Consider the following 57671-nt stretch of genomic DNA (forward strand, 5'->3'; position numbering starts at 1 on the left):
TCGAACCGGCCCGGCGCCGGTTCGATCCGCGCCCAGGCGAATTCCGCGATGCGGACCCAGGTCAGCCCCAGCGCCACCATGCGCGCCGCATCCTCGGCCCAGAGGCTCTCGTCCCACTGTTCGGGGTAGTAGCAGACGCCAAGCGCCGGCCCGCTCATGCCCCGCCCCCGGCGGCAAGGTCAGCGAAGGCCACCTCGAGCGCGTCGATCAGGATGTCGGCCTCGGCCCGGCCGAAGACCATCGGCGGCTTGAACTTCAGCACGTTGTCGAACGGCCCGTCGGTCGAGGCGAGCACTCCCTGCCGGCGGATGTGGTTGACGATCCACCCCGCTTCCGCCGTCGCCGGTTCCAGCGTCGCCCGGTCGCGCACCAGCTCGACCCCGGAAAAGAGCCCCCGCCCCCGCACGTCGCCGATAAGCGGATGGCGCGCCGCCATGTCGCCGAAGCGGGCGAGCATGTAATCGCCGGTCTCCAGCGCCCTGGCCTGCAGCCCCTCGCCCTCGATCACGTCGAGAACCGCCATGCCCACCGCCATCGACACCGGGTTGCCGCCGAAGGAGTTGAAGTATTCCATACCGTTGGCGAAGCGCGCCGCAAGATCGGGCGTGGTGACGACGGCGGCCAGCGGGTGGCCGTTGCCGATCGGCTTGCCCATCACGACGATGTCGGGCACGACGCCCTGCAACTCGAACCCCCAGAAGGCGGCGCCAACGCGCCCGAAGCCGCATTGCACCTCGTCGGCGATGCAGACCCCGCCCGCCGCGCGGACATGGGCATAGGCGGCCTTCAGGTAGCCGTCGGGATAGACGACTTGCCCGCCCACGCCCGAGATGCTTTCGGCGATGAAGGCCGCGGCCGGGGTGCCGGTCTTGGCCCGCACCGCCTCCAGGCAGCGCGCCACGTCCCCGGCATAGGCGCGGCCCGAGGCTTCGGACATGCCGCGGTGGGTGCCGCGGTAGGGGTCGGGAAAATCGGCGATCTCGACGAAGTCCGGCTGCGGATAGCCGCCCTTGCGCTTGAACTTGTAGGGGCTGACATCGACCATCCCGCCCGAGTTCCCGTGATAGGCCCAGTCGAGCACGACGGTTGATTTCTTGCCGATCGCGGTCCGCGCGATGCGCAGTGCCAGCTCGTTCGCCTCGGTCCCCGAGTTGACGAAATAGGCCACGCGCAGATCGCGCGGCAAGGTCGCCGTCAGCCGTTCGGAGAAGTCGAGAATCAGCTCGCTCAGATACCGCGTGTTGGTGTTGAGGCGTGCCGCCTGTCGGGCGATGGCCGCCACCACGTGGGGGTGGCAATGCCCGACATGGGTGATGTTGTTCACCGCATCCAGGTAGCGCCGACCGGTGTGGTCGATCAGCCACGGCCCCTGCCCCCGCACCATCTTCAGCTTCTCGGCGTAGGAGATCGAGAGCGAGGGGCCGATCGCCCGCGCGCGGCGCGCAAGAAGCTTCTCCGGGGGATGCGGATCGACGGCAAAGCTTTCGGGCGCGAGCCGCAGGATCAGGTTGGCGTCGGGGATGACGTCGGACCAGACGTCCCACAGGCTTTCGTGCCCGACGCCGAAGAAGTTGCCGGCCTGCGACAGCATGTCGGTCATGATCTGGAAATGCAGGTGCGGCGCCCAGCCGCCGTTTTCGTGCCAGTCGCCGAAATGCGCGACAAGCTGGCCCGCCGCGACCTGCTGGCCGGGACGGAGCAGTTCGGGCAGGGTTCCCGCGAGGTGGCCGTAGAGGGTAAAGAAGCGCACGCCGCCGGGCGCCTCGTGCTCCAGGATCAGCGTGTGGCCGTAGTCGAGCGGATCGGCGTTGTAGGTGACCGACAGCACCCTGCCCGAGAGCGGCGCGAAAACCTCGGTTCCCTTTGGGGCGAAGATGTCGATGCCGGTGTGGCGCGTGCGCCGTTCGGGGCTGGCGGCATCGGCGAACTGGTCAGTCGCATAGACCGACCGCCGCTCGCCATAGGGTCCGAAGCCGAGGAAGGCGACATTGGCGGGCAGGCTTGCCGGGCGCTGCGCCGCGAACCAGGCGTCGAAGGCGCGGTCGGAAAAGGCGGGCATCTCCGGGTGCGTGCCGTCGGTCAGAAGTGCCAGGCGGGCCGCACGGCCGGGGTCGGGCCGGACGACCGGGGCGACTGCGGCACCGGCCAGAAAGCCGCGCACCGCCGCCACCCCGCGCGTGGCGTCGAAACCCGCCGCCTTGCGGCAGAGCGCCACCATGAACTCCGCGTCGATCCGGCCCAGCCGCTCCAGCAGCGCGAAGGCGGGGCGCTGGCTGATCGTCAGGTAGTCGTTCCCCGGATGCTCCCGCGCGCGGCGGGAGGAGATACAGACGCTCATCGCCAGGCGCATCCGCATCAGGTCGTAAAGCACCTCCGCCTCGTCCTCGGTGATCGCGAACTCGGCCACGTGGCCCGCGATCATCGCCCGCATCGCGGCGTAAAGGTCGGGCGCGTCGAGCAGCGCATAGGCCATCGCGATCGCCAGTTCGTTGATGGTGCGGCCATGGGCCATGTCGCCGAAGTCGATCAGCCCCGCCACGCGGTCGGGGTTCGCGGCATCGACGATCACGTTGTTGTCGTTCGCGTCCTGATGCAGGACCGAGGCGCGCAGGCCGGCCAGGCGCGGCGCGATGCGGGTCCGGTAGCGCGCGAATAGCCCCGCCACCAGCGCCCGGCGTGCGGGATCGGCGATGTCGGCCACCCAGCCCTCCACGCCACCCGCATTGTCGAGCGACCAGAGGAAATCGGCGCGGAACGCCGCCGGGTGGCCGAAGCCCTGCATGGCGCGGGTAAAACGCCCCACGAACGCGCCGAGGCTTTCAAGCTGCGCCAGGCTGCGCGGCGCGGCGGACAGGAGTGGCCCCTCGACCCAGGTCACCAGCCGGACCGCGCCGGGACCGTGGCCCGTCTCCTCCTCCGCCGCGTCGGCGCCCGCAAGCGTCGGGATCAGCCGCGGGATCCCCTCCATCCCCTGCCCTTCGAGGTGCCGGAGCACCGCCGCCTGCAGCGCAAGCTGCCCCCGATCCTCGCCCGCGTTCGACAGCTTCAGCACGAAGCGGCGCCCCTCGGCATCGAGCCGCGCGTTCTGGTCGCGCTCGGAGATGAGCGGGCGGAGCGAGCCGGACAGGCCCCAGTGGCGGCGAACGAACGTGGCGAGCGTTTCGACGTCAAGGGCGGGCGGCGGGGTTTCGAAGGCGGACATGGGGATCTTTCGTCTTGGCAGGGTCAGGGATGAAGGCGGTCGTCGGACCGGACGATGAGGTCGGGCACCAGCAGTGTCTGGAGCGTCTCTGCCGGCTCACCGGCGATGGCACGCAGGATGTGGTCGCCGAGAAGCGCGGCGGGGCGGGCGATCGGCAGGTAGAAGGTGGTGATGGGCGGGGTGAAGTAGGCGGAGATGTTGAGGTCGTCGCTCGCGTGGATGACCGCGTCGCGGCCATGGACCAGCCCCGCCGCCGCAAACCCCGAAAGCGCGCCAAGCGCCACGGCCTCGTTCGCGCAGACGTAGGCCGTGGGCGGGTCGGCCAGCGCGGACAACGTCAGAACCTGCGCCCGGCCGAATCCCGGCGTCAGGCGGCCATGGGCGACCAGTGCGGGGTCGAAGGGCAGACCCGCCCCGGCCAACGTGGCGCGGTAGCTTTCCAGCCGCGTCACCGCGTAGGAGAGATGCGCGGGCGGGTTGAGCAGCGCCGCGCGGCGGTGCCCGGCCGCGATCAACCGCGCCATCGACCGGCCGATGACCGCCGTGTTGTCGGTATCGACGAACGGGTGCGGCGGACTCAGGTGCGTGGTGCCGTAGGTGACGAAGGGCAGGCCCCCATCCTGAAGGAGCCGCACCCGGGCGTCGTCCGGCTGCGTCCCGGCCAGCACGACCCCGTCGGCCAGCCGGTTCGTGGCGATGCGCGCCGTCGCCTCGAGCGCCTCGTCGTCATCGCGCACCGGGAACAGGGCGATCCGGTAACGGGTATGCTCCACCGCGCGCGACAGGCCCGACAGGAGCAGCGCGTATTCCACCCCTTCCCATTCGTCGCTGTCCGGCCCCGGCGCGGGCAGGATCGCCGCGATCTGATAGGTCTTGCCGGTGCGCAGCTGCACCCCGTGCAGGTTCGTGGCATAGCCGACGCGCCGCGCCGCATCCTCGACAAGGCGGCGTGTCTCGGGGCGGACATGCGGCGACTGGCGCAGCGCCTTGGACACGGTCGCCGTCGAAAGCCCGGTCAGGGCGCAGATCGTCCTGATGGTCGGCCGGCCTGCGGAACGCCCGGTCATCTGCCTGCCCTTCGGGTGCCGCCAGCACAAGGCGGGGTGAAGTTAAACGTTTACGGCGATCAGCATATAAACGATTACATCTTCCGCAACCGATTCCCGAAGCGCGCGCCCGGCCACGGAAATGAATCGTTGACAGCCCGGCGAAGCCCATGAAAAAACGATTTTATCGCGCCACCGGACAACAGAATTCCGGGCCGCCTGGGGGAGATGGCACCGCATGACGGTCCGGTTTTCAGCTACCGACAACGGCCCGCGCCGTCCGACGGTCAAGACGCTGGCCGAACTGACGGGCTATTCCATCGCGACCGTCTCCAAGGCGCTGCGCGACAGCCCCGCCGTCACCAGCGAGACCAAGGCGCGCATCCGCGCCGCGGCCGAGGAAATCGCCTATGCCGCCAACCCGCGGGCAGCCTCGCTGCGCACCGGCAAGACGATGCAGGCGGCGGTCCTGGTGCCGGTCTCGGTCGCCGCCGGCAGCGAGTGGAACGGCGTCGAATATGCCGAGATCCTGTCGGGCATCGCGCAATCGCTCGAAGGATCGCCCTACCAGCTTTCGGTCCACATCGTCCGCGATGCCGAGGACGGGCGCACCACCGCCGAACGCATCGTCACCCAGGGGCTGGCCGACGGCATGATCTTTTCGGGCATCCTCGTGCGCGATCCGCGCATCGACTTCCTGACCGGGCGCGACTTTCCCTTCGTGTCGCTCGGTCGCACCGCGCAGTCCCGCGGCTATGCCTATGTCGACATCGATTCCGGCTGGGTCGCGGCCGAGGCGACGCGGCGCCTGATCGCGGGCGGCCACCGGCGCATCGCGCTCATCAACCCCGAGGGGCGCTATGCCTATGCGCAGGAGCGGATCGAGGGTTTCCGCGCCGCCTTCGCCGAGGCGGGGCTTCCCGGCTGCGACGACCTCATTGCCGAGGGCGACCTGACCGCGCGCTTCGGCCGCGACAGCGCCCTTCGCCTGGCCGCGGGGGACGCCCCGGCCACCGGCTTCGTCTGCGTGAACGAGCCGACGACACTGGGCGTACTGGCCGGTCTGCGCGACCTGGGCCTGTCGGCGGAAACCGATGTCTCGGTCATCGCCTATGACGACCTCAACGTCTCGGGCTACTTCTCGCCACCCCTGACGACCCATTTCCAGCCGGTGGAGGAGTTGGGCCGCGCGCTTGGCGCGTTCCTGATCCGCCGCATGGCCGGAGAACCGCCGGAGGCCCTTGTCAAGGTCTTCCGGCCCCGACTGATCGCCCGGAGGCCCGACCGTCTGGCCGCCGCGTGACCTGAAAGCACCCAGCAAAGGAGACTGACATGAAATCCACCCTCATCGCCGCTGCAATGGCCGCGCTCAGCTTCACCGCAGCGCAGGCGGCGGACCTCGGCGGCGCCCACCTCAAGGTCGGGTCCGACACCACCTATCCGCCGATGGAAACCATCGACCCGGCCACCGGGCAGGTCGTCGGCTTCGACGTCGACGTGATCAACGCCATCTGCGAGCGCGTCAACTGCACCGCCGAATTCGTCACCACCGCCTGGGACGGCATCTTCGGCGCGCTCCAGCAGGGCGACTTCGACCTCGTCGCCTCGGGCGTCTCGATCACCGACGAGCGCAAGCAGACGATGGACTTCACCGACCCCTACATCATCGTCAGCCAGTCGATCATGCTGCGCGTCGAGGACGAGGGCCTGACCATCGAGGACTTCAAGACCAAGGGGCTGAAGCTGGCCTCGCAGACCGCGACCACCAACGCCACACTGGCCGAGGAACTGGTGGGCCGCGACAACATCGCGCTTTACGACAGCTTCGCGACCGCCGTTTCGGCGCTCCAGAACGGCGATGTCGCCGGTCTGGTGATCGACGGCACCTCGGCCGCCGCCTACGAGAAGGAATTCGCGGGCGAGCTGATCGTCGGCATCACCGGGCTTCAGGCCGACCCGCTGGGCTTCGTGTTCCAGAAGGGCGACGAGCGGGTGGCAGCCTTCAACGAGGGACTGGCCGCGATCCAGGCCGATGGCACGCTGGACGCGCTGGTGGCCAAGTACTGGGGCACCGAGTGACCTGACCCGTCGGGTGCGGGGGCCGGCCGGGTTCGGCCCCCGTCACCGCTTCCTTCTCCGGTTCCGCCGGAACCGGAGCCAACTCGCTGCCGCGCAACCAAGGCCCGTGCATGAAAAGCATTGCCCGCATCCGCCCGTCGAACCTCGTCATCCTGTCGGCGCTGCCCTTCGTCATCTACCTGTTCACCATGGTTCCGAACTACCGCCGGTCGATCGTGTCCATCGTCGGGATCGAACGCGGTGCGCCGCAGCTGTTCGTCGATTTCGTCACGGTGATGGCGATCCTGATCCTGGGGCTGGTGTTTCCCTTTCTGGCGCGCGGCAACGGGGTGCTTGAGGGGCGACGACGGATCGTTGCCCTGACGGCCGTTCTGGCCAACGTCCTTCTCGCCGCGGCCGTCGCGGCCTATGGCGACGTGTCGCAGCTGATGGGCTCGATCATCGCCAACGCGGTCGATGCCGAAACCTCGGACCTGGTGGCAAAGGGCGTATCGCCCCGCGACCTGACCCCCGAAGGCCATGCGATCGTGGCCGCGGCAACAGCCTACCACGTCTGGCAGTATCTTGCCGCCACGGCGGTCCTGGCGCTGCCGGTGATCGCGCATCTGACGGCGGGCGGCATGCAGACGCCGGCGCGCTGGGCGGCGCGGGGCATGGTGCTCCTGAACGGCGCGGCCTTCGCCTACCTGATCCTGGGCGCCCACCTGGGCTTTGCGGCGGGCCTGTTCACCACGCTGCGCGCCGGGATATTCGGCTACATCCTGGCCTGCTGCCTCGGGCTCCTCTGGGCGGGCCTTCTGCATGTCACGCCGACCGCCCGAACGATCCGCAACTGGTCGATCGCCTGTGTCCTCAGCTTCGCCGTCTCGGCCGTCTTCTGGGCCCAGCCGCATACCTCCTACGTGCTGGTGGGATCGCTCGACAAGCGTGTCGCGATCATCAAGGGCACCCCTAAGACGCTGGTGGACACCGTCCGGTTCGGCCAGTTCGACGAAACCCTGACCCAGGAAATCGGGGTCCGTTCGGCGGCGAGCCCGGAACAGGCGGTGGACCTGCTGGCCAAGGGCGATCAGGTTTCCGGCGCACTGCTTCCCGCCGAATTGGCGCCGGCCGACAAGCCGGTGCTGTGGGAAACCAGCTTCCTGCCCGCGCGCTTCCAGCTTCCGGCCGTGTTCCTTCTGGTCGGCGGCCTGCTCCTGTCTCTCCTGACCTTCTCGGCCTGGCAGCATGGGCGGCACCCGCTGTCGGTCTCGGCCGAGTTCTTCATCGACACCGTGCGCGGGATCCCGATGCTGGTCATCATCCTGTTCGTCGGCCTGCCCTTTGCCGGCTCGCTCAAGGATGTCTCGGGCGGGGCGATCGACATGCCGAACGTGCTCAGGGGCGTGATCGCGATCGCCATCGGCTATTCCGCCTATCTGGCCGAGATCTTCCGCGCCGGCATCGACGCCGTGCCGAAGGGCCAGATCGAGGCGGCGCGCTCGCTCGGGCTCAACAACTACAAGGTCGCGCGGCTCGTCGTGCTGCCGCAGGCGTTCCGCATCGTCCTGCCCGCGCTCGGCAACGAGTTCATCGCGATCCTCAAGGATACCTCGCTGCTCTCGATCCTGTCGGTGCGCGACGTGACGCAGCGGATGCGCGAATTCCAGTCGGCGAGCTTCCTGCCCTTCGCGCCCTTCAACTCCGCCGCGATCCTCTACGTCTTCCTGACGCTGGCCGCGGCAAGCCTCATCGCCTCGATCGAGCGGCGCTTCGATGTCAAGAGCCGCTGACCCCGGCGGCCCGGCGGAGGCGCCGGGCCGTTCGCCCGTCGTCCTGATCACCGGCGCGAACCGGGGCCTTGGCCGTGCCCTGGTTCAGGCCTTCGCCGCCGCGGGCGCGCAGGTGCTGGCCGCCTGCCGCACCCCGCAGGCAACCACCTTCGCCGATGACGGGGGCCGCGTCCGCGCCCTGCCGCTCGACATGGGCGACCCGGCCAGCATCGAGGGGCTGGCGGCGGCGCTGGCCGGACAGCCGCTCGACATCCTCGTGAACAATGCCGGCATCCGCGGGGCGATGGGCGGGATCGACACGCTGACGCCGGCCGATTTCGCCGAGGTGATGGCGGTCAACGCGCTGGGCCCGCTGATCCTGACGCGCGCGCTGCGCCCCAACCTCATGGCCGGCCGACACCGCACCGTGGCGATGATCTCGTCCAGTTCCGGGTCGATGACGGAGGGGCTGGACGACGACGGCGACTACGCCTACCGCGCCTCGAAGGCGGCGCTCAACATCCTGACGCTGAAACTCGGCTACGACTTCCCCGACCTGACCTGCCTGCTGTTCCATCCCGGCTGGGTCGCGACAGAAATGGGCGGGCCCGAGGCCACCATCGACGCCGACACCGCCGCGGCCGGTCTGGCCGGGCTGATCCTGTCCGCCACGCCAGAGGACAGCGGCAGCTTCCGCAGGTGGAACGGCGAGCCGATGGGCTGGTAGGTCGCCCCTCAGGCCAGCTTTTCCCGGAAGAAATCCAACGTCCGGCCCCAGGCCAGTTCCGCCGCCGCCGCGTCATAGCGCGGCGTGGTGTCGTTGTGGAACCCGTGGTTCACGCCCTCGTAGATGAAGGCCTGGTAATCGGTCCCCGCCGCCTTCAGCGCCGCCTCATAGTCCGGCCAGCCGGCGTTTACCCGATCGTCGAGCCCGGCGTAGTGGATGAGGAGCGAGGCCCGGATCTTCGGCACGTCCGCCGGGTCGGGCTGGCGACCGTAGAACGGCACCGCCGCCTTCAGCTCCGGATAGGCCACCGCCGCCGCGTTGCACACGCCCCCGCCATAGCAGAAGCCGACGATGCCGACGTTTCCGGTGGACCCGTCATGCGCCATCAGGAATTCCACCGCCGCGAAGAAATCGTTCATCAGCTTGACCGGATCGACCTGCTTTTGCAGTTCGCGCCCCGCGTCGTCGTTGCCGGGATAGCCGCCGACCGAGGTCAGCCCGTCGGGTGCCAGCGCCATGAACCCTGCCTTCGCCAGCCGCCGCGCCACGTCCTCGATATAGGGATTGAGGCCGCGGTTCTCGTGCACCACCACCACCGCGGGCAGCGCGCCCTCGGCCGCGGCCGGGCGCACCAGATAGCCGCGCACCTCGCCGTGGCCGTTGGGCGAGGGATAGGTGACATACTCGCCCCGGATATCGGGGTCGTCGGCCCGAACCTGTTCGGCCAGCGCATAATTCGGGCTCATCAACCCGAGAAGGGCCGAGGCTGTCAGGCCACCCGCGGCGTATTTCGCCGCGCGGTCCAGAAACTCGCGCTTGGTGATCATTCCGTGCGCGTAGAAATCGTAAAGCTCCAGAAGTTCGGGCGCGAAGTCGCGCGCGCTCAGGCGTGTCATCCGGTCTCTCCCTGTCTGTGCATGCCGCATGCTAGCACGGGAACGCCGCGCGCGGACCTCACGGCCGCGTGAACAGGCCGCCCCGCCGATGCGCCCACCCTGCTGAGTCCCGGAAGCCACACGTTAACCTTTCAACATCTGGGGGCCGGGCCTTCCCACTACCCAACGAATCGCAGCGGCCCTATAGTGCCTGTGGAAAACCCCAGTCTGACCCCGAGGGAGAGGCGATGCGTTGCCCGTTTTGCGGAAATGTCGATACGCAGGTGAAGGATAGCCGCCCGGCCGAAGACCATGTCGCGATCCGCAGGCGCCGCTTCTGCCCGGCCTGCGGCGGGCGCTTCACCACCTACGAGCGGGTGCAGCTGCGCGACCTCGTGGTCATCAAGTCCTCCGGCAAGCGCGAGGACTTCGACCGCGGCAAGCTCGAACGTTCGATCCGCATCGCCATGCAGAAACGCCCGATCGAGCCGGAGCGGATCGACCAGATGATCTCGGGCATCGTCCGGCGGCTGGAAAGCCTTGGCGACACCGACATCCCGTCGAAGACCATCGGCGAGATCGTGATGGAAACGCTGGCCCGCATCGACACCGTCGCCTACGTGCGCTTCGCCAGCGTCTACAAGAATTTCCAGGCAGCCGACGACTTCGACAAGTTCGTGTCGGAGTTGCGCCCGACGGCCCCGGCGGACGAGTGAACCCGGAGGAAGACCGCCGCTTCATGGCGCTGGCCATCGCGCTTGGCGCGCGCGGGCTTGGTCGGGTCTGGCCGAACCCGGCAGTGGGCTGCGTGATCGTGAAGGACGGGCGCATCGTCGGCCGCGGCTGGACCCAGGACGGCGGGCGTCCGCATGCCGAAACGGTGGCGCTGTCACAGGCCGGGTCGGCGGCGCGCGGTGCCACCGCCTATGTCAGCCTTGAGCCTTGCGCCCACCACGGGCAGACCCCGCCCTGCGCCGGGGCGCTGGTGGCGGCGGGACTGGCGCGTGTCGTCACCGCGGCGGGCGATCCCGACCCCCGCGTGGCGGGTCGCGGCCACGCGATCCTGCGCGATGCAGGAATTTCCGTGACGACCGGGCTTCTCGCGGATCAGGCGGAAGCGGTCCAGACAGGCTTTCTGACCCGCATCCGCGAAGGCCGGCCGATGGTGACGCTGAAGCTGGCCACCAGTGTCGACGGGCGCATTGCCACCGCCACGGGCGAAAGCCGCTGGATCACCGGGCCCGAGGCGCGGCGCATGGTCCACGCGCTGCGCGCCAGCCATGACGCGGTGATGGTGGGCGGCGGCACCGCGCGGGCGGACGACCCGGCGCTGACCGTACGCGACATCGGCGTGACCCGGCAGCCGGCCCGCGTGATCGCGGCGCGCACCCTCGACCTTCCTGAGGGCGGCACGCTGGCGCGGTCGGTGGCACAGGCGCCGCTCTGGCTGCTGCACGGCGCCTCCGCGCCCGACGCGGCGCGGGCCGCGTGGAATGCGCTGGGCGCGCGGCTGATCGAGGTCGCGGAAGATGGCGGCGCGCTGTCGGCGCCCGCGCTTCTGGCGGCGCTCGGCGCCGAGGGGCTGACGCGGGTCTTCTGCGAAGGCGGCGGGCAGTTCGCCGCGGCCCTTCTGCGCGCGGACCTCGTGGACGAGATCCGCCACTTCTCCGCCGGCCTTGGCCTTGGCGCCGACGGGCGGCCCGCGCTCGGCCCGCTGGCGCTTGCAGCGCTCGCCGATGCGCCACGCTTCCGCCTGCAAGACCTCCGCCCGGTCGGTCCCGACACGCTCGCCCACTGGGTCCGCGCCTGAAACCCAGGCGCTAACGCCAGAGCCAGCTCTGGCTTGCGAATACACCCTGAAGCTTTGACAGCAAGCGGTTGGCCGGCCCCGGCGCCGGGATCTCGCCGCCCGCCAGCCGGTCCACGATCACCTCGACCGGGCACGGCAGGCCCGTCAGCGGATCGACATAGCGCGGATAGGCGATGAGGGCTGCATGCACCAGCGCCAGAAGCGTCGCCCGGCCGCGCCGTTCGGGCTGCGGGAACAGGTCCTCGGTCAGGCCCCAGCCCGCGTAGAACGGCATCCCGAGCGTGACCACCGGCTTGCCCCGGATCAGCGCCTCGAACCCGAGGCCCGAGGTGATGGTCCAGACCTCGTCCGCCGCCTCGGTCAGCCGCACCGGATCGGCCTGCGCGACGAATGCATCGGCCAGGCGCAGCGCCTCGGCCTCGGGCAGATGGCCCGGGCGCAGCCCCGCCTCGACGTCCGGGTGCGGCTTGTAAAGGATCACCGCCTTCGGGTTCTCCTCCCGCACCCGCTCCAGCAGCGCAAGGTTCGTCCGTTCCCGGCCCGCGCCAAGGCGGACCGAGGCGTCATCCTCCACCTGGCCGGGGACAAGGATGCGGCGCCCCTTCGGAAGCTCCGGCAGGTCGGCGGCGGCAAGGTTGTACTTGGAGACCCCGGTTTCGGTCAGCCGCCGCAGCAGCCGTTCGGCCCGCGCCTCGCCGCCCGGCAGCGGCCCGGCAGCGATCAGCCGCTCCAGATCGCTGGGGCGCGAAGGGTCGTAGTAGATCCCGGCCCGGTCCGCGACCAGCGCGAGCGGCGGCACAAGGTCGGCGCCCAGCCCGCGCGAACGCAGGAACCCGTCCTCCACCCGGCGCACCGGCGTGGCGCCCGCGGCCTGGCGCAGCGTCTCGCCCTCCTGCCCCGCCCAGACGAGGATGTCGCGCCCGTCGCGATGCGCCCGCGCCGCGGCGCGACCGGGATCGTCGATGAAGACAAGCCGCCGCTCGCGTCCGAAGGCGCGCTGCAAGTGCGCCCGCTTCCACAGCCGCATGCCGACGGCCACATGGCCCCGGCGGTCGTCGCGGAAGGCGCGCACCTCGGCCTCTAGCTGGTCCACCGCGCCCTCGAACGTGGTCAGCCGGTCGCGCGCGCGGTCGTACCATGCCGGCGCGAGGATCATCGCGGCGGCGAAAAGCTGCGCCCGCGTCAGCCGCTTCTGGCGCCTGGCAACCGGGTTCTCGTCCTGCGTCAGGCCCCAGCCGGCGTAGAAGGGCTGGCCGAAGACGCGGGGGCGGTGGCCGGCCAGGATCGCCTCGAACCCCATCTGGGAAGAGACGGTGTAGACCGCGATCGCGCCATCGAGCAGCGCCCAGGGCGACACCGGGTCGCGCAGGACGGTGATGCGCCCGTGGGCATGGCCGTCGGTGTAATGGCCAAGACGGTGCCCGGCGACCGCCTCGGGGTGCGACTTGATCACGATCCGGGCGCCCGGATGTTCCTCCTGCGCGATGACGAGCATCTCGCGGAAGGTTGCGGCCGAGGCCCCGCCGTGCCGGATCGAGGCATCGTTGCGGGTCTGGTCGACGACCAGCACATAGCCTGGCGCGGGAACTTCAAGATCGGGGTCGAAGCCGTTGTATTTGGACAGATGCAGGTGCTTCAGCCGCGCGATCCCGTCGCGCGCCCGCGACAGCACGGCGGTGTCGTCAAGCGGGTTGGTCCGGATGATCTCCTCGATCAGCGAGGGCGCGGAGCCGTCGAAATGGATGCCGGTCGGATCGATCAGCAGGCCAAGCGGCGGATCGCCCGCCCGCCCCGGCCGGACCGACCGCAGGAAGGCATCCTCGACCCGCACGATCCGGGCCCCGGTCCGCGCCGCCATCGCCTCTCCCCTGGGCGCGGTCGGGCTCTTGCCCCATACGGCGATCAGGTCGTCCTTGCGCGGGATGCCGAGACGCAGGTCGTAGCCCGCGCAGGTCAGGATACGCCGGACCCGGTCGTTGGTGAGGAAACCGCCATTGTAGACGTAGAGATTGCGCGCCGGGGCGCCGCCGGCAGTGCCCGGGCCGGTGCCGGTCATCCGCCCCCGGCCACGCTGCTGATCGCATTGGCCGAGCTTGCAGTGCCGGTCAGCACCGAAAGCGTCTTCTGCCACTGCACATAGGGTGCCTCGGTCACGTAGATCGTATCGCCGTCGCGGATGACAAAGTCGCGGGCGTTGAAGATCCCGTCCGGCTGGGTAAGGTCGAGCACGTAGGCCATGCGCTGCGACCCCTGAAGCCCGGGCTTGCGCAGCACCGCCGCGGCGACAGGTGCCGGTTCGTCACGCAGGATGAACACGCCCTTGGGGTCGGCGAGATTGGTGTTGAGGCCGCCCACCCGCGCGATCGCCTCGAGCGCGGTGAGGTTCGGCGTGTCGAAGTCGATCCGCGTCTGCGCCCCGGTGGCGCCTAGCGCGGTGAAGGTGCGGGTGTCCTTCTCCACCAGGATCACGTCGCCGCCGCGCAGCGCGATGTCCATGCGCGGGTTGCTGTAAAGGTCCTTCAGCCACACGCTGCCGGTGCGCCCGTGCCTCGTGACCGTGATCTGCGCGGTTTCGGGATCGACCGCCACGCCGCCCGCGCGGGCCAGCATCGCCGACAGCGTGCGCGTCGGCCGCTCGATCGGGAAGACGCCCTGCGCGCCGGTGTTGCCCAGGACCGAGACGGTCGCCCCGTCCCCCGCCGCGCGCGCCACCAGCACCTGCGGATCTGGCGTCTGGTCCTTCAGCTTGTCGGTGATCGCCAGGCGCAACGCATCTGGCGTGTTGCCGGTGGCGCGGATACGCCCTGCGTAGGGCACGAAGATGAAGCCCTCGTCGTCGACCTGAAGTTCGCTCAGCCCGGTGGCGTTCAGGCCCTGGTTGGTCAGAAGGCCGTCATCGACGTTTTCCCAGATCGTCAGCGACAGCGTGTCGCCGGGGCGGATCACGTCGGCGCCCACTGGGCCCGCGGTCACGAAGTCGGCGGAAAACCCGAGCGTGGGCGACTTCGACGCCTCGCGCGCGACGCGGGCATCGACGGCGACGATGTGGGTCGAGCCGGAGTCCTCGACCGATCCGGCCAGAAGTTCCTTCATGTTCGGACCCGAACGCGGCAAAGCGCATCCGGCAAGCGCTGTCGTAAGGAGAATCGCAAAAATCGATTTCGCCCCAAGGCTGCAAGTTCTGATCAAAGAATCCCCCGTCTGCCCGGCGTAATGCACCTGTTTAGCGCGCAGCCTAAAGAAGTCCCGATGCAAAAACCAGAGCCTAGGCGGTGCTGCGCAGCGGCTGTCGCGGCGCAGCCATACCGGCGGCGAGCGCGTCGTAGGGGTCGAGGTCGGACAGCACCATGTCCACCACCTGGCGCAACAGGATTCGGCGCCCGCGGGCCGAATAGAAACCACCCGGAACCTGTGATGTTTCAAGAAGATACTGCCGGTAATCGGCATAGGCCGCCATATCGGGGCGGTCGCAGGTCGCGAAGAATGCCTCGATCGGCAGGTGCGAGACGAACTCGGGCTTCGAGTAGACCGCACGGCCGAAGGCCTTGAGCGGCAGCCCCCGCCAGAGCGCCTGCTGCGCGGCGGTCGAATTGACCGTCACCACCGTGCGGGCGGCCCCCAGAAGGTTGGCAAGCTTGCCCCCGCGCAGGAAATGCACGCGGTCCGCCACGCCGAGGCGCCGGGCGGCATCGCGAATCTTCGTCCGGACCGGCGCGCGCCCATCCTCGAGCGGGTGTGCCTTGAACACCAGGTGATGGTGGCGCGGGGCGCCGGCGGCGAACCCTTCGAGGCAAAGCTCGATGAACTCGGTCTGCGAGGCAAACGGCGAATGGGCGCGAAAGCTCGCGTCATGTTCGAGTTGCAGCAGCACCAGGTGATAGGGAAACCCGCCGTACCTGACCCGGCGCGTGCTGATCCAGCGTTCCAGCCGGTGCAGCGGCATCATGAGGAGCCGGCGCAGGTGCAGCCGGAATTCCTGCCGCACGGTGATGCCGCGATGGGAGACGAAGTTCTGGTAGCGGCGGTTCATCGCCATGACGAAAAAGTGATAGGCCGCGCCGTAAAACACATGCTGCCTGAGATCGCCCCAGTGGGCGGGCGCCTCGGGCGTCTCCACCCGGCTGCGGGCCAGTGCGGCGCGCATCGGGGCCACATCCATGTCCATCAGCCGGGAATGTCCGTTCGAGCCGCCGCGTTCGTAGGTGGCCCAGTAGGGCCGCAGGTACCCTTCCTCGAACACATGGACGCGGATGCCCCGGTCCCGCGCCAGCCGCACCGCCTGGGCATGGATCGGCCGGGTATCGCCGTAAAGGATGATGTCGCTGATGCGCATGGTGGCCAGCATGTCGGCGCAGACCGCGGGCCAATCCTCCACCCGGCCGAGGAAGGGGACGTATCCCTTGCGCCCGCGCCAGAAGACTTCGTCGCCGCGGTTGAAGCCGACGCGCCAGACGGTCGCGCCCGCGGATCGCAGCGCATCGGCCAGCAGGCCGAAGAAAGGCCCGTGCGGCCCTTGCAGCATCAGAATCCGCCGGTCTTCCACGCGCCCCCGTATCACCTGCCTGCCCGCCTATGCCTCAATAGACCGTCTGCCGCGTGTCTGTCACCAAGGCCGTTCGATCCCGATCCGCTTTCTCACCGCATTCGGGTTAATTCATGGCTAATTCGGGCCGGGACTTGCGACGCTGCCGCCCTCGGGCTAGGCATTTCCCGTCAGGAAGGGGGGGCTTGCCATGTTCACCGGTATCGTCACGGACCTCGGCGAGGTGATCGCGCTCAGGCAGGAAGGCGACCTGCGCGCGCGGATCGCGACCGCCTATCCGATCGAGACGGTCGACATCGGCGCCTCGATCGCCTGCGACGGCGTCTGCCTGACGGTGATCGAGACCGGCACCGAGCCGCGCAACTGGTTCGATGTCCAGATCTCTGCCGAAAGCCTGTCGAAGACGAACATCGGCGGCGGCGGCTGGCACCCGGGCAAGCGCGTCAACCTCGAACGCGCGCTCCGGGTCGGGGACGAATTGGGTGGTCACATCGTCTCGGGCCATGTCGACGGGGTGGCGGAGATCCTGAGCGCGGTTCCAGAGGGCGATTCCACCCGCTTCACCTTCCGCGTGCCGGATCATCTGGCGGGGTTCATCGCGCCCAAGGGATCGGTCGCGCTGAACGGCACCTCGCTGACCGTGAACGAGGTCGACGGCGCCACCTTCGGCGTCAACATCATCCCCCACACCAAGGCGGTGACCACCTGGGGCACCGCGCGGCCGGGCGATGCCGTCAACATCGAGATCGACACCCTCGCGCGCTATGTCGCGCGGCTCAGGGACTGGGCGGGGAAGTGAGCGGGGCGCGGGCCGGAGCGGGCCACAACGGCGGCCCCACGATGGAGCCCGGCGCGGGCTGGCGCCGGCACTGCTGGCGCACCGCGCGCGCGGCACTCCTTCCCACCCTGCCGATCGAGGTGGTGCGGGCCCGCGTGCGCCGCGCGGCCGAACTTGGGCTCGACTACAAGACCTATGCCGGCGTGCGCGCCACCACGGGGCGCGACCTCGTGGCCTTCCTCTTTTCCACCAATGCGCTGCGGCTCCTGCGCGAGGGCGAGCGGATCGCGCGGGACGAGGCGGCCCGCATCGCGGCCCTGCGCGGGGCGGAGCGCCTGCTGGCCGTGCAGCCGCCGCTGGCGTCCGAGGTGACGGTCGCGACCCTCGCCGGGCAGGGCGTGGCCTTCGACGCGGCGACGCGCGCGCCCGGACTGGGCGACAGCTGGTCGGAAACCGGGCGCAGCCTGCGCGCCTTCCTGGCGGCGCGGCGCCATCCGGCGGACGCCGTCCTGCTGATCGGGGACACGGCGCTGGAACGCGACTGGGTGGCGGCCGCGCGGCTGGCGGGCTACCTGTCCGCGGACGCCTATTTCGGGCGCCCCGTGGCGGCAGCGGCGCGATAGGGGTCGCGTCCGGGCTGGCCAAATCCCGCCGCTTCGGCTATCGCCTGACCAATCATTCCCCGAAGTGGCCTGGACGATGACCGACGACCTCAGATCAGCGATTGCCCCGACCGAAGACATCATCGCCGAGGCACGCGCGGGCCGCATGTTCATCCTTGTCGACCACGAGGATCGCGAGAACGAGGGCGACCTTGTCATCCCCGCGCAGATGGCCACGCCCGAGGCGATCAACTTCATGGCGATGCATGGGCGCGGGCTGATCTGCCTGACCCTGACCGAGGCGCGGATCGAGGCGCTTGGCCTGTCGCTGATGTCGACCAAGAACTCTTCCCGCCATGAAACCGCCTTCACCGTCTCGATCGAGGCCCGCGAAGGGGTAGAGACGGGGATTTCCGCGCACGACCGCGCGCGCACCGTCGCGGTGGCGATTGACCCCGACAAGGGCCCCGCGGACCTTGCCACGCCCGGCCATGTCTTCCCCCTGCGTGCGCGCGACGGCGGCGTTCTGGTCCGCGCCGGCCATACCGAGGCCGCGACCGACGTGGCGCGGCTTGCCGGGCTGACCCCGGCCGGCGTGATCTGCGAGATCATGAAGGACGACGGCACCATGGCCCGCCTGCCCGATCTGGTCGCCTTCGCGCAGAAACACGGGCTGAAGATCGGCACGATTTCCGACCTCATCGCCTACCGCCGCCGCCACGACAACCTGGTGCGGGAAACCGACCGGCGGAAGGTTCAGTCGGCCTATGGCGGCGAATGGACGATGCGGATCTACACCGACCAGACCGAGGGGACCGAACATGTCGTCCTGACCAAGGGCGACATTACCACCTCCGAACCCGTGCTGGTGCGGACCCATTCGCTGAACGTGCTGGAAGATGTCCTGGCCCTTGGCCCGGCGCCCGAGGGGGAACTGGCCCGCGCGATGCGCATCATCGCCGATGCCGGCCGCGGCGTGGTCTGCCTTTTCCGCGACCCGCGCGCCAAGCTGATCGTGCCCGAGGATGACGGGCCGCGCACGGTCAAGCAGACCGGCCTCGGCGCGCAGATCCTGTCGTCGATGGGCCTCAGGAAGCTGATCCTGCTGACCGATTCGCCGATGACGCGCTATCTGGGTCTCGATGCCTACGACCTGCACATCGTCGATACCCATCCGATCTCGGGGGCCTGAGCCATGGCTGGAAGCGAAAGCCACCACATCCTCGACCTGCCGCGGTTCGACAAGCCGGTCAGGCTGCTGATCGTCGTCGCGCCCTATTACAAGGACATCGCCGACAACCTCGTGGCCGGGGCAGTCGCGGTCGCCACGCAGGCGGGGGCAAGCACGGAAGTGGTCGAGGTGCCGGGCGCGCTGGAGGTTCCCACCGCCATCGGCATGGCCTTCCGCATGGCCGACTACGACGGTTTCGTCGCCCTTGGCTGCGTGATCCGGGGCGAGACCACGCATTACGACACCGTCTGCAACGACAGTTCGCGCGGGCTGACGATGCTCGGCCTCTCCGGCGCCTGCGTCGGCAACGGCATCCTGACGGTCGAGAACCGCGAACAGGCGGTCGTGCGCGCCGATCCCCACGGCCAGAACAAGGGCGGCGGGGCTGCCGCTGCGGCCTTGCATCTGGTCGCACTTTCCCGCAAGTGGGCGCGCCAGACCAAGGGGATCGGCTTCAAGCCCGCGGGCGAGGAGTTCCGCATCGCCGGAGACAGCGAAGGACCCGCCCGCGCATGAGCGAGACGCCGCGAAAACTTTCCATCGCCGAGAAACGCCAGCGGCGCTCGGCCGCCCGGCTTTATGCCGTGCAGGCGCTGTTCCAGATGGAGGCGGCGGGCCAGGCCGTGGACCGCGTCGCGCGCGAGTTCGAGACACATCGTTTCGGCGCCGTCTATGAGGACGACGAGATGGCCGAGGGCGACCCCGCCCTGTTTCGCGCCATCCTGGAAGAGGCGGTGAACCTGCAGGCCCGGATCGACCAGATGACCGACCGCGCGCTGGTGGCCAAGTGGCCGATCGACCGGATCGACCCGGTCCTGCGCGCACTGTTCCGCGCCGGCGGGGCGGAACTCTTGCTGCCCGACACGCCGCCGAAGGTCGTCATCACCGAATATGTCGACGTCGCCCGCGCCTTCTTCCCCGACGGCAAGGAACCGAAGTTCGTCAACGCCGTGCTTGACCACATGGCGCGCGAGGCGAAGCCCGAGGCATTCTGATCTGCGGCCCGACCTGCGGCGTCGCGCCGCTGGCGCGCGGTTTGATATGGACTAGAATGCCCCCCGACAGGAGGTAGCCATGCCCGCACTCGTCCGCCTTTACATCGTCAACGTGCTGATCGGGTTCGCCCTGTCGGCGGTCTTTACCGCGCTTCTGCTCTGGCTCGACGTCGCGGGGCTCCGCCATCTGGCAACCTCGGTGAAGGGTGGCTGGATCGGCGTCGCGATGCTCTTCGTCTCGAACGGCATCGTCTTTGCCGGGGTGCAGTTCGCGATCCGCATCATGGGCATGGCCGAGGATGGACCGGGCGGCGGCAGCCGCCGCCCGATCGGGCGCGTTCCGGCACTGGTGCGCGCCGCCGCACACCGCGCCAGCGGACGCAAGGAGCCGCTCAGCCGGCTCTGACCGCGGCGAGGTGGCGGGCAAACTCGGGCGAGGCCATGAGCGCCTTGCAGCGGGCGAAGCGCCCGTCGGCATAGGCGCGGAAGTCGTCCGCCGGATTGCCGTTCGCAAGCTGGATCAGCCCCCAGAGCGTCCACAGAAGGTCGCACATCGCCTTGTAGATCACCATGCGGCCGCGGTCGCGGTCCGATGGCGCGCCGCCAAAGTAGGCCGCCAGCATCTCCTCGTCCTGGCCCGCGTCGAATCCGCCCTCGACCGAGAGGTCGCCAAGATCCCACATCGGGTCGTTCATGCCGGAATATTCCCAGTCGACGATCCACATCCGGTCGCCGGTATCGAGGAAATTCTCGCACAACGGGTCGCAGTGGCAGGCGGTCAGCGGCAGGGGATGCGCGGCGAGCGCGGCGCGCACCGCCCCGGCCTCGCGCACCACGTCGTGATAGCCCTCGGGCAGGGCCACGTCCTTGGTGGACAGGATGCGCAGATAGTCGTCGATCATCGCGAACAGTTCGAACCGGAAGGGAAAGACCGCCCCGGCATCGTGCAGCTTGCGAAAGGCGGCCCCCGCCCGGCCGGGGGCGCCGGGGCGGGCGCGGAAGTTCTCCGGGCTCATCGTCACGGCGCCGTCGATGAAGCGGGTGACCATCACGCCGGTCGCCGCGTCGGCATGCATCACCTCGGGGCTGACACCCGCCCGCGCCGCCTCGCGCGCGGCCACCGCCTCGTTCGCGCGGTCGATGTATTCCTCGGTCCCCTTGCCGGGGATGCGAAGGCACCAGTCGCCGACCCGGAAGACAAGATTGGTCAGCCCGCCCAGCCGCTCCGGCTCCCCCGAGCCATGAAGGGCGGGAATGCCGCGGATCGCCGCGCGGGCAAGGTCGATGTCGCTCATGCCTTCAGCCTTTCCATCTTCGCATCGTAAAGGCACCGCGGGCCGCGCGTGGCGGCATGGGGGGTGCCGAAGGCCTCGATCACGAAACCCTGTTCCCCCGCAAGCTCCGCGGGCAGGTAGGCAAAGCCGATGGTCTTGCCGAGGTGGTGGCCGTAGCCCGCGCTGGTCAGCGAGGCGACCGGTTTGCCCTCGTGCAGGACGGTTTCCCCCGACAGGAAGGGTGCGAAACCCTCGACCGTCAGGGTCACCAGCCTGCGTTTCGGCGCCCCCATGGCGGCCAGCGCGGCGCGGCCGGTGAAATCGCCCTTGCCCATCGCGACGGCAAAGCCCAGGCCCGCCTCGGATGGCGTCGTCTCCGGGGTGATGTCGGAGGACCAGTAGAGATACCCCTTCTCCAGCCGGCAGCTTTCGATCGCGCGGTAGCCGGCGTCGCGGATGCTGTGGGCGGCCCCGGCCTCTTTCAGCACCTCGTAGACATGCGCCGCATATTCGACGGGGATGTAAAGCTCCCACCCCAGTTCGCCGACATAGCCCACGCGCACGGCCAGCGCGGGCGCGTGGCCCACCACGATCTCGCGCGCGGCGAGGAACGGGAAGGCCGCGTTCGACAGGTCCGCGTCGGTGACGGCGGCCAGAACCTCCCGCGCCTTCGGTCCGCAGATGTTGAGGACCGCGTGGGCGTTGGTGACGTCGCGCGGGCGCAGGCCATCTGGCAGTTGTCGGGTTATCCAGTTGCCGTCGCGCACCCCGAAGCCCGAACCGGTGACGATCAGGAAATCCTCCTCGCCCCGGTGCAGGATGGTCAGGTCGGCCTCGATCCCGCCCCTGTCGTTCAGAAGCTGGGTGTAGATCGCCCGGCCCGGCGCGCCCGAGATGTCGGCGGCGGCGATCCGGTTCAGCGCCACCTGCGCGCCGGGGCCGGACAGTTCGAACTTGGAAAACGAGGTCTGGTCGATCAGCGCCACGCCGGTGCGGATGGCCTTGACCTCGGCGGCGACGGCGGCATGCCAGCCGGGCTTGCCCTCGAAGCTGGGCGTATCGGTCGCGGCCGGATCCGACGTGGTGAACCAGTTCGCCCGTTCCCAGCCGAAGCGGGAACCGAAGACGGCGCCGGCGGCCTTCAGCGGCTCATGAAGCGGTGAACGGCGCAGCCCGCGGCCGGCGTGATGTTCCTCGCCCGGCCAGTGGACCTTGTAGTAGGCCGCATAGGCCTCGACCGCGCGCGCGGAAAGCCACGCGGCACGCGCATGCGGCGCGCCGAAGCGGCGGGCGTCGAAGGGCCAGAGGTCAAGCCCCGGATCGCCCTGCAGGATCCAGTTCGCCATCGCCTGCCCCGCCCCGCCAGAGGCGGCGATCCCGGCGGTGAAGCCGCAGGCGAGGTAGAAGTTGTCGAGTTCCGGCGCCAGCCCCATGATCGGCTCGCCATCGGCGGAAACCGGGATCGGGCCGTTGATCACCGTCCTGATGCCGATGTCGTTCAGGATCGGCAGCCGTTCGGCGGCGGGCAGCGCAAACAGTTCCAGCCGGTCCATGTTCGCGGGGAACAGTTCGCGCGCGAAGTCGAAGGGTGGCCACTGGTTCCAGGGCGCGCGGGTCCCCTCCTCCCACCCGCCGATGGCCCAGGCACCGCCGACATCCGGCTTGAGGTAGAAGTTGTGGTCGGGGTCGCGCAGCGTCGTCAGGGTGTCGGGCACGTCGAGGCCCTTTTCGGTGACGAAATACTGATGCTCCACCACCCCCGCGGCGACCGGGACGCCCGCCATCGCCCCCACGCGCCGCGCCCAGTAGCCCGCGGCGTTGACCACGATGTCGGCCGAGATCGTGCCATGGTCGGTCACCACTCCCAGCGCCCGGCGCCCCTTCACGGGAATGCCGGTGACGGTCACCCCCTCCTCGATCCGCACACCGCCCTTCCGCGCGCTCGCGGCGAAGGCCATCGTCACTGCGTAGGGGTCGATGTAGCCGTCGGAGGGGATCCAGGCCGCGCCGACGACGCCCTTCGGGTCGATGTGGGGAAACATCCGCTTTGCCTCGTCGGGCGAGACCAGATGCGCCTCGAAGCCGAAGCTTTTCGCAAGCTGGACCGAGCGGCGGATCTCGCTCCAGCGCGCGTCGGAGGCCGCGAGCCGCAGCGAGCCCACCTTCTTCCAGTCGGTCGCCATGCCGGCCTCCGCCGCCAGCCCGTCGAAGACCGCGACCGAGTTCTGCATCAGCCGCGTCAGCGCCCGCTTGCCGCGCAACTGCCCGACCAGCCCCGCCGCGTGCCAGGTGGAGCCATGCGTGACCTGCGCCTTTTCCAGCACCAGCACGTCACGCTCACCCGCGCGCGCCAGGTGGTGGGCGATGGCGCAACCGATGGCGCCCGCGCCGATGATGACGATCTTCGCGTGCCGGTCGGCCTTCATGCCTTCACCTTGAGGTTTTCGGGGTCGTAGAGGGGGGCGAGCGCGATCCGCGCCGGGAAGCGTTCGTTGGCGACAACCAGTTCATAGTCGCCCGAAGCGAGGAAGTCGTCGCTGACCCCTTCGGCGTTGCGGACATAGCCGTAGCCGATGGACCGGCCGAGCGTATAGCCGTAGCCGCCCGAGGTCAGATAGCCGACCGCCTGCCCGTTCCGCAGGATCGTCTCGCGCCCGACCAGGACCGCGGCAGGATCGTCGAGCGTGAAGCCGGCCAGGCGCTTGGTCAGCGGTTTGCCCGCCACCGCCTCAAGCGCCTTGCGCCCGATGAAATCGGCGTTGCGGCGCATCTTGACCGCCCAGCCCAGCCCCGCCTCGAAGGGCGTGTCGTTGGGCGTGATGTCCGACGACCAGGCGCGATAGCCCTTCTCCAGCCGGAGCGATTCGATCGCGCGGTAGCCGACGGGCCGGATCCCCTCGCCCGCCCCCACCGCCATCAGCGCGTCGAAGACGGCACCCGTGGCAGCCAGCGGCACGTGCAACTCCCACCCCAGTTCGCCCACATAAGTGACGCGCAGCGCCCGGACCGTCGCCCCGGCAATCGCGATCTCGCGCACATGGCCGAAGGGGAAGCCCGCGTTCGACACGTCCGCGTCCGTCAGACGCGCCAGCACGTCGCGCGCCTTCGGCCCCATCAGCGACAGCGTCCCCCATTCCTCGGTGATGTCGCGGATGGTCACGTCGCCCGCAGGCAGATGCTCGCCGATCCAGGCAAGGTCATGGGTGCGGAAGCCGGTGCCGGTGACGATGTAGAACCGGTCTTCCGCCAGCCGCGCCACCGTCAGGTCGGCCTCGATCCCGCCCCGCGTGTTCAGAAGCTGGGTATAGGTCAGACGCCCCGGCGCCTTGGTCACGTCATTGGCGCAGACGAAGTCGAGCGCGCGCACCGCGTCCCGCCCCGTCACCTCGTACTTGGCGAAGGATGACTGGTCGAAAAGCCCGACCGCCTCGCGCACGTGCCGGTGCTCCTCGCCCACGTGGGGGAACCAGTTCTGCCGGCCCATCGAATAGACGTCGCGCGGCTCCACGCCTTCGGGCGCGAACCAGTTCGGCCGCTCCCAGCCCAGCTTCGATCCGAAGACGGCGCGATGCCCCTTCAGCCGCTCATAAAGCGGCGAGACGATCCGCGGTCGGCCCGAGGTGTATTCCTCGTGCGGGAAGCCGATGGTGTAGTGCTTGCCGTAAGCCTCGCAGGTGCGGTCGCTGACCCATTGCCGGTCGCGGTGCATCTCCGAGAAGCGGCGGATGTCCACCACCCAGAGGTCGAGCGGTGCCTCGCCGTTCACCACCCAGTCGGCCAGCACCCATCCCGCGCCGCCCCCGCTCGCGATGCCGAAGGCGTTGAAGCCCGCGCCCACGAACATGTTCACGCATTCCGGCGCCGGCCCGAGGATGAAGTTGCCGTCCGGCGTGAAGCTTTCCGGCCCGTTGATCATCTGCTTGACGCCCACCTCCGACAACGCCGGAACCCGCTCGATCGCCTGCACCAGGTGCTGCTCGAAATGGTCGTAGTCGTCCTCGAACAGGTGGAACTGCCAGTCGTTCGGGATGTCGCCGGTGGGCAGCGGCTGCGGGTTGGGCTCATACCCGCCCATGACGAGGCCGCCCACCTCTTCCTTGAAATAAGTGCGCCGGTCCGGGTCGCGGATGGTCGCCGCGTCGGCCGAAAGGCCGGGGATCTTCTCGGTCACGATGTACTGGTGGCGGACCGCCTGCAACGGCACGTTGATTCCGGCCATCGCGCCCACCTGCCGCGCCCACTGCCCGGCGCAGTTGACGACCTTCTCGCAGGCGATCTCCCCTTGCGAGGTGCGGACCGAGGTGATGCGGTTGCCCGCCATCCCGAAGCCCAGGACCCGCACGCCCTCGAAGATCTTCGCTCCGTGCATCCGCGCGCCCTTGGCCAGCGACTGCGTGATGTCCGAGGGGCTGGCCTGCCCGTCCGTCGGCAGCCAGCTTGCGCCGACCAGATCCGATGTCTCCATCAGCGGCCACATCTGCCGGACCTCCTGCGGAGAGATCAGGTGCATCTCCATCCCGAAGCTGCGCGCCGTGGTCGCCAGCCGCTTGTATTCGGTCCAGCGGTCCTCGTTCGTGGCCAGGCGCAGGCAGCCGGTCATCTTCCAACCGGTCTCGAGGCCCGTCTCGGCGGCCAGCCCCTTGTAAAGCTCGACCGAATATTTCAGCACCCGCGTGATCGAGGCCGAGGACCGCAACTGCCCCACCAGCCCCGCCGCGTGCCAGGTCGAGCCCGAGGTCAGCCGGCCCTGCTCCAGCAGGACGACATCGGCCTTGTGGTCGCGCGCCAGGTGATAGGCCGTCGATGCGCCGATGATCCCGCCGCCGATGACGACGATCTGGGCGTGCGTGGGTAGGGTCATGATGAGGTCTTTCCGTAACGGGTGTGATAGCGGTCAAGCGCGGCGCCAAGCCGCCCCAGGTAGTCGCGCGCGTGCGCGTCGTAGTCGGCGCCGGGCGCGGCCAGGAATATCTCCGAGACCATCGCCCACATCGCCTCCCGCGCGAGAGAGGCGCATTGCATCGCGTCGAAGGCGCGCACCGTCGCCTCGTCGGGCGGATGGCCGAGATAGGCGAACAGCATCGCGCGGGCCTCCTCCGCGCTCATCCCCGCGTTCGAGGCGGCGCCGGCAAGATCGAACATCGCCGTCCCGAAGGCCGCATATTCGAAGTCGATCAGCCAGAGCTGCCCGCCCGGGCTTTCGAGGAAATTGCCCGGCAGAAGATCGTGATGGCCGAAGACGATCGGCAAGGGCACCTGTGCCGCCTCCATCTCGGCCGCCACCGCCGTCAGCCAGGGCAGGTCGGCGGCAAAGCGGCTGCCCCGCGCGGCCAGCGTGCGGGCATAGTCGCGGATGACGTGGAAAACCCAGAAGATCGCGCCGGGCCCCGACACCTCGGCCGGCATCTTCGTGTGAAAATCGCGCAGGAGCCGGCCGATGCGGCCGGGATTTGCGCGCATGTCCGCCTCGCCCCAGGTCCGCGCCGGCAGGAACTCCGACACCATGACGCCGCGCCTGGTGTATTCGACCGCGGGGGCGAACCCCGCCCGGTGCGCGGCCGCCGCGGCCATGACCTCGGCCGCCCGGCTGACGTGGTGAAAGGGAAAATCCTTGCCGAAGCGCACGACATGGACGCCCGCGGCATCGGTGACCTTCCAGCTTTCGTTCGACAGCCCGCCCTTCAGCCGCTCGGCCCGGATCTCTCCCTGCCAGCAAGGCAGCGCGCGGATGCGTCTCAGCGACATGATCCACCTTTCAGTCTGGCCCAAATACTCCCGCCGGAGGCTCCCGCAGCCGGCCACCGCGCCAACGCCCGTGACCTGGTCATGCCGCCTCCAGCCCCAGCCGCGCCCGCGCCGCACGGGCGGAGGCCGAGATCAGCCGGTCGGTGATGATGGCGATGAAGGCGACGGCCAGCCCCGCCACGATCCCGCGCCCCGGATCGGCCTTGGTCAGCGCGATGTAGACCTCCTGCCCGAGGTCGCGGGTGCCGACGAGCGCGGTGATGACCAGCATCGAAAGCGCGAACATCACCGTCTGGTTCAGCCCCAGCAGTATCTCGGGCAGCGCCAGGCGCAGCTTGATCCGCCGCAGGATCTGGCCGCGCGTGCAGCCCATCGCCTGCCCGGCCTCGATCAGGCGCGGGTCGACGCCCTTGAGGCCAAGGACGGTATAGCGCACCGCCGGCACCAGGGCATAGGCCACCACCGCGATCATCGCGGTGAAGTCGCCGACGCGGAACAGCATCACCGCCGGCATCAGGTAGACGAACGAGGGCAGCGTCTGCAGCGTGTCGATGATCACCCGGACCGGGGTCCAGACGCCCTCCCGCTCGGCCGAGAGGATGCCGAGGGGAATACCGATCAGCATGGCGAACAGGGTCGAGATGCCGCAGAGATAGACGGTGATCGCGGCCTTCTCCCACTGGTCGGTCGCGGCGATGAGGAAGGCGAGTGCCGCGACCAGCGCGGCCAGCCGCCAGCCGCCCAGCCGCCAGCCCGCCCAAGCCAGAAGGGCCGTCACCCCCGCCCAGGGCAGCCCGCCAAGGAAGCGCTTGAAGGGCACCAGAAGGTTCAGGAGCACCGCGTTCTTCACCGCCTCGATGGTGTCGAAGAAGTTGACGTTGATCCATTCGACGACACTGCTCCAGAAGGTGCCGGTCGACAGTTCCAGCGCCTCGGGCCAGGTCTGGAGCGCCGGCACCGCCGCGCCCGCGATCCCGGCCCCGAGGATCAGGGCGAGGCCAGAGATCAGGTAGGGGTGGCGCGCGGCCAGACCGGTCCCGGCGGCGGGTTCGGGGCGCAGATGCGCGAAGGCCTGGCTCAGCCGGTCCAGCGCCACGGCGAGGGCGACGATAGCGAACCCCGCCTCGAGCCCAGCGCCGAAGTCGAGCCGGCGCAGCGCCGCCAGCACGTCGAAGCCAAGCCCCCCCGCCCCGATCATCGAGGCGATGATGACCATGTTGAGGCTGAGCATGATCACCTGGTTGACCCCCACCATCAGCGCGTCCTTGGACGAGGGGATCATCACCCGCCACATCATCTGGCGGCGCGTGCAGCCGACCATGTGGCCAAGGTCGGTCAGTTCCGACGGCACCCGCCGGAGCGCGAGTTCGGTGATCCGCGTCATCGGCGGCATCGCATAGATCAGCGTCGCCACCACCGCCGCCGTCGGCCCGAAGCCGAACAGGATCAGGATCGGCACGAGGTAGGCAAAGACAGGGATCGTCTGCATCAGGTCGAGAACGGGCCGGATTGCCCGCTCGAACCAGGGGTGGCGGAAGGCGAGGACGCCCAGCAGAAGCCCGCCCGCCACGCCAAGCGGCACCGCGACGAGGATCGAGGCCAGGGTCACCATGGCGCTTTGCCACTGGCCGAAGACCAGCACGAAGGCAAGGCAGCCCGCAACCAGCGCCGCCAGCCGCCAGCCGCCGGCGTAGCGCCCCAGCAGCGCGCCCGACCCGATCAACGCGACCCAGGACAGCGGCGGCAGGATCTGCACCGCCTGCGACCCCTCCCCCCGCAGGAACCCGGTCGAGATCAGGCTGAGGACGAAGCGGTAGGGCACGTCGAGCATCGCCGCGATGAAGCGGGTGAACTCCGAAAAGGTGAAAAGGCCGAAGGTCGCCTCGTTCAGCAGCCACTTGGTAAAGGCGGTAATCCAGCGCGCGGCGGGGATGCGCAGCGCCTTGGGGTAATCGAAGGCCCAGGGGAAAGCCCCGGACCCGAAAAGCCACAGGAGCGCAAGAAGGCCCAGCGCGATCGCCCAGCCGAGCCAGGCCGGAAACCGTCGGGCGGCAGGGCGGGCAGATGGGCCTGCGGGGGTCATCGCTCAGCCCCCCAGCATCAGCGCGACGACATCGGCGCGGTGAAGGTGGCCAAGGGTTTCGCCCCCCGCCCCGGTCACGCGCAGCGCCTCGGCCCCGTCGAGGAACAGCGGCGCAGCCTCGGCGACGGTGGCGCGCGCGGCGATCCCGGCCACGGGATCGGGACCGGCGGCGGCGCGCATCGCCGAGGCGACCCGCACCACCTTGGCGCGCGGCACAGCGCGGGTGAACTCGCGCACGTAATCCGTCGCCGGGTTCAGCACGATATCCTCGGGCGTGCCCTGCTGGACGATCGCGCCGTCCTTCATGATGGCGATGCGGTCGGCCAGGCGGATCGCCTCGTCGAAGTCGTGGGTGATGAAAACGATGGTCTTCTTCAGGACCGATTGCAGGCGGATGAACTCGTCCTGCATCTCGCGCCGGATCAGCGGATCGAGGGCCGAGAACGGCTCGTCCAGGAACCACAGTTCCGGCTCGACGGCGAGCGAGCGGGCGATGCCCACGCGCTGCTGCTGGCCGCCCGACAACTGGCGCGGAAAGGCGTCTTCCCGCCCCGAGAGGCCCACCAGCGCGATCATCCGGCGCGCGCGATCCTCGCGCTCAGCCCGCCCATGCCCTGCACGTCGAGCGGGAAGGCCACGTTGTCGAGCACGCTGAGGTGCGGCAGGAGCGCGAAGTGCTGGAACACCATGCCCATCTTGTGGCGGCGGATCTCGATCATCTCCGCTTCTGAGGCCGCCAGCAGGTCACGCCCGTTGAACAGGATCTCGCCCGCCGTCGGCTCCACCAGCCGCGACATCAGCCGCACGAGCGTGGACTTGCCCGACCCCGACAGCCCCATGATGACGAAGATCTCGCCCTCGCGCACAGACAGGCTGACCGCGCGCACCGCGGGCACGAGGCCCGCCGCCTGAAGCCGCTCGGCCGTCGCCCCGGCGCCCAGCCCGGTCAGGGTTTCGCGCGCCCGGGGTCCGAACAGCTTCCAGACATTGCGGCAGGTCAGCTTCGCGTCCGCGCTCGCAGCATGCGTCGCGTCTGTGGCGGGCGTGGGGGTCATGGGCGGTCCTGAGGGTGCAGCGTCAAGGCCGCCCGCTTGCACGGGCGGTCCCATTCCTTTCGGATCAGCGTGTTACTGGCCGATCCAGCCTTTCCAGCGGCCCTCGTTCGCGGCCATCCAGTCGGCCGTCACCTGTTCGACGGTCTTGCCGTTCAGGTCGACCTCGGTGATCATCTGGCCCATCTCGTCGTTGTCGATGGTGAAGGCCTTGACCGCCGCGTAAGCGCCGGGCCACTTGTCCTTCACGCCGGCCCAGCCGACCTTCCAGATCTCTCCGAACGGCTTGCCGCAGTCATAGGCGCTGTCGGGGTTCGAACCCCAGGCCGGGTCGTTGTAGCATTCGGCGGTGTATTCCGGGAACTCGACCCATTCGCCCTCGTACTTCGCGGGCGCCCAGTGCGGCGCATAGATCCACAGCATGATCGGCGCCTGGCGCTGGTAGGCGCTTTCCAGTTCGGCAAAAAGGGCCGCGTCGGTGCCTGCGTGGATCACCTCGAACGGAAGGTCCAGCGCCTCCACCCGTTCGTCATCGAACCCGCCCCAGGTCACCGGGCCACCCAGATAGCGGCCTTTCGGCGCGGTTTCGGCGGTGGAGAACGCCTCGGCGCAGGCCTCGTCCTTCAGCGCCTCCCAGTTGGGCAGGCCGGGGCACTTTTCCTTCATGTAGGTCGGATACCACCACTCCTCCTTGGCCTTCATGCCGGTCGGGCCGAAGACCTCGGTCTTGCCGGTAGCGGTGGAGGCGTCCATGGCGTCGCGGCCTGTCGTCTCCCACATCTCCATGGCGACGTGCAGGTCGCCCGATTCCAGCCCGGCGAACTGCGCCAGGTAGTCGGCCTGCACGTATTCGACGTTGTAGCCCGCCTGCTTCAGCACCTCGCCCATGATCTGCGTCGTGATGAGCTGGCCGGTCCAGTCATGCAGCGTCAGCTTGATCGGGTCGGAGGATTCCTGCGCCCAGCCGGCACCGGCCATCAGCGCGAAGGCAGAGGCGGCAAGGCTGCGCTTCAGCAACGTTGTGGTCATCGCAATCTCCCTGTTCGGCCGGCCTGCGCCGGTCATGCTGGGACGCCATGACCGGGGCCTGCCGCCCCGCCCCCGTCCCTTGCCCCAAGTAGGGACTGCGCGGGCGATTCCGTCAATCCTGTTTGTGGTTTCTTGTGTTTTTTTCGCCCGAAACGCGCCCGATGATTGTGCATCCGCGTGAGATTTCCTATGATCTCCAAGAAATTCGGTCACGCCATGCTGTCGAAACGTCACGCCGACATCCTCCAGATCCTCGAGGCCGAAGGCTCGGTCTCGATCGCGGCCCTGGCCGAACGGCTCGGCGTGTCGCTGGAAACCGTGCGCCGCGACGTGAAACCGCTGAGCGAGGCGGGATCGGTCGTGCGCATCCATGGCGCGGTCGGGCTTGCCGGCCAGATCGGCGAGGCGCCGTTCCAGAAGCGGATGCGCGAGAATGCGGCCGCCAAGCAGGCGATCGCGCGGGCGGTGGCAGAGATGATCCGCGACGGCGATTCCGTGATGCTCGATACCGGGACGACGACAAGCTATGTCGCGCGCGAACTGACGCGGCGTCGGCGGCTGACGGTCGTCACTAATTCGTCCGACATCGCGCGGACGCTGGCCACGGTGAACGGCAACCGCGTCTACATGGCGGGCGGCGAGTTGCGCAGCGATTCAGGCGCGGCCTTCGGAAAGTCGGCGCTCGACTTCGCCGGCCGCTTCACCGTCGCCCATGCAATCATCTCGGCCAGCGCGGTCGACCCGTCCGGCGTGATGGACTTCGACCTTGAGGAAGCGGAGTTCGGGCGCCTTCTGCTGACGCGGGCCGAACGGCGGATGGTCGTCACCGACCACACGAAATTCGGCCGTCGCGGCTTGATCCATGTCTGCGGTTTCGCCGACCTCGACATGCTGGTGACGGACCGGGCGCCGCCTGCCGCCATCGCCTCGGCCCTTGACGCGGCGGACACGGCGCTGAAGGTCGCCGCGACCTGACCCCGCTCTGGTCAGCCCGGCAGCATGTGGGTCAGCGTTGCCCCCGCCTCGTAGTAAAGCGCGCGCAGGCCCGGCAGCGTCTCGGGCTTCGCGGCGCGGATCGCGGTTGGAAAGGCGTCGGCATCGCCCATCGCCCAGCGCGCGGCGGCGCGGCCGAAGACCGTGCCGGGCGAGATGCCGCGCCCGGAATAGCCCCAGATACTGACCGCGCCGGGGCCGATTTCGGCGACCTTGGGCATGTGGTCGCCCGTCATCGCGATCCGCCCCGACCACGCGGCCTCGATCCCGATGCCGCGCAGCGCCGGGAAGGCCCCCGCGATGCGCCGGCGCGCCCAGCACTGGTGGACGCGGGCGCCGAAATCCTCGAGGTTGCCGACCGAGCCCAGCAGCAGCCGCCCCGCCCGGTCGAGCCGGTAGGAGGTCATGACCGTCGCCGTGTCCCAGCACCCCTCGCCGCCAGGCAGGATGGTTTCGCGCTGCGCCGCACTCAGCGGGGCGGTCGCGATCTGGAAATAGTGCACGGGCGTGAAGGGGCCGGGCCGGGCGCCCGCCGCCGCATAGGCATTCGTCGCCTGGATCAGCCTTGGCGCCCGCAGGCAGCCCGCCGCGGTGCGGACCACCCAGTCGGCGCCTTCGCGCGCGACCGACAGCGCAGGGCTTCTCTCACGCACCGTTGCACCCGCCGCCATCGCCGCGCGCGCCATCCCCATGGCATAGGCCAGCGGCTGGATCGTGCCCGCGCGCCCGTCCCAGAGCGATCCGGCGAAGCGCCCGGTGCCCACGCGGCGCGCGGTCTCTGCCGAGTCCAGCAGCTTGACCGGCGCCCCGCGCCGGCTTTGCTGGGCATGGCGCGCGCGCAGGTCGCGCAGGCCGGCCGCACTGTGGGCCAGGTGCAGCGTGCCGTTGCGCACCGCCTCGCACTCGATGCCATGGCGCCCGATCAGGTCGAAGACGAGGTCCGGCCCCGCCGCCAGCGCGCGGTTGAGGGCCGCGCCCTCTTCGGCGCCCAGCGCCGCCTCGACCTCGTCGGGGGGCGTCCAGAGGCCCGCGTTCACCAGCCCGACGTTGCGGCCCGACCCGCCGTGGCCGATGGTTTCGGCCTCGACCACGACGACGCGCGCGCCGGCCTCGGCCAGGTGCAGCGCCGCCGAGAGGCCGGTAAACCCGCCGCCGATCACGGCGACATCGGCGGCCGCATCGCCCGCCAGCGGCGGCAGGTCCAGCGCCGGCCCGCAAGTCATCCGCCACAGGTTCTGGATCGACGTCATCGCCCCGCCTCCGTTCCGTTGCGCGCGTCACTAAGCATGGATCGCGCGGGGTTGGAATAGGCGCCATCGCATCTGCCCGGTTGTGCCCGGGGCGCCGCCCTGCGACACTTCGCCCGCGCCTTGCGCCAGATCAACGCGGGCAGACCTGTTCAGGCACAAGGCTTGGACCGGACCAGGGGACGAGCGGGCGGGATGGCACAACCGATCTTCCGGAGCGAGGGGCTGACAAAGGTCTACCGGACCGGGGATGTGAGCGTGCATGCGCTGCGCGGGGTGGACCTGTCGCTTTACCCCGGCGAGTTCACCGTGCTTCTCGGCCCCTCGGGCAGCGGCAAGTCGACGCTTCTGAACATCCTCGGCGGGCTTGACCGCGCCAGCGGCGGCCGGGCCTGGTTTGCCGATCACGAGCTGACCGCCATGTCCGACCGCGAGCTGACGCGCTACCGGCGCGATCACGTCGGTTTCGTCTTCCAGTTCTACAACCTTGTCGCCTCGCTCACCGCGCGGGAAAACGTGGCGCTGGTGACCGAGATCGCGCGCAACCCGATGCCCGCGGACGAGGCGCTGGCGCGGGTGGGGCTGGACCAGAGGATGGACCATTTCCCCGCCCAGCTTTCGGGCGGCGAACAGCAGCGCGTCGCGATTGCGCGCGCCATCGCCAAGCGGCCCGACGTGCTGCTCTGCGACGAGCCGACCGGCGCGCTCGACAGCAAGACCGGGGTGCAGGTGCTTGAGGCGCTGAACGCGATCAACAGTGATCTGGGCACCACCACCGTCGTCATCACCCACAACGCGGGCATTCAGGCGATGGCGCACCGGGTCGTCTTCTTTGCCGACGGGCGGATCGCCGAAGTGCGCGAGAATGCCAGCCGCGCCCGCCCCTCCGACATCACCTGGTGACGCCATGTCCGTGCTCGACCGCAAGCTCCTGCGCGACCTGAGGCGGATGTGGGCACAGGTGCTGGCGATCGCGCTGGTCCTGGCCTGCGGGGTCACCATCCTGGTGCTGGCGGTGGGCGCGCAACGCTCGCTCGAAGACACGCTCGACGCCTATTATGAGCGCAACCGCTTTGCCGAGGTCTTCGCCAACGTGCGGCGGGCGCCCGACAGCCTGCTGCCCGACATCCGCGCCCTGCCGGGCGTGCGCATGGCCGAGACGCGGATCGTGGGACAGGTGGTGCTGGACCTGCCCGGACTGGCGGAACCGGCGGCGGGGCGGGTCGTATCGCTGCCAGACTTCGGCGACCCCGCGCTGAACCTGCCGATGATCGTGGCCGGGCGCCCGCCCGACCCCGACCGTACCGACGAGGTGATGGTCAGCCGTGCCTTCGCCGAGGCGAACGGCTTTGTCCCCGGCGACCGCTTTGCCGCGAACCTGAACGGGCGCAAGCGCGTGCTGACCATCACCGGCACCGCGCTGTCGCCGGAGTTCGTCTATGTCCTCGGCCCCGGCGCGATGCTGCCCGACAACCGCCGCTACGGCATCCTGTGGATGCCGCGCCGCGCACTTGCTGCCGCCTTCGATCTTCAGGGCGCCTTCAACGATGTAGCCCTTGCCCTGACCCGCGAGGGCCAGGCCGAGGCGGTCATTCCCGCGCTCGACCGCCTGCTTGCCCCCTATGGCGGCGCGGGCGCCCACGGGCGGGCGGAACAGGCGTCCCACGTCTTCATCGAGGGCGAACTGACGCAGCTTCGCGCGATGGCGCGGATCCTGCCGCCGGTGTTCTTCCTGATCTCCGCCTTCCTCGTGAACATGGTCCTGCAAAGGATCGTCTCGCTGGAACGCGGGGTGGTCGGGCTGATGAAGGCGCTGGGCTATTCCGACGCCGCGGTGGCGGGTCACTTCCTCAAGCTCGCGATGCTTGTCGCGATCATCGGGATTGTCATCGGATGGGGGATGGGAAGCTGGCTTGGCCGTGGAATGGCAAGGCTTTATACCGAGTTCTTCGAGTTTCCGTATCTCGTCTTCCAGCCCCGCGTGGGCAGCTATGCCACCGCCGCCGCCGCGGGGCTTCTGGCGTCCGGTCTGGGCGCGCTTCAGTCGGCGCGACGGGCCGCGGCGCTTCCCCCGGCGATCGCCATGGCCCCGCCCGCGCCCCCGGTCTTCCGGCGCGGCCTCAGCGACCGGCTGGCGGCCTTCGCGGGCCTGTCGCAACCCTCGATGATGGTGCTGCGCGGGATCACCCGCTGGCCCGGCCGGGCTGCGTTTTCCGTGCTGGCGATGGCCGCCGCGGTCGCCATGCTGATGTCCGCCTCGTTCTTCCCCGACTCGCTCGACGAGATCATCGACACCGCCTTTTTCGAACAGAACCGGCAGCACGCGATGCTGATCCTGGCCGAGGATCGTGCCGACGACGTGGTGGAGGATGTGCGCCACCTGCCCGGCATTCTTGCCGCCGAACCGCTCCATGCTGTGCCCGCGATCCTGCGCAGCGGCACCCTGTCGCGCCGCCTGGCGGTCGAGGCGCGCGATCCCGACGCGCGGCTGTCGCGCGTGACGGACGCCGCGGGGCGGCCCGTCGAGCCTGCGGGAAGCGGCATCGTGCTGTCCGAACGGCTGGCCGAGCGGCTGGGCGTCGGCCCCGGCGACCGCATCGAGATGGAGATCCTGACCGGACGGCGCGAGACGCTGCTCCTGGAGGTCAGCGGCACCGCCTGCATCCATTTCGGCCTTGGCGCCTACATGGACCGCGCGGCGCTCGCCCGGCTCCTGCGCAAGCCGCCGCAGGTCAGCGTGGTCAACGTCGCGATGGACCCCGCGCAGGCCGATGCGCTTTACGCCGCCGCCAAGAACACGCCCGGACTGGCGGGCACGGTGCTTCTTTTCCAGACGCGTGCGTCCTTTCGCGCGACGATCGGGGAAAACGTGCTGATCACCACGATGGTCTATGTCGTCATCGCCGTCCTGATCACGGTGGGCGTGGCCTACAACAGCGCGCGCATCCAGCTTTCGGAGCGCGCGCGCGAACTGGCCAGCCTCAGGATCATCGGCTTCACCCGCGCCGAGGCCTCCTACATCCTGATCGGCGAACTGATGGCGCTTGCCATCCTCGCGCAGCCGGTGGGCTGGATCCTGGGCTGGATCTTCGCCTATGCGCAGGTCGTGTCCTTCTCCTCCGACCTCTATTCGTTACCCTTCGTGATGAACCCTGCCACCTATGCGCGATCAAGTCTGGTCGTGCTGTCTGCCTCCGCCTTCTCCGCACTCATCGTGCGGCGGCGGATCGACCGTCTGGACCTTGTCGCGGTCATGAAAACACGGGAGTGAACCATGTCTGCAAACGCTCGTTCCGTCGCGATGGGGGTGGCCGCGGTAGCGCTGGTCGCCGGGCTGGTCTGGGTCGCCTTGCGGCCCGAGGCGGTGCCGGTCGATCTGGCGACGGTGGCAACCGGGCCGATGCGGGTCACCATCGACGGCGACGGCGTCACCCGCATCCGCAACATCTACGAGGTCGCCGCCCCGGTCTCGGGCAAGGCTCTGCGCTCTCCGGTCGAGGTGGGCGATGAGGTCCGGCGCGGCCAGACCATCGTCGCCCGGGTCGAACCCGTCGATCCGGGCCTTCTGGACCTGCGCAGCCGCAACCAGGCCGAGGCCGCGGTGAAGGAGGCAGAGGCGGCGGTCAGCCTCGCGCTGACCCAGATCGCCAAGGCCGAGGCCGACGTGGCGCATGCGAAATCGCAATACGATCGCACCCAGGCCCTGTCGGATCGCGGGGTGTTTTCGCTGACCCAGCTTGAGGATGCGGCCCAGCTTCTGAAGGTGCAGGAGGCAGCGCTGGCCGCCGCACGCGCGCAGCACCAGCTGACGATCGGGGCGCTGGAACGCGCGCGCGCCGCGCTGATCGGGCCGGGCGGCGGCGCCGCGAACGGAACATGCTGCGTGGAAATCCCCGCGCCCGCCGATGGCGTCGTCCTCTCGGTCGCCAATGTCAGCGAACGCCCGGTCGCGGCGGGAAGCCCGCTGCTGTCGATCGGGCAGCCGCAGGACCTGGAGATCGTCGTCGACCTGCTGTCGGCCGATGCGGTGCGCGTGCGCCCCGGCGCGCGGGCCGAGATCCTGCGCTGGGGCGGCGGCGGCGCGCTCGAGGCTGCGGTGCGCGAGGTGGAACCCGCGGGCTTCACCAAGATCAGCGCGCTGGGGATCGAGGAACAGCGCGTCAACGTGATCCTCGACCTTGTCACGCCGGCAGAGGCGCGGGCGGGCCTCGGCGACGGCTTTGCGGTCTATGCCCGGATCGTGGAATGGGAAACCGACGCCGCCCTTCTGGTTCCGGTCGGCGCGCTGTTCCGCAACAACGGCGACTGGGCGGTCTTTGCCGCCAAGGACGGGCGCGCGAGCGTGGTGCCGGTGCGGATCGGACGGGTGAACGACACCGTCGCGGAGGTGCTGGACGGCCTGGCCGAGGGCGCCCGCGTCATCACCCATCCGAGCGACCGGATCGCGCAAGGTACCGAAATCGCCGACCGCCAGACGCTCGACTGAGGCGAAGGGGCCCTCAGCCGCCCCAGGTCCGCTGGAGAAGGGCGAGCCAGTTTTCGTGCGCGATCTTCCTGACCAGATCCTCGCCGTAGCCATGCGCGGCCAGCGCCGCAAGAAGGCGCGGCTGGCCGGTGACATCGCCGATTGCCTCGGGCATAGTCGCGCCGTCGAAATCGGAGCCGAGGCCCACGCGATCCTCGCCCAGGACGCCGAGCAGGTGGTCGAGGTGGCGCAGGATCGGGTCCCAGCCGGCGAAGGGCGACTTGCGCCCGTCCTCGCGCAGGAAGACGGTCGCGTAGTTCAAGCCCACCATCCCGTCGGAATCGCGGATCACGCGCAACTGCCGGTCCGTCAGGTTCCGGGTCGAGGGCGTGACGGCGTGGGCATTGGAATGGGTGGCGACAAGCGGCGCGTCCGAGATCGCCGCCACGTCGTCGAAACCCTTCTCGTTCAGGTGGCTGAGGTCGATCATGATGCGCAGCGCGTTGCATTCGCGCACCAGCCGCTTGCCGGCCTCGGTCAGCCCCTCGCCGGTGTCGGGATCGCCCGGAAAGCGGAACGGGACGCCATGGCCGAAGACGGTCGGGCGCGACCAGACCGGCCCGAGCGAGCGCAAGCCGGCGGCATGCCAGACGTGGAGCGCGTCAAGGTCCTCGCCGATCGCCTCGGCGCCCTCCATGTGCATGATCGCCGCAATCCGCCCCTCGGACATGGCGTCGCGGATGTCCGCGACCGACCGGCAGATGGTCAGGTCTCCGGTCCGTTCCAGCCACATCAGGTGGCCTGCCATCGCCATGGCTACCGGCTGCGCCGCCTCCGCGCCGATCAGGTCGTCCAGCGGCAGGTCATAGGGCGGCGCATCCATGATCGCCTCGAAATCGGGGCTGTCATGCGCCTCGGGCGAAGGGATGTAGATGGCGAAGAAGCCGCCCGCAAAGCCGCCCGCCCGCATCCGCGGCAGGTCGAGGTGTCCCTTGCCCTCGCCGGGGTTCCAGATCGTCTGCCGGCCGGCGGGGTTGCGCAGGAGCCGCAGCAGGAAATCGTTGTGGCCGTCGAACACCGGGATCATGGCTGTCCTCTTCCTCTGACGCGACTCGCCCGGCGTTCGGGCGGTGTCAGACTGCCCCGCGGACGGGTGGAGAGGCAAGGGCCCGCTCTCCGCCGGCGGGGGTCAGATCCGGCCTTCCGCCCGCCACTCCTCCAGCTTTTCGCGGCTGACCTCGAAATGCATGCTGTCCTCGCGGCCGAAGCCCGCGCCCCAGATCCAGCCCGCCTCGCGGAAGAAATCGGCAAGGATGGTCAGGCCAAGCTGCGTCTGGCCATCGCCCAGCGTGTCGAGATGCCCGTCGATGTTGAGGTCGATCGACAGGCCGAACGCATGGGACGACAGCGAGGTGTCGGACCCGCGCACGAAGCGCACGCAGAGCGAGCCTGCGGTGTTGATGCGGTCATAAAGGTCCTGGTCCACCTGGCGGATACGCTCGAACACCTCGCCCAGGGATTCGGCGGCGGGCCTGAGCATCTTGACCTGGACGGGTCCCACCTGCTCGGTCACCAGAAGCTCTGCCAGCGTGGGGTTCGTCATCGGCTGGCACTGTTCGTTGTAGTCCTCGCGCGGGTGGCCGAACATGTCGATCAGGAAATCGGTCGTCGGCGCGTGCAGCGTCGTGTTCAGTTCGCGCCGCCCCGCGACCAGCACGACCTGCGCATAGGAATCGATGATGCTGTTCGGGCCGGAATTGTCGACGAAGCCCTGGTCGTCGAGCGGAAGCGTGGCCATCGGGCCGGCGCCGATTCGCGCCACCTCGCCGCGCAGCCCCTCGACCGTGGTGCGCAGGGCTTCCACCTGTTCGCGCAGCATCTCGATCTCGATCCGCGCGCCGCTGTCGACGGCAGGCCCGCCGAATTCGTCCTCGGACCCGAGCACCAGGGGGGTGACGTACCAGAGAACGGGGGCAAGCAGGATCGCGACCGCGATCAGGATGGCCGGCAACAGACGCATGATGAACTCTCTTGCAATGCCGCTTGCGGGAAGCGGCCTGATGATTCTGAATAAGCCGTCGATACAAGTCAACAAAGGCGCGATCGCGTCATGGAGGGGACGCAAATTCGTTGTCGCCTTGGCGCCCGTGGTATAGAGTTTTGGGCGAGTACCCCTGACATATCGGGAAAGAACAAGTCGATGTTTAGAAACGCGCTCCTTGCCTCAGGCCTGACGCTGGCACTTTCCGGCACCTGCCTTCCCGCTTTTGCCCAGTCCACCGACGGCGAACTGACGGCCGAGCAGATCTCCGATCTTTTTGCCAAGCAGCAGAAGACCCGCGGCCTCGTGCTGGCACCCTCCACCGCAGCCACGACCGTGACCGACACCGCCGTGGCCGCGACGGCGACCGAGCCCGCCTATCAGCCCGTGGCCGCCGATGCCCAGGTCAACCTGAGCATCTCGTTCGACTACAATTCCTCGGCCCTGCGCGACGACCAGAAACCGCGGCTCGCCACCATGTGCGAGGCGATGAAATCCATCGACGTCAGCCGCTTCCAGGTGATCGGCCACACCGATTCCTCGGGCAGCGCGGACTACAACCAGTCACTGTCGGAAGCGCGCGCCGAGGCGGTGATGCAGTATCTGGTCAGCGACTGCGGCATCAGTTCGGACCGCCTGATGGCGATCGGCGCGGGCGAGACGGCCCCGCTCGATACGGCGAACCCGGCGGCCGACGTGAACCGGCGTGTCGAATTCCAGGCCCTGGGCTGAACGACGCGACCCGGAACCCGAGGACGGATAGCCGCCGATGAACGACTCACGCCCAGGCGACGCCTTCCGGCCCGGGGACCTGCTGAACAACACCTACCGGATCGAGGCCCTGCTGGGGCGCGGTGGCACCTCCGAGGTCTACCGCGCCCGCTCCGAGATCTCGGGCCGGGTCGTGGCGCTCAAGGCGCTCCGGTCGGAGTTTTCGCGCAACGAGGACTTCCTGCTGCTGATGACGCGGGAAGAAGAAATGCGCGACATCCGCCACGATGCGGTGGTGCGCTATTCCGACAACCAGCGCACACCCGAGGGCACGGTCTATCTGGTGATGGACTATGTCGACGGGCCGGGGCTTGACCACAAGCTGAAGGAAGGCGGCCTGTCGGCGGAGGATCTTCTGGTCATCGGCGCCCGCGTGGCCGAGGGGCTTCAGGCCGCCCATTCAAAGAACATCGTCCACCGTGACCTGTCGCCCGACAACATCATCCTGAGGAACGGCAACCCGGCCGAGGCCGTCATCATCGACTTCGGCATCGCCAAGGACACCAACCCCGGCGCGGCGACGATCGTGGGCAACGAGTTCGCCGGCAAGTATGCCTATGCCGCCCCCGAACAGCTCAGCGGCCGGACCGATGCCCGGTCGGACCTCTATTCGCTGGGCGCGCTGCTGCTTGCGGGCTTCCGCGGCCGCCCGCCGAACGCCGGGTCGAACCCGATGGAGGTCCTGCAGAAGAAGGGCGAGCCGCTGGATACTGAGGGCGTGCCCGAACCGCTCAAGTCGCTGATCGGGAAGCTGTCGCACCCCGATCCGGCGCAGCGGTTCCAGAGCGCGGCCGAGGTTCTGGCGGCGATCCGCGGCGGGCCGGCGGCGGCCCCTGCGGGGCTGCCCGCGGGACTGGAAGACCGGACGGTCATCATGCCCGGCAAGGCCGCGGCCGCAAAGCCGGGCGCCGAAGCAACGAAGGCCAAGGCGGCCGGCAAGGCCGAGGCCGCGGCGGGGAAAAGCCGCCTGCCGCTCGTCCTCACGCTGCTCGTGCTGCTGGCTGGCGGGGGCGGCGCCGGGGCCTACTTCTCCGGCATGTTCGGACCTTCGCTGCCGCTGGCCGAACCCTACACGTTCCGCGTGACCAAGGCCGAGGGCGGCGTCCCCGAGGCGGTGGGCTATGCCCCTTCGGAGGCGGTCCAGCGCACGCTGTCGGAAGATATCGCGCGGCTGAGCGGCACGGCGGAACTCTCGCTTGCCCGCGGAGAGATCGGCGAAGGCTGGGGGGGCGATGTCAGCCTGCTCATGTCGACGCTGGCCACGCTGGACGAATGGTCGCTGTCCGTCGACGGCATGACCTTCACCGCCACCGGATCGACCGCGGATGCGGCCCGCCAGGACAGCGTGACCGCGCTTCTCGGCACCACGCTTCCGGGCGGGATGAGCGGGACGGCAGACATCGCGCTGAAGTCGCAGCTTCTGGCCGCCACCGCCTTGCAGCCGATCCTGGACCAGATCGCCGACTGCGGGCCGCTGGTGCAGCAATCGGTCCCGTCCGAGGGCTACGCCGAGGCCGACCGGATCGTCGTCGCCGGGCGCCTGGCCGACAACGGATCGCGCATCCGCCTGTTCGACGCCCTGCGCGCGGTGGCGGGCCCGCGCGAGGTCGTGATCGACGCCGAGATCCTGAACCCCGCGCTCTGCCTGATAGAGACCCGCCTGCCCGCCGCGCCGGCCGGCGGCTTCGACATTTCCTTCGGCTTCGGTGACAGCGCCGACCCGAACCCGTCGGGGCGCTATTTCGTGGGCGAGAACCCGGTGATCGACGTGGATATCCCCGCCGAGGTGACGGACGGCTATCTTTATGTCTCCGTCCTCGACGTCTCGGGCAACGTTTTCCACCTGCTGCCGAACCAGACGCGGCCCGACAACTCCGTCGCGGCCTTGCGGAGTGGCCAGCCGGGCGCGGTTCCGGTGCGTGTCGCCTATGGCCTGACCGAGGCGCAGGGGACATCGAAACTGGCCTTCACCGTCGACGCAAGCTCGCTCGGCAAGAGCAAGGTGATCGCGCTTTACGCGAAGGCGCCGCTGTTCGCCACGATGCGCGAGATTTCCGAACCCGCCGCCGATTATGCGCAGGCGCTCGCCGATCTGGTGGCCTCCGGGACGACCACGGTCACCTCGATCGACAGCCGGATCCTGACCACCGCGCAGCCCTGACCCGCCGCGGGCGCCGCGCTCAGACGGTGTCGACCACGATGATCGAGATGTTGTCTGCCCCGCCCCCGTCGAGCGCGATCTGAAGAAGCGTTTCGGCGACCGTCTCGATCGGGTCGCGCGCAAGGACCCGGCGGATCATGTCGGAGGTGGCGTATTTGTTCAGCCCGTCCGAACAGAGCAGGAAACGGTCGCCGGGAAGCACCTCGCCCCGGATCTTGTCCAGCTCAAGCTCGTCGCCCACGCCTACCGCGCGGGTGATCGCGTTCGACTGCGGATGCGCGTCGGCCTCGTCCCAGGTCATCTGGCCGGACAGGACGAATTCGGCGACCAGCGAATGATCGGTCGTCAGCACCTCGAGCCGTTCGTCACGCAGGCGGTAAAGCCGGCTGTCCCCGGCCCAGAAGCTCAGGAAATGACCGTTGGCAAGCATCAGCGTCACCACAGTCGCGCCGATGGTGGTCACGCCGCGCCGGTCAGCCTCTTGCCGGATGATGGCGTGCGCCCGCTGGATCGCGCCGCGCAGTTCATGCATCTTCTCGCGCGGCTCAAGCCCCGGCGCCAGCATCGCGATGGCCTCGATCACGGCCTGGCTCGCGAAGTCGCCCCCCTCGTGCCCGCCCATGCCGTCCGCGACCACCCAGATGTCCTGCTCGGGCATGGCGAGGATGGAATCCTCGTTCATCTTGCGCACACGCCCGACATGGGTCGTGGCGCTGTAGCGGACGTGAAAGCCAGAACTCATGCGGCCTCCCTTTTCTGCCAGATGGCGGCGTTCGGATCGAACAGCCCGACCGTCGCCGCCTCGTCCGGCATCCCTTCCAGGATCATCAGTCGCGTGCCACCCTCGCCCTGCGCGCTCCACACGCTCGGCGCGCGGAAATCGCGGCCCAGACAGCGGGCGGCCAGATGCGGCAGACCGCCCTCGGGCCCGGCGTCGCTGACCAGCGCACGCCCCGGCGCCATGACCACCTGCCCCGGCGCCGGCGCGGACGGCGCGGCGATCGCGGCCAGCCGTTCGACCAGGCCCTCGCGCGGCAGGTCGTCCAGCGCCTCAAGCGCGAGCGTTTCGAGCGCGTGAAAGCAGCCCTCCGCCGCGAAATGGGTGGCGACGGGGTCCACCCCCTCTGTGAGCGTGGCGGCAAGCGTCAGCGGGAACTGCCGGCCCACGCGGTCGACCGAGGGCATCATCACGCCCAGTGCCGCCTCTGCCCCCGCCAGCCCCGGCGCCAGCGCGAAGCGCCAGATCGGTGCCGTCATGTAGCAGTCCTGCCAGCCCTCCCCCAGCCGGTCGCGCCCGGCCAGGATCCCGCGCTGCAGCCAGTCGTCCCAGGCCGCGACAAAGCCCGGCGCCATGCCGAAGCGGAAGAAATCCCCCAGCGCGGGGATCTTTCCGAAGGCACCGAAGGCACCGGACGCAGCCGCCATCAGAACGACTTCGGGCAGGAGAACTTGGACAGGGCCTTCAGCTTGAACGGGTTGAAGACCGAGCCTGACTGAAGCTGGAAGATGGAGATCCGCCCGCCGACGCTGAAGATCACCCGCAGCCGGTCCGCCGCCGGTGTGTCGCGCACGTTCGCCGCGTCCAGAAGCCGGAACCAGGCCCAAGGCCCGTCCATGCCCATCTGGTTTTCGGCATTCTTCACCTGCGGCTCCAGCGCGACCCGCGCCAGCCCCACCGATCCGGGCCATGTCACCGCCGTCGGCGTCGCGCCGCGGTGGTTGAAGACGATGTCGGTCCCGTCGATGGTCAGCGTCACCTGCTTGGACTTTTCGTCCAGCGCCTCGGGCGTGACCTGGAAGCTGATCGCAGGCACCGGTCCGGCGGCGAAGAAGGCGTCGCGAATCTCGGCCGCGTACTGGAACTGCTCCAGCACGCTGGCCGAAATGCCCAGATCGGTATCGCCCACCTTCTTCCACTGCCAGGGCCTGACCGACATGTCGACATGCGGCAGCAGGTTCTCGTTGAAGAAGGCGTCGATCTGTCCGCCCGGCCCGAAGAGCTTGGAGAAGTCCGCGATGGCGATGTCGGCCGCGGCGCCGCGCGCGAACGGATAGCGGTCGGTCGTGGCCTGTTCGCAGAACGGCAGGACCGCGGCCTGCCAGCGCGCGTTGATCGCCGCCCGCGTGCCGTCGACGGTGATGCCCGACGACCCCGTGGCGATCTGCGTGGCCCAACGCTGCATCGGCCCCGGCAGGCGCGCCGCGGCCTGCGTGAACTGCTGAAGCGCAGTCGGTTCCCCGGCGATGCCGGGTGTCGCGAGCCCGCCCGAGAACGACATCTTGTTCAGCTCCTGGTAGACGAGCGTCAGCGTCTGCATCAGGTCATCGAGTTGCGAGGGTTTGCCCTCGGCCCGCGCCACCAGGTCGTTCAGCCAGGCGAAGCGGTCGACCACATACTGCCCCGGCTCCTTCGGCGGTTCGGCATTGGTTCCGTTCACGAGGCTCGAACTGGCCAGCGCGTTGACGAAGACCTGCGCCTGCACGCTCAGGTTCGACTGGATCTCCATCGCCCCGACACTCGACACGCCCTCGCTCAGCCCCGTCGCATCCGCCAGGCCGCGCTTTTCCGTCAAGCGGGTTTCGGCCGCGATCGCGGTCAGCACGTTGGCAATGGGCGAGGTCGGGCCGGAAAGCACGTTCGTCACCTCGACCGCATGGCTCAGCGACTGCATCGGGATGATGTCGAGGTCCGACAGGATCCCGTCATAGCGTTCGATGAAGTCGTTGTAGTAGAGGTCCAGCACGTCGCGGCTGATCGACACCAATGCGGCCTCGCTTTGCGCCGCCTCGGCGGTCGGCCCGAGGACCCAGCTTTCGTTCTGGATCCGCTGCGCCACGCCCAGCGCCTCGGCGAGGAAGACGTTGTTGAAGCCGTTGTAGGTGAAGATGCCCTCGACCCCATCGGTCAGGGGCTTGCCGGAGTTGCGCTGCATCACCCGGCCGATGGCCGGCCCGCCGACGTCGGACAGGCGCCATGCGGGCAGCGCCTTCGCCGCCGGGCTGGAGATGATGCCGTTGTAGACACGCTGGGCAATCGACATTTCGGTCAGGATGCCCCGCACCTGGTCGATCAGCGGCCCGTTCAGCGGGATCTGCTGCATCGGCTGGGACAGCATCGCCTGAAGGTGCGATTCCAGATCGGCCCGCAGCCCGTCGCGTTCCGGGCCCTTGTAGTAGGCACCCCAGACCGCCCGCATCCACTCCTTGACCAGATCCGGGCTGAGGTGGTCCCCCTGGCCCAGCATCAGATAGATCTTCAGCGACTCGTAGAGGAAGTCGGGGTTGTTCATGTTGGCCTGCATCTGCTCCTCAAGGCTCAGAAGCAGGCGCGGCAGGAAGTGGGTGTTGAGCGCGGAGCGATAGGTCTGCTGCGCCTGCGTCCCGATCACCTCGCCCTGGTAAAGACCCCAGGTCAGCCGCCCCTCCGGCTCCGGATCGCCCAGCGCGGGATTGCCGGGCATGTCGCGCAGGACGTTCAGCGCGGGCACGACCGAGGGCAGGTCGGTGTCGCCGATGGGGCTTCCGGGGATGGTCTGGGACATCTGCTGGAACGTGTCCGCCAGCGTCGAGGCGTCGGCGATCATGTCGCGGTTGCCAAGGAAGCTGCGCGTCCAGAGCCCGAAGGCCGCTATGGTCAGAAGCGTCATCGCGGTGATGGCGATGCGCTTGGTCCAGCGATAGCGCCGTTCGACCTTGTCGTCGGCCGACACAAGCCCCGCCTCGCGGAAGATCACGTTGTCGAAAAGACGGGTCAGGAAGAAGGACCGCCCCGTACCGCGGCCCGAGCCGATGGCCTGGCGCCCGATCCCGAAGGTTCGCGCCATGTTCATCATCAGCCGGTCGATCGGCGTGCCTTCCTGCGTGCCCGAGGCGAAATAGACCCCGCGCAGCATGTGGCGCTGTTCGAACCGGTTGTCCTGGAAGACCTGCGCGAGGAAGTCGCGCGCCACCTGCCGGACCGAGGCCACCTGGCCAGGGAAGGCCGCGATCAGACTGCGGCGCTGGTGGTCCGTCTCGGCCTGGAGCTTTTCGAGCGACTGCGCGTTCAGCCGTTGCAGCAGCAGCGAGAACTCCTGGTCGAAGTTGGCGATGGGCGACACCTCGCCCTTCGACTTCTCAAGCGGGAAGGTGAAGCCCCAGACCTGTTCGCGATCCTCCTTGCCGAGCGTGTCGTAGAACTCGGTAAAGCCCGCGATCAGGTCGGCCTTGGTGAAGAGCACGTAGACGGGGAAGCGCACCCCCAGCTTCTCGCGCAGCTCGTGCAGGCGGCGGCGCACGGCGTTGGCGTGGCCCTTCTGGGTCGTCTCGTCCTGCATCGACAGGTCGGAAAGCGAGATGGCGATGATCGCGCCGTTGATCGGCTGGCGCTTGCGGTGCTTCTTGAGAAGCGACAGGAACCCCAGCCAGGCGCCGCTGTCGGCCTCCGCATCGCTTTCCTGCGTGGTGTAGCGGCCGGCGGTGTCGATCATCACCGCGTTGTCGGTGAACCACCAGTCGCAGTTGCGGGTGCCGCCGACGCCGCCGATGGCCGACTTGCCCATCGCCTCGGCCAGCGGGAACTGCAGGCCGGAATTGACGATCGCGGTGGTCTTGCCCGCGCCGGGCGGGCCGATCATGACGTACCAGGGCAATTCGTACAGGTGCCGGCGCCCCAGCTTGGACTTGCGCAGGGCGCCCAGCGCCTCTTTCATCTTGTCGCGCAGTTCGGTCAGTTCCTGCGCGGTCATGTCGGGCGCCGCCTCGACCGCGGTCAGGTCCTCTTCCATCTTGCGGTTGCGGCGGCGCCGGATGACCCAGCGCAGCAGCATGATCAGGAAAGCCAGCGCCACGACGATGGCGATGGCGACGACCCGCGCCGTGACCGTGTCGAGCGGGCGCCATTCCCCCCAGTGGAACAGCGGGCCGAAGTACCACAGACATGCCCCGATGATCAGCGCGAGCAGCAGGATCACGAAGTTCAGCGTGCCGAGGATGTGGCGTATTCTGCGAAAGATCATTATCCGTCAGCCTTCACCAGCAGGACCTCGATGCGGCGGTTCTTGGCCCGCCCCTCTTTGGTGTCGTTGGATTCGATGGGTTCCTTGTCCGCCCGGCCCTCGGCCGTCATCCGCGCCGTGTCAGTCAGGCTTTGGGCCATGACTTTCATCACGCTTTCGGCGCGGGCCAGCGACAGGTGCATGTTCGACGGGAACCGGGAGGACTTGATCGGCACGTTGTCCGAATGGCCGACGACGATGATCGGCCCCTTGGAATCGTTCAGCGCCTCGGCCACGCGTTGCAGCTTGACCAGGAATTCTTCCTTCACCTGGTCGGAGCCCGAGCCGAACATGCCCGCGCCCGCGATGCGCACGGTCACCACGTTGCCCTTCTCGATCACCGTCACCAGCCCTTCCTCGATCTCGGGCTTGAGGAATTCCGCCACCTTGACGGATTCGCTCTCGGGCGCAGGCGGTGGGGGCGGCGGCGGCGGCGCGCGGCGCAGCAGTTCGGGCACGACTGAGGATTCGAGCGCCGACAACTGGCCAATCAGCCGCTCGGAACGCACGCCGAGCGCGTAGGACAGCCCGGCATAGCCAAGCCCCATGATTACCGTGGCGACGCCCGCCGCGATCCAGACCGCCTTCCAGGCGGACAGCGGCTTGTGCGGCATGTCGAGCCCCGCCCAGTGGGGCGAGAGGTCGCGTTCCACCGGGCCACGCTGGCCGCGGATGATCCGGGCCAGGCCGTTGCGGATCTGCAGGTGCTTGTCGGTGCCGCCCTGTTCGACGCGCAACCGCCCCTCGAAGCCCAGCGACAGGCACATGTAGAGGAATTCGAGCATGTCGATGTTCGGACCCGGCGCCTGTTCCAGCCGCGCCAGCAGGTCGTAGAAGCGGTCGCCGCCCACCGTTTCGCGGTGGAAGGTGGCGACCATCGACTGCACCGCCCAGGACGACTGCCCGCCCCAGGGCGTGTTCAGCACCACGTCGTCGAGTGTGGCGCAAAGCGCGTAGCGCGCGACCTTGACCGTCTGCGCCTCGATCCCGGCCTGAAGCGCGCGGTTCTCGAAGGCGCGCACCTCGGCGATCACGCTCTGGCGCAGCTTGTCGGCGTCCATGTGCTGGGCGCGGTTGCGGATGCGCCCGATCAGCGAAAACAACGTCGCGGCGCAGGCGTTGAGCGTGTTGAGCCCGGTCATCGACAGGGCCATCGCCGCCTCTCCGTCCGCGTCGGGACGCGGGCCGGGTGCAGCGGCGGGCTGTGCATGCTGGGGCACGCCGTAGGACATCGGATCGGCCATCGCGTCCTGCCCAGGTGCCGCGGCCTGCGGGGGCTGCGGCTGGCCCGGATAGGCGCCCTGCGGGGGATAGCCAGGTTGCGGCGGATAGCCCGGCGCAGGGGGGTAGCCGGCCTGTGGCGGGTAGCCGGGCGGGGGGGGATAGCCCGGCTGCGGCGGATAGCCCGGTTGCGGCGGATAGCCCGGCGGTGTCGGTGCGGCACCGCCCGCCGGCCGGCGGCCGCCGGGGTTCGGCCGGATCACCGTCCGTTCGTTGTCGTTGGGTTCGGCAAAGGGATCCTTGTTCGACATCTCGCGTCCTTCCCGTCCTCAGCCCTGACGGATCGCCCAAAGCTCCATCGAGAGCCCCGGATACTCGCCCGACACATGCACCGCGATCCCGCCCGAGGTGGTCATCTTGCCCCAGTATGCGCTTTCGCCGTCCAGTTCGAAATAGACCACGCCCGCGTGATAGGGGATCTGGCGCGGCGCCACCGGCAGCGGGCGCAGCGTGATCCCCGGCAGGGCGGAGTTCACCAGTTGCCGGATCTCCTCGACCGGGCCGATCTTCGCATGGCCGGAGAAATGCCGCCGGATCGTCTCGGCCGGGACATCCGCCTTGACCGCCAGCACGAAGCCCGCGCGGTTGATCAGCTTGCGGTCGGCGATGACGCCGACGCTGATGCCGTACTTGCGCGGATCGAGCGGGATCGCCACCGCCGTCTGCTCGATGACCGAGGAGAGGTACTGCCTCAGCGTGCGGATCACCGGGTTGAAGGTCGAGGTCAGCTCGCCATGCCGGTAGGCCGGAAACTCCGGCGGGTGCTTTTCGCCCGCCATGAACGACGCCAGCTCCCCGGCCAGCGCCACGCATTCGCGGTAGGCGCGTTCAGGGTGGATGTTCTCGATCGAGAGCATGTGGCGGAAGACCGGCAGCGCCCGGTTCACCACGGTCAGCAGGAGGAAGTCGGAGACATCCGCAACCCCCTTCGCCCCGCCTTCCGAGAGCCGCCCCGCAAGCGCCACCATCCGATGCGCCAGAAGCCCCTCGATCTCGCGCAGGAAATCGTTGAGCGGGGGCGCCGCGCGCACGTCGATGGCCGAGGCGATGAATCCCTTGTCCAGCACGATCTCGCGATCCGACCGCACCTCGATGATGCGCGCGACCGGGATCACCAGCCGGTCGGCGAGGTCATCGACCGCCAGCGCGAACGAGAGGCGCAGCTTGGCCACGCCGACGGTGGCGGCCTTGCGGTCGCGCCCCATCGAGTCCATCACCTCGACCTCCGCGGGCTTGTAGCGGCTGGCGGACTGGTCTGCGCCGGACAGGTCCACCTCGATCGCGCCGGCGCGGCGGGACGGGACGGTCAGGTAGACGACGCAGTCCTTCACCGACTCGGGCACCTCGAGCGCGACGGGATGATCCTCGACCTGCGGCACGCGGAAGATCGCGCCATCGGGCGTGATGCCCGAACAGGTTCGGATCGCGAACTTGCCGATCTTGAGAAGCTCGTCATCGATCTCAAGCGTCGAGCAGCCCCAGACATAGGGCAGGACGCGCCGCGCAAGACCGGACACCAAGGCCTCGGCATACCGGTCGGACTGCTGGAAATGATGCGGCTGAAGGAACAGGCCTTCGGTCCACAGAACCTTGCTTTCCCAGGACAAACGCGCTTCTCCCCGCTTTCCATTGCCGGACCGGCCGGCCTTTTTACGTCGATCCGGACCGGGCTATTTCAGCCGGTCCAGCTGTTCCTGATAGGCGCGCGCGAATTCGCGCGCGAAAAGATCGTGGAAGTCGTTTTCCGCCTGATCCGAGATTTCCGAATACATCTTTTCGTAGACTTCCCAGTAGCGCGCCTTCTTGCCCTTGAGGAAGTCGCCGATGCCGCCGCCGCCCTGGATCTTCTCCTCCAGCGCCTTGGGGTCGAGCCGCTTCAGCACGCCCTTCAGCGCGGCCTCCATCCCGGTGACCATGGCGACCTCGTGCGCCTTGATGTCCCTGAGCGCCTGTTCGGTCGCGGCGGGCGCGTCGAGATAGCCCCGCGCGGTCGGCTTCACCATCGCCTCGATCGCCTGCTCGGGCGAGATGGAGAACTTAAGCGGGTTGTTGCCGCCCGCGCCGATCATGGTCTGGTTGATGCGGAATTCGCCCTTGATCGAGGTGCGCGTCATCAGAATCTCGCGGATCCCCTCGATCATCAGCTTCAGGACCGTGCCCATCCGGGTCATGGTGGCGGGAAGATCCTCGTCCCGGATCGTTAGCTCCGTCATCCCCATCGCGGCCAGGAACGCCTGCGCGAGCGCGGCATCGCCGGCCGACGCCGCGGGCGGTGGGGCGGGCGACGCGACGGGTGGCGGGGTGACGGCCGGGGCAGCTGGCGCCGGGGCGGATTCGGCCGGCGCGGTCGCCTTCGCAGACGGGGGTGCGGCGGGTTCTTCCCCCTCCTCCAGGAAAGGGTCCGAAGGGGCGGGCGCGACGGGCGACGCGGTCGGCGTGGGCGCCACGGGCGGCGGCGACGGCGGGGTGACAGGAGCGGCCGGGGGCGTCTCTGCTTTCGGCGCGGGTGCGGCGGGGGTCAGGAAATCATCGTCGAAGTCGGGGATCTGCGCGGCCGGCGGGGTGGCTGGCGCGGCGGGCGGCGCAGGTGGGACGGGTGCGGGTGCGGGCGGGGCCGTGGGCTTCTTCGGCGCGGCGGGGGACAGGAAATCCTCGTCCCAGTCATCCGGAATGACGGCGGCGCGGCCCGACGGGGTAAAGGCATCCTCGACCGAGGGGTTGTGGTATTTCTGCGCGGGCCCGTCCCATTCCGGCACGGGCGCGGGCGCCAGAAGGTCGTTTTCTCCCAAGGGCGGCAGCAGCGGGTCCTCCGGCTCGTGCCGCTTCAGCCCGCGCGGGCCGGTCGGCTGGGAGGAGCCCAGAAGGTCGTCCAGAAAGTCGCCCTTGCCGCTGCCGTGCGTGTCTTCCAGCAGCGCCAGCGGATCGGGCGCGCGACCGGCGTGGCCGTGCGACACCGGGCCATCGGCCAAGGGATCGGGGATATGCGCCATCGCATCCCGCTGCGCCTGCCCGAAGCTGACCAGAAGCTCATAGCCGCCCATGCTCAGGATGTCGCCGTCGTTCAGCGGCGTCGGCACGTTGCCGAGCGGCACCTTGCCATAGTTCAGGAACGTCCCGTTGGTCGAAAGATCGACGACCACGACGTTGCCGTTGTGATCCTCGATCACGCAGTGACGCTTGGAGATCATGCGGTCGGGATCGGGCAGGACCAGGTCGTTCTCGGGACCGCGCCCGATGGTCAGGCTGTTGCCGCGCATAACCACCGGCTGCGCCTGGCCGGGGATCATGCCTGTGGACTGGAATCTGAGCGTGACTGCCATTCTTCTTCTTTATCCGCCCGTGAGCACCGTGAAACAACCCAGGATGATGGGTCCGCCGCAGCCGCAGGTGTCAGTGATGCGGGCGGCGGGAAGGTTGCAGATCAGCACCGTCCCCGACCCCTTGGCGATCGGATGGGGGGGGACTGCCAGGGTCATGTCGGTCGCGCGTGCCGCCGGCAGGCCGCCCACAAGCACCGTGGGCGCGCAGGGCGGCCCGATCGGGATCGGCACCGGCAGGACCGGCGGCGGCGGAATCGACGGCGCCATGCAGCCGTGCAGGTCGGTGACGCGCGCTTGCGGAAATCCCATCGTGCCCTCCTATGCGCCATCGCCGGCCGGCGCGGCCTGCCCGACCCGACCGTTGCCGCCCCGCGCGATGTCGAGCGCGCGGTCGATCAGTTCGTGGGCGTACTGCGGAAACCTATCAGACTGCTTCTTCAATGCCACGAGGTTCATGGCGAAGGCGCAGACTTCGGACGCGCCGACCGGCGCGGGATGCTGCGACAGCGCCCCTTCCCCCAATGTGCCGTCGCAGAACACGACCGCGTTGGCGCAGTGCACCGTGTCGTCGTCGACATCGGCATGGTCAAGCGTCGCGCGCGCCTTCTCGCGGTTCTCGGGCGAGGGCTTGAAGACCCAGGCCTCCGCCGCCGCGAGCGAGGGCGTGTTGTTCTTCGGTGCCTCGCCGACATAGTCGCGCGCCGCAAGGCAGGCCCACCAGACCCGTTCGCGCGCGGGAAGCGCCACGGACAGAAGGCGGATCATGTCGAAGACCGCCCCCTCGGCGTCCAGCGCCTCCAGCATCGCCTCGACCGGCGCGTTGACGGGCAGCGTGACCTTGGTCTGCAGCTTGGCGTTGGCCATCGCCAACATGCGCGCTGCGGGCTCTTTCGGGATCTTCTTCAGATCTGCAAATCGCTTGCTCATGGCATCCTCAGTTGATCATCGTGATGCCGCCCTTGAGGGTCAGCATGCCGTCACCCTTCACCGTGGTCATAGGCGACTTGGCCTCGAGCGTACCCTTGCCCTCGATGGTGACCATCGCGCCGGTGATGGTGATGCCGGTCTGGTCGATCTTGATCGAGTTCGAACCCACGGTCAGCGTGATCTCGGTCGCCGCCTCGATCGCGATGCTGCCGGTTGACGAAGTCTCGGTGATGTTGCCGGTGACGGTGAAGTCCGACTTGCCCTCGACCGTGACCGAATTGTCGCTCTTGACCGTCTCGGTGTGATTGCCGGTCACGGTTTCGGTCCGGTCCGCGCCCACCGTCCGCGTCACGTTCTGGCCGATGTCCTCGGTCTGGTCGGTCTTGATCGAGCGGATCTCGTTCCCGGTCTCGACGGTGAAGGTGCTGTCGCCCATCTTCACCGTCTCGGTCCGGCTGTTGTAGATGGTCTGGGTGAAGTCGCCGGGGTTCTTCTTCTCCATCCCGATGGTGATGATTGCGTTGTCCTTGATGATCTCGAAATAATCCTTCTCGGACTGAAGGCGCACGAATTCGGCGTCCTTCGTATCCTCGAAGATCAGTTCGCTGTAGGTGGTGTCGTTCCCGCTCTTGGTGCTGTGGGTCTTGATCCCGGTCTGGGTCATGCTGGCGGGCAGCGTGTGATCGGTCCGGGCCGACGCATGGGGCGGCGCGGTCTCGGAGGTCTTCGGCGGCATCGTTTCGGCGTGATAGAGCATGCCGGTGCAGATTGGCCGGTCGGGGTCGCCCTCCTCGAACATGATGGCGACTTCCTGTCCCACGCGCGGAATGGCGATGAAGCCCCAGCCGTTGCCGGTCCAGGGCATGACGCAGCGCACCCAGCAGGTGCAGGTATCGTCGGTGGCCTCGTTCCGGTCCCAGTGGAACTTGACCTTGATGCGCCCGTAGGTGTCGGTGTGGATCTCCTCGCCCGAGGGCCCCATGACCTTCGCGGTGTGCAGGCCGCCGATGACCGGCCAGGGGGTTACCTTGGGCGCGCGGAACTGGGTGGCCTTGGGAATCGTCTCGAACAGGCAGCGATAGGAATCGATCTGGTCGTCGGTCACCTGCGCGCCGTCGCGTTCAAGCACCCGCTGCCGGGTCTGGTCGTCGTCATAGTCGGTCTCGACCCGCAACTGGTGGGTGGCCTTCGTCACCAGGAACTCGGTCTGGTCCGAGGTGCGCGGGTGGTTCGTCATGGTGAAGGTCGCGCCGGCCGCGAAGGTGCGCACGTTGCATGCCCCGCGATAGGTCTGGTGGCCGACGGCCTTCGCCTCGAGCGCGACCTTCGTGCGCCCCTCAGCCTCGTCCACGGTCGTGTGATGGCCGGGGTAGTGATAGATCTCGTAGCTGTTGTGGTCGTGGCTGCCCTTGGTCACCGTCGTGACCTTCATCAGGCTCGCGCTTGGCGTCTCGAAGTTGTAGTCGGTCATCGCCACGCTGCCCGCCACCACCGCCTCGCTTGGCGCCCATTCGAAGATGTGGTCGTTCGCGCGCCGGTAGGCTTTCTCGCGGAAGTGGAACTCGATGCTGGCCGCGCCGGGAACCGCCGAATGGGCCCCCACGCCGTCGGCCAGAACGAGCGTGTCGACCGTTCCCGAATAGGTGAAGAAGAAGTAGATGCCTTCCTCCTCCATCAGGCGGCAGATGAAGTCGTAATCGCTTTCGCCGTACTGAACGCAGTAGACGCGTTCGGTGTAGGTGCCCGACAGCGAATCCGTGATGTCGGTGAACCCGGCATCCGACAGGACCTGCTTGACGATGTCGGGCGTCGTCATGTTCTGGAAGATGCGGTTGTTCTTGCCGAGCGTCAGGAACCACAGCCGCGGGCGCACCTTGGCCTCGAAATGGCCGAACCCCTGATAAAGCCCAAGGAAGCGCACCGAAACGCAGGTGCCGATGAACTTCCGTTCGCTGTCATCCTGCGCCTTGACGAAGAGCGTGAAGGTGCTGCCCGCCACGGTCGCAAGGTCGAGCGCGCGGTCCTTGGCCAGAAACTCCACCGTAGTGTCCATGATCCTGCTCAACCCTTCCTCGACCACCGCCGACTTCAGGAAGACGTTGGTGTCCGCGAAAGAACACTCCATCCGGACCATCCGGCCCTCGAACTTGGTATCGGGTTCAGTCATCCCAGATCCTCCTGCCGTGGCGTCCCGATCACTCGATCGGCGGTTCGCAGTCCAAAAGGTGGCCATCGCGGCGCAGGCGCGCGACGATGTCGGGGTTGATGCCCCAGAAATCGGTCATCGACTGATCGGCGCCCAGGTAGGCGCGCAGGGCGAAGTGGTTCGCGAACTGGTAGCAGATCACCGGCGTCGGGAAGAACCCGCCGCCCATCAGCATCGGGTTTAGGTATTCCTCACCCTGCGAAAGCCAGTAGGTCTCGCCGATCTGCAAAAGCACCATGCGCGGTTCCGGTCCGCTTGCGTCGGTCATCACAATCCCTCCAGCAATGCAGCGAGTTCCGGGTCCATCTCGCCCGGTTCCGCGCTCGAAGACCCCAGATCGTCGAACCCGGCAAGAAGCGCGTCGAGATCGGCATCGCCGGACCCTTCGCCATCCCCGCCGCCGATGTCCAGGCCGGATAGCAGCGCATCGAGGTCCGCATCGCCCGCCGCGCCCCCACCAGTGTCGAGCCCGGAAAGGAGCGCATCGAGATCGTCGCCCCCCGACCCGGCCGGCGCGGGAATGTCCATCTCGATGTCGGCCGGCCGCGCCGCCACGCCCGGCATCGTCGGCGGCGGTTCCTTCGGCGGCATCGGCACGCCGGTCCAGCGGCCCCGGATCTCCGACCCCGCAAGCGACTGGAACGATCCCAGCCGGATCTCGTCCCGACCCCGGATCGACAGGACCGGCTGATAGCCGCGCGTGACGACGTGCTGCACCTTAGAGGTGGTCAGGTTGCGCTCCGTATGCGGCAGCGCGACCTGATCGCCGTGGCGGTCGCGGACGTAGTGGAAGGGGATGTCGTTGATCGACATGACCGACCCCAGGCTCATCTGCTTGCCGTGTTTCGACCAGCCGATGCCCAGCAGCACCGCGACCAGCAGCACCGGGTTCGCCCAGAGCATGCCCGACAGCCCCTCGCTTTCGGTGAACTCCTCGAAATCGAAGGCATCGACCGGATCGGTCCGCTCGCCATAGGGGCGGCGCAGCAGGAACCGGGGCGAGGCGACGCCGAGGTAGGCCGCCTCGGGCAGCGCGCGCAGCGTGTCCCAGGCCTTGGCGACGAGCGGGTGGCGGTCCTCCTTCGCGACGTCGAGGAAGGCCGGCGAAATGGCAGTGAAGAACGGCGCGTCCACATGCGCGGCCACCTGCGCGATCCGCGCCAGCAGTTCCGCGTGCGGCGGCGTCTCCTCGAAGGTGTAAAGACCGAACAGCGCGGAATAACCCCCCGGCCCCTCCTCGCCCAGCGGCCGGTCGGTCAGAAGCCGCAGCAAGCCGCTGTCCGACAGGTCGTCCTGCGCCGCAAGATCGACGGCCAGTTCCTCGGCCGAGACGTCGAAGAGGTCGATCGTCAGCTTGACGTCCGTCTCGATCCGCCGCGCCAGGAAGTCGAGCGAGCGCCACAGCGCCTCGACCGACTGGAACTCGGGGTGGTGCAGGATCAGCCGCATCGCCGAGGACAGCGCGTCATCGACCGCCTTCAGCATCGCGCTCGCGTCGGGATTGGGCGCCTCGACCACATGCGGGCCGATGATGCGCGCCACCATGTCGTCGATGGGCGATGCCTGCGTCAGCCGCCCGCCGGTGTCGCCGATCAGTTGCTGGAAGGCGCCCAGCTTCAGATTCGCGGGCACCGCCGAGCCTGCCGACGTGCGCCGCGGCGGCGCCAGCCGCTGGCCGTGCGCCTCGCCCCATTTCTGAAGCTGCGCCAGCGCGGCAGGGGCGAGCGAGGCGCTTTTCAGCCGCTGGCGCAGGCCGGAAATGCCCGAAAAGACCTCTACATTGTCGAAGATCTCGTCCGGATGCAGCGAGTCGAGATCCTTGAGCGCAACCTTGATACCCGCGCCGTCCGCTCCGACCGGAAGCACAAGCTCGGTCGCGAAGCCCTCGATCACCTCCTCCACCGTATCGACGTCCAGCGGGATCGCGCGGCGATGGGCCAGCCCCTCGCCCGGCTCGATCAGGCCGCGCGCCGCACGGCCGGTGAAATCGCCGAAGATCGCCATGCGAAAACCGGTGCGCCGCAGGTCTTCGGGTGCCGGGCGCGGGGCCGAGACGAAGCCGAACGGGTGCTCCACCCTGCGTTCGGACGGGCCACCGTGCGCACCGGCCTCACCATCGTCAGAGGTTCCGGACATGTCATCCTCCGTATCCATGCGGGATGCGTCCGCCTCGCCGGGGTCCGCGCCGCCCGACAAGTCCGTATCCCCATCCCCCGCGAGCAACGCGTCGAGGTCGGAAGCGTCGTCCCCTCCCCCCAACAACGCGTCGAGATCGGACGCGGCGTCCGCACTGCCGCCCGAGAGCAGAGCGTCGAGGTCGGACCCTGCATCCCCGCCGTCACCGGCGAGAAGCGCGTCAAGGTCGGAAGCGTCGTCCCCTGTCCCCGACAACGCGTCGAGA

Annotated in this window: 45 protein-coding genes and 1 pseudogene (2 of these 46 cut by a window edge); 18 read left to right on the forward strand and 28 right to left on the reverse strand. The window is 68.9% G+C overall.

The features are described 5' to 3' along the window. The 3 genes in view from N5I32_RS07770 to N5I32_RS07780 are tightly spaced (at most 23 nt apart) and all read right to left on the reverse strand, a layout consistent with a single transcriptional unit that may run on beyond the window. Positions 1 to 158: the start of a beta-galactosidase gene (locus N5I32_RS07770; RefSeq protein ID WP_261494829.1), read on the reverse strand. 1831 nt of this gene lie to the left of the window's left edge; the window shows 158 of its 1989 coding nt (coding positions 1-158); it begins with the start codon at positions 156 to 158; its stop codon lies beyond the left edge, outside the window. Continuing rightward, positions 155 to 3202 (reverse strand): aminotransferase class III-fold pyridoxal phosphate-dependent enzyme, encoded by a 3048-nt coding sequence (locus N5I32_RS07775; RefSeq protein WP_261494830.1) that lies wholly within the window; start codon positions 3200 to 3202, stop codon positions 155 to 157. Before N5I32_RS07775 ends, N5I32_RS07770 begins: the two co-directional genes overlap by 4 nt. Before the next feature lie 23 nt (positions 3203 to 3225). Next, the gene (locus N5I32_RS07780) at positions 3226 to 4269 is read right to left on the reverse strand and encodes a substrate-binding domain-containing protein (RefSeq protein WP_261494831.1); all 1044 of its coding nucleotides are present in this window, start codon (positions 4267 to 4269) and stop codon (positions 3226 to 3228) included. Between the two features lie 217 nt (positions 4270 to 4486). Here N5I32_RS07780 and N5I32_RS07785 point away from each other — a divergent pair, with 217 nt between their 5' ends. From N5I32_RS07785 to N5I32_RS07800, 4 genes are all read left to right on the forward strand, one after another. Next, positions 4487 to 5551, forward strand: a complete 1065-nt coding sequence (locus tag N5I32_RS07785) for a substrate-binding domain-containing protein (protein WP_261494832.1) — start codon at positions 4487 to 4489, stop codon at positions 5549 to 5551. Positions 5552 to 5580: 29 nt separating this feature from the next. After that, entirely contained in the window at positions 5581 to 6327 is a 747-nt protein-coding gene (locus N5I32_RS07790; RefSeq protein ID WP_261494833.1) for a transporter substrate-binding domain-containing protein, read from the forward strand. A gap of 110 nt (positions 6328 to 6437) precedes the next feature. After that, entirely contained in the window at positions 6438 to 8099 is a 1662-nt protein-coding gene (locus N5I32_RS07795) for an amino acid ABC transporter permease (protein WP_261494834.1), read from the forward strand. Beyond that, the gene (locus tag N5I32_RS07800) at positions 8083 to 8805 is read left to right on the forward strand and encodes an SDR family oxidoreductase (RefSeq protein ID WP_261494835.1); all 723 of its coding nucleotides are present in this window, start codon (positions 8083 to 8085) and stop codon (positions 8803 to 8805) included. The genes N5I32_RS07795 and N5I32_RS07800 overlap by 17 nt, the downstream gene beginning before the upstream one ends. A gap of 8 nt (positions 8806 to 8813) precedes the next feature. On the opposite strand, the gene yghX is transcribed toward N5I32_RS07800, so the two are convergent. After that, the gene (gene yghX, locus N5I32_RS07805; RefSeq protein ID WP_261494836.1) at positions 8814 to 9701 is read right to left on the reverse strand and encodes a YghX family hydrolase; all 888 of its coding nucleotides are present in this window, start codon (positions 9699 to 9701) and stop codon (positions 8814 to 8816) included. Positions 9702 to 9928: 227 nt separating this feature from the next. On the opposite strand from yghX, the gene nrdR reads away from it, so the two are divergent. Further along, complete coding sequence (gene nrdR, locus N5I32_RS07810) at positions 9929 to 10396, forward strand: transcriptional regulator NrdR (protein WP_261494837.1); 468 nt, start codon at positions 9929 to 9931, stop codon at positions 10394 to 10396. Continuing rightward, positions 10393 to 11490: a bifunctional diaminohydroxyphosphoribosylaminopyrimidine deaminase/5-amino-6-(5-phosphoribosylamino)uracil reductase RibD gene (gene ribD, locus N5I32_RS07815; protein WP_261494838.1), complete on the forward strand. Its 1098-nt coding sequence runs from the start codon at positions 10393 to 10395 to the stop codon at positions 11488 to 11490. Before nrdR ends, ribD begins: the two co-directional genes overlap by 4 nt. A gap of 10 nt (positions 11491 to 11500) precedes the next feature. Here ribD and N5I32_RS07820 read toward each other — a convergent pair whose 3' ends face one another. From N5I32_RS07820 to N5I32_RS07830, 3 genes are all read right to left on the reverse strand, one after another. Continuing rightward, complete coding sequence (locus N5I32_RS07820) at positions 11501 to 13546, reverse strand: capsule polysaccharide biogenesis protein (RefSeq protein ID WP_261494839.1); 2046 nt, start codon at positions 13544 to 13546, stop codon at positions 11501 to 11503. Further along, positions 13543 to 14583: a polysaccharide biosynthesis/export family protein gene (locus tag N5I32_RS07825; protein WP_261494840.1), complete on the reverse strand. Its 1041-nt coding sequence runs from the start codon at positions 14581 to 14583 to the stop codon at positions 13543 to 13545. Before N5I32_RS07825 ends, N5I32_RS07820 begins: the two co-directional genes overlap by 4 nt. A gap of 172 nt (positions 14584 to 14755) precedes the next feature. Beyond that, positions 14756 to 16012 carry a capsule polysaccharide biogenesis protein gene (locus N5I32_RS07830; protein WP_261494841.1) on the reverse strand — a complete coding sequence of 419 codons (1257 nt, stop codon included), beginning with the start codon at positions 16010 to 16012 and terminating at the stop codon, positions 14756 to 14758. 211 nt (positions 16013 to 16223) lie between these two features. On the opposite strand from N5I32_RS07830, the gene N5I32_RS07835 reads away from it, so the two are divergent. The 6 genes from N5I32_RS07835 to N5I32_RS07860 all read left to right on the forward strand — a co-directional run bounded on the left by N5I32_RS07835 (position 16224) and on the right by N5I32_RS07860 (position 20045). After that, positions 16224 to 16832, forward strand: a complete 609-nt coding sequence (locus tag N5I32_RS07835; RefSeq protein ID WP_261494842.1) for a riboflavin synthase — start codon at positions 16224 to 16226, stop codon at positions 16830 to 16832. After that, positions 16829 to 17434 carry a hypothetical protein gene (locus N5I32_RS07840; protein ID WP_261494843.1) on the forward strand — a complete coding sequence of 202 codons (606 nt, stop codon included), beginning with the start codon at positions 16829 to 16831 and terminating at the stop codon, positions 17432 to 17434. The genes N5I32_RS07835 and N5I32_RS07840 overlap by 4 nt, the downstream gene beginning before the upstream one ends. Before the next feature lie 76 nt (positions 17435 to 17510). Beyond that, positions 17511 to 18605, forward strand: a complete 1095-nt coding sequence (gene ribB / locus N5I32_RS07845; RefSeq protein WP_261494844.1) for a 3,4-dihydroxy-2-butanone-4-phosphate synthase — start codon at positions 17511 to 17513, stop codon at positions 18603 to 18605. A gap of 3 nt (positions 18606 to 18608) precedes the next feature. Beyond that, a complete protein-coding gene (locus N5I32_RS07850) occupies positions 18609 to 19160 on the forward strand; it encodes a 6,7-dimethyl-8-ribityllumazine synthase (RefSeq protein WP_261494845.1) in 552 nt (183 codons plus the stop codon). Continuing rightward, positions 19157 to 19639 (forward strand): transcription antitermination factor NusB, encoded by a 483-nt coding sequence (gene nusB / locus N5I32_RS07855; RefSeq protein ID WP_261494846.1) that lies wholly within the window; start codon positions 19157 to 19159, stop codon positions 19637 to 19639. Before N5I32_RS07850 ends, nusB begins: the two co-directional genes overlap by 4 nt. 79 nt (positions 19640 to 19718) lie before the next feature. After that, entirely contained in the window at positions 19719 to 20045 is a 327-nt protein-coding gene (locus tag N5I32_RS07860; RefSeq protein ID WP_261494847.1) for a hypothetical protein, read from the forward strand. Here the strand turns inward: N5I32_RS07860 and N5I32_RS07865 are convergent. From N5I32_RS07865 to N5I32_RS07895, 7 genes and pseudogenes are all read right to left on the reverse strand, one after another. After that, positions 20032 to 20934: a phosphotransferase family protein gene (locus N5I32_RS07865; RefSeq protein WP_261494848.1), complete on the reverse strand. Its 903-nt coding sequence runs from the start codon at positions 20932 to 20934 to the stop codon at positions 20032 to 20034. The two genes, N5I32_RS07860 and N5I32_RS07865, sit on opposite strands and share 14 nt — an antisense overlap. Then, on the reverse strand, positions 20931 to 23339 hold the full coding sequence (locus N5I32_RS07870) for a GcvT family protein (protein WP_261494849.1): 2409 nt from the start codon (positions 23337 to 23339) through the stop codon (positions 20931 to 20933). Before N5I32_RS07870 ends, N5I32_RS07865 begins: the two co-directional genes overlap by 4 nt. Next, the gene (locus N5I32_RS07875) at positions 23336 to 25774 is read right to left on the reverse strand and encodes a GcvT family protein (protein ID WP_261494850.1); all 2439 of its coding nucleotides are present in this window, start codon (positions 25772 to 25774) and stop codon (positions 23336 to 23338) included. Before N5I32_RS07875 ends, N5I32_RS07870 begins: the two co-directional genes overlap by 4 nt. Next, a complete protein-coding gene (locus tag N5I32_RS07880; protein ID WP_261494851.1) occupies positions 25771 to 26658 on the reverse strand; it encodes a phosphotransferase in 888 nt (295 codons plus the stop codon). The genes N5I32_RS07875 and N5I32_RS07880 overlap by 4 nt, the downstream gene beginning before the upstream one ends. 79 nt (positions 26659 to 26737) lie before the next feature. Further along, positions 26738 to 28741, reverse strand: a complete 2004-nt coding sequence (locus tag N5I32_RS07885) for an ABC transporter permease (protein ID WP_261494852.1) — start codon at positions 28739 to 28741, stop codon at positions 26738 to 26740. A gap of 3 nt (positions 28742 to 28744) precedes the next feature. Next, a pseudogene (locus N5I32_RS07890) lies at positions 28745 to 29796 on the reverse strand (quaternary amine ABC transporter ATP-binding protein). Positions 29797 to 29868: 72 nt separating this feature from the next. Further along, on the reverse strand, positions 29869 to 30822 hold the full coding sequence (locus N5I32_RS07895; protein ID WP_261494853.1) for an ABC transporter substrate-binding protein: 954 nt from the start codon (positions 30820 to 30822) through the stop codon (positions 29869 to 29871). 189 nt (positions 30823 to 31011) lie between these two features. On the opposite strand from N5I32_RS07895, the gene N5I32_RS07900 reads away from it, so the two are divergent. Next, positions 31012 to 31797 carry a DeoR/GlpR family DNA-binding transcription regulator gene (locus tag N5I32_RS07900; protein ID WP_261494854.1) on the forward strand — a complete coding sequence of 262 codons (786 nt, stop codon included), beginning with the start codon at positions 31012 to 31014 and terminating at the stop codon, positions 31795 to 31797. Between the two features lie 11 nt (positions 31798 to 31808). On the opposite strand, the gene N5I32_RS07905 is transcribed toward N5I32_RS07900, so the two are convergent. Next, positions 31809 to 33065, reverse strand: coding sequence for an NAD(P)/FAD-dependent oxidoreductase (locus N5I32_RS07905; protein WP_261494855.1), 1257 nt, complete (start codon positions 33063 to 33065; stop codon positions 31809 to 31811). A 192-nt stretch (positions 33066 to 33257) separates the two neighbouring features. On the opposite strand from N5I32_RS07905, the gene N5I32_RS07910 reads away from it, so the two are divergent. From N5I32_RS07910 to N5I32_RS07920, 3 genes are read left to right on the forward strand one after another with little or no spacing between them, the layout of a single operon-like run. Then, positions 33258 to 33965, forward strand: coding sequence for an ABC transporter ATP-binding protein (locus N5I32_RS07910; protein WP_261494856.1), 708 nt, complete (start codon positions 33258 to 33260; stop codon positions 33963 to 33965). A gap of 4 nt (positions 33966 to 33969) precedes the next feature. Further along, positions 33970 to 36333, forward strand: coding sequence for an ABC transporter permease (locus N5I32_RS07915; RefSeq protein WP_261494857.1), 2364 nt, complete (start codon positions 33970 to 33972; stop codon positions 36331 to 36333). Between the two features lie 3 nt (positions 36334 to 36336). Next, on the forward strand, positions 36337 to 37548 hold the full coding sequence (locus N5I32_RS07920) for an efflux RND transporter periplasmic adaptor subunit (RefSeq protein ID WP_261494858.1): 1212 nt from the start codon (positions 36337 to 36339) through the stop codon (positions 37546 to 37548). A gap of 13 nt (positions 37549 to 37561) precedes the next feature. Here N5I32_RS07920 and N5I32_RS07925 read toward each other — a convergent pair whose 3' ends face one another. Next, complete coding sequence (locus tag N5I32_RS07925; protein ID WP_261494859.1) at positions 37562 to 38614, reverse strand: dipeptidase; 1053 nt, start codon at positions 38612 to 38614, stop codon at positions 37562 to 37564. Between the two features lie 102 nt (positions 38615 to 38716). Then, the gene (locus N5I32_RS07930) at positions 38717 to 39547 is read right to left on the reverse strand and encodes a M15 family metallopeptidase (RefSeq protein ID WP_261494860.1); all 831 of its coding nucleotides are present in this window, start codon (positions 39545 to 39547) and stop codon (positions 38717 to 38719) included. A gap of 180 nt (positions 39548 to 39727) precedes the next feature. Here N5I32_RS07930 and N5I32_RS07935 point away from each other — a divergent pair, with 180 nt between their 5' ends. Together N5I32_RS07935 and N5I32_RS07940 are read left to right on the forward strand one after the other, a co-directional pair. After that, on the forward strand, positions 39728 to 40300 hold the full coding sequence (locus tag N5I32_RS07935) for an OmpA family protein (RefSeq protein WP_261494861.1): 573 nt from the start codon (positions 39728 to 39730) through the stop codon (positions 40298 to 40300). Between the two features lie 37 nt (positions 40301 to 40337). Further along, positions 40338 to 42500: a serine/threonine protein kinase gene (locus N5I32_RS07940; protein ID WP_261494862.1), complete on the forward strand. Its 2163-nt coding sequence runs from the start codon at positions 40338 to 40340 to the stop codon at positions 42498 to 42500. Positions 42501 to 42519: 19 nt separating this feature from the next. Here N5I32_RS07940 and N5I32_RS07945 read toward each other — a convergent pair whose 3' ends face one another. The 11 genes from N5I32_RS07945 to N5I32_RS21335 form a co-directional block, all read right to left on the reverse strand. Next, the gene (locus N5I32_RS07945; protein WP_261494863.1) at positions 42520 to 43242 is read right to left on the reverse strand and encodes a PP2C family protein-serine/threonine phosphatase; all 723 of its coding nucleotides are present in this window, start codon (positions 43240 to 43242) and stop codon (positions 42520 to 42522) included. Then, complete coding sequence (gene tagF / locus N5I32_RS07950; RefSeq protein WP_261494864.1) at positions 43239 to 43925, reverse strand: type VI secretion system-associated protein TagF; 687 nt, start codon at positions 43923 to 43925, stop codon at positions 43239 to 43241. Before tagF ends, N5I32_RS07945 begins: the two co-directional genes overlap by 4 nt. Continuing rightward, positions 43925 to 47497 (reverse strand): type VI secretion system membrane subunit TssM, encoded by a 3573-nt coding sequence (gene tssM, locus N5I32_RS07955; protein WP_261494865.1) that lies wholly within the window; start codon positions 47495 to 47497, stop codon positions 43925 to 43927. Before tssM ends, tagF begins: the two co-directional genes overlap by 1 nt. After that, positions 47497 to 49068: a type VI secretion system protein TssL, long form gene (tssL, locus tag N5I32_RS07960; RefSeq protein ID WP_261494866.1), complete on the reverse strand. Its 1572-nt coding sequence runs from the start codon at positions 49066 to 49068 to the stop codon at positions 47497 to 47499. Before tssL ends, tssM begins: the two co-directional genes overlap by 1 nt. An 18-nt stretch (positions 49069 to 49086) precedes the next feature. After that, on the reverse strand, positions 49087 to 50424 hold the full coding sequence (tssK, locus tag N5I32_RS07965; protein ID WP_261494867.1) for a type VI secretion system baseplate subunit TssK: 1338 nt from the start codon (positions 50422 to 50424) through the stop codon (positions 49087 to 49089). 63 nt (positions 50425 to 50487) lie between these two features. Next, positions 50488 to 52137, reverse strand: a complete 1650-nt coding sequence (tagH, locus tag N5I32_RS07970; RefSeq protein WP_261494868.1) for a type VI secretion system-associated FHA domain protein TagH — start codon at positions 52135 to 52137, stop codon at positions 50488 to 50490. A gap of 9 nt (positions 52138 to 52146) precedes the next feature. After that, complete coding sequence (locus N5I32_RS07975) at positions 52147 to 52446, reverse strand: PAAR domain-containing protein (protein WP_261494869.1); 300 nt, start codon at positions 52444 to 52446, stop codon at positions 52147 to 52149. Between the two features lie 9 nt (positions 52447 to 52455). Further along, complete coding sequence (locus N5I32_RS07980; protein WP_261494870.1) at positions 52456 to 53064, reverse strand: DUF6931 family protein; 609 nt, start codon at positions 53062 to 53064, stop codon at positions 52456 to 52458. 7 nt (positions 53065 to 53071) lie between these two features. Continuing rightward, a complete protein-coding gene (locus tag N5I32_RS07985; RefSeq protein ID WP_261494871.1) occupies positions 53072 to 55231 on the reverse strand; it encodes a type VI secretion system Vgr family protein in 2160 nt (719 codons plus the stop codon). Positions 55232 to 55259: 28 nt separating this feature from the next. Beyond that, the gene (locus N5I32_RS07990) at positions 55260 to 55538 is read right to left on the reverse strand and encodes a hypothetical protein (protein ID WP_261494872.1); all 279 of its coding nucleotides are present in this window, start codon (positions 55536 to 55538) and stop codon (positions 55260 to 55262) included. Further along, positions 55538 to 57671: the 3' portion of a type VI secretion system contractile sheath domain-containing protein gene (locus tag N5I32_RS21335; protein WP_369414293.1), read on the reverse strand. 1370 nt of this gene lie beyond the right edge of the window; 2134 of the gene's 3504 nt are visible here — the last part of the coding sequence; the start codon falls outside the window, past its right edge; it ends in the stop codon at positions 55538 to 55540. The genes N5I32_RS07990 and N5I32_RS21335 overlap by 1 nt, the downstream gene beginning before the upstream one ends.

The sequence above is a fragment of the Albidovulum sediminis genome, assembly GCF_025380365.1.
GTDB lineage: Bacteria > Pseudomonadota > Alphaproteobacteria > Rhodobacterales > Rhodobacteraceae > Albidovulum > Albidovulum sediminis.

Excerpts from the sequence above, each read along its gene's own strand:
- N5I32_RS07920 (WP_261494858.1), top strand. The coding sequence starts at position 36,337 with ATGTCTGCAAACGCTCGTTCCGTCGCGATGGGGGTGGCCGCGGTAGCG.
- N5I32_RS07900 (WP_261494854.1), top strand. The coding sequence starts at position 31,012 with ATGATCTCCAAGAAATTCGGTCACGCCATGCTGTCGAAACGTCACGCC.
- N5I32_RS07880 (WP_261494851.1), bottom strand. The coding sequence starts at position 26,658 with ATGTCGCTGAGACGCATCCGCGCGCTGCCTTGCTGGCAGGGAGAGATC.
- N5I32_RS07985 (WP_261494871.1), bottom strand. The coding sequence starts at position 55,231 with ATGACTGAACCCGATACCAAGTTCGAGGGCCGGATGGTCCGGATGGAG.
- N5I32_RS07790 (WP_261494833.1), top strand. The coding sequence starts at position 5,581 with ATGAAATCCACCCTCATCGCCGCTGCAATGGCCGCGCTCAGCTTCACC.
- N5I32_RS07940 (WP_261494862.1), top strand. The coding sequence starts at position 40,338 with ATGAACGACTCACGCCCAGGCGACGCCTTCCGGCCCGGGGACCTGCTG.
- N5I32_RS07865 (WP_261494848.1), bottom strand. The coding sequence starts at position 20,934 with ATGAGCGACATCGACCTTGCCCGCGCGGCGATCCGCGGCATTCCCGCC.
- N5I32_RS07910 (WP_261494856.1), top strand. The coding sequence starts at position 33,258 with ATGGCACAACCGATCTTCCGGAGCGAGGGGCTGACAAAGGTCTACCGG.
- N5I32_RS07885 (WP_261494852.1), bottom strand. The coding sequence starts at position 28,741 with ATGACCCCCGCAGGCCCATCTGCCCGCCCTGCCGCCCGACGGTTTCCG.
- N5I32_RS07895 (WP_261494853.1), bottom strand. The coding sequence starts at position 30,822 with ATGACCACAACGTTGCTGAAGCGCAGCCTTGCCGCCTCTGCCTTCGCG.
- N5I32_RS07775 (WP_261494830.1), bottom strand. The coding sequence starts at position 3,202 with ATGTCCGCCTTCGAAACCCCGCCGCCCGCCCTTGACGTCGAAACGCTC.
- nrdR (WP_261494837.1), top strand. The coding sequence starts at position 9,929 with ATGCGTTGCCCGTTTTGCGGAAATGTCGATACGCAGGTGAAGGATAGC.
- N5I32_RS07800 (WP_261494835.1), top strand. The coding sequence starts at position 8,083 with ATGTCAAGAGCCGCTGACCCCGGCGGCCCGGCGGAGGCGCCGGGCCGT.
- N5I32_RS07860 (WP_261494847.1), top strand. The coding sequence starts at position 19,719 with ATGCCCGCACTCGTCCGCCTTTACATCGTCAACGTGCTGATCGGGTTC.
- ribB (WP_261494844.1), top strand. The coding sequence starts at position 17,511 with ATGACCGACGACCTCAGATCAGCGATTGCCCCGACCGAAGACATCATC.
- N5I32_RS07785 (WP_261494832.1), top strand. The coding sequence starts at position 4,487 with ATGACGGTCCGGTTTTCAGCTACCGACAACGGCCCGCGCCGTCCGACG.
- N5I32_RS07835 (WP_261494842.1), top strand. The coding sequence starts at position 16,224 with ATGTTCACCGGTATCGTCACGGACCTCGGCGAGGTGATCGCGCTCAGG.
- tssL (WP_261494866.1), bottom strand. The coding sequence starts at position 49,068 with ATGTCGAACAAGGATCCCTTTGCCGAACCCAACGACAACGAACGGACG.
- N5I32_RS07830 (WP_261494841.1), bottom strand. The coding sequence starts at position 16,012 with ATGCTGCAAGGGCCGCACGGGCCTTTCTTCGGCCTGCTGGCCGATGCG.
- N5I32_RS07930 (WP_261494860.1), bottom strand. The coding sequence starts at position 39,547 with ATGCGTCTGTTGCCGGCCATCCTGATCGCGGTCGCGATCCTGCTTGCC.
- tssM (WP_261494865.1), bottom strand. The coding sequence starts at position 47,497 with ATGATCTTTCGCAGAATACGCCACATCCTCGGCACGCTGAACTTCGTG.
- tagF (WP_261494864.1), bottom strand. The coding sequence starts at position 43,925 with ATGGCGGCTGCGTCCGGTGCCTTCGGTGCCTTCGGAAAGATCCCCGCG.
- tagH (WP_261494868.1), bottom strand. The coding sequence starts at position 52,137 with ATGGCAGTCACGCTCAGATTCCAGTCCACAGGCATGATCCCCGGCCAG.
- N5I32_RS07825 (WP_261494840.1), bottom strand. The coding sequence starts at position 14,583 with ATGAAGGAACTTCTGGCCGGATCGGTCGAGGACTCCGGCTCGACCCAC.
- nusB (WP_261494846.1), top strand. The coding sequence starts at position 19,157 with ATGAGCGAGACGCCGCGAAAACTTTCCATCGCCGAGAAACGCCAGCGG.
- N5I32_RS07795 (WP_261494834.1), top strand. The coding sequence starts at position 6,438 with ATGAAAAGCATTGCCCGCATCCGCCCGTCGAACCTCGTCATCCTGTCG.
- yghX (WP_261494836.1), bottom strand. The coding sequence starts at position 9,701 with ATGACACGCCTGAGCGCGCGCGACTTCGCGCCCGAACTTCTGGAGCTT.
- N5I32_RS07820 (WP_261494839.1), bottom strand. The coding sequence starts at position 13,546 with ATGACCGGCACCGGCCCGGGCACTGCCGGCGGCGCCCCGGCGCGCAAT.
- N5I32_RS07925 (WP_261494859.1), bottom strand. The coding sequence starts at position 38,614 with ATGATCCCGGTGTTCGACGGCCACAACGATTTCCTGCTGCGGCTCCTG.
- N5I32_RS07850 (WP_261494845.1), top strand. The coding sequence starts at position 18,609 with ATGGCTGGAAGCGAAAGCCACCACATCCTCGACCTGCCGCGGTTCGAC.
- N5I32_RS07915 (WP_261494857.1), top strand. The coding sequence starts at position 33,970 with ATGTCCGTGCTCGACCGCAAGCTCCTGCGCGACCTGAGGCGGATGTGG.
- N5I32_RS07975 (WP_261494869.1), bottom strand. The coding sequence starts at position 52,446 with ATGGGATTTCCGCAAGCGCGCGTCACCGACCTGCACGGCTGCATGGCG.
- N5I32_RS07905 (WP_261494855.1), bottom strand. The coding sequence starts at position 33,065 with ATGACGTCGATCCAGAACCTGTGGCGGATGACTTGCGGGCCGGCGCTG.
- N5I32_RS07990 (WP_261494872.1), bottom strand. The coding sequence starts at position 55,538 with ATGACCGACGCAAGCGGACCGGAACCGCGCATGGTGCTTTTGCAGATC.
- N5I32_RS07870 (WP_261494849.1), bottom strand. The coding sequence starts at position 23,339 with ATGAAGGCCGACCGGCACGCGAAGATCGTCATCATCGGCGCGGGCGCC.
- N5I32_RS07875 (WP_261494850.1), bottom strand. The coding sequence starts at position 25,774 with ATGACCCTACCCACGCACGCCCAGATCGTCGTCATCGGCGGCGGGATC.
- N5I32_RS07945 (WP_261494863.1), bottom strand. The coding sequence starts at position 43,242 with ATGAGTTCTGGCTTTCACGTCCGCTACAGCGCCACGACCCATGTCGGG.
- N5I32_RS07780 (WP_261494831.1), bottom strand. The coding sequence starts at position 4,269 with ATGACCGGGCGTTCCGCAGGCCGGCCGACCATCAGGACGATCTGCGCC.
- N5I32_RS07980 (WP_261494870.1), bottom strand. The coding sequence starts at position 53,064 with ATGAGCAAGCGATTTGCAGATCTGAAGAAGATCCCGAAAGAGCCCGCA.
- N5I32_RS07935 (WP_261494861.1), top strand. The coding sequence starts at position 39,728 with ATGTTTAGAAACGCGCTCCTTGCCTCAGGCCTGACGCTGGCACTTTCC.